This is a genomic window from Streptomyces sp. AM 4-1-1 (assembly GCF_029167625.1).
Classification (GTDB): Bacteria; Actinomycetota; Actinomycetes; order Streptomycetales; family Streptomycetaceae; genus Streptomyces.
Genome location: NZ_CP119145.1, coordinates 3,737,112 through 3,794,782, shown reverse-complemented (window position 1 = coordinate 3,794,782; position 57,671 = coordinate 3,737,112). Strand labels below are relative to the sequence as shown.

At 70.0% G+C, this 57,671-nt stretch carries 45 protein-coding genes, 2 pseudogenes and 3 CRISPR repeat arrays (1 of these 50 only partly in view); of the genes and pseudogenes, 23 read left to right on the top strand and 24 right to left on the bottom strand.

What is annotated here, in order from left to right; genetic code table 11:
• Together PZB75_RS16275 and PZB75_RS16270 are read left to right on the top strand one after the other, a co-directional pair.
• Window positions 1–2,404 carry the 3' portion of a putative T7SS-secreted protein gene (locus tag PZB75_RS16275; RefSeq protein WP_275536023.1) on the top strand. It extends 2,372 nt beyond the left edge of the window, so the window shows 2,404 of its 4,776 coding nt (coding positions 2,373–4,776); its start codon lies off the left edge, out of view; its stop codon occupies window positions 2,402–2,404.
• Window positions 2,401–2,697 carry a hypothetical protein gene (locus PZB75_RS16270; protein WP_275536022.1) on the top strand — a complete coding sequence of 99 codons (297 nt, stop codon included), beginning with the start codon at window positions 2,401–2,403 and terminating at the stop codon, window positions 2,695–2,697. Before PZB75_RS16275 ends, PZB75_RS16270 begins: the two co-directional genes overlap by 4 nt.
• Window positions 2,698–3,264: 567 nt before the next feature.
• On the opposite strand, the gene PZB75_RS16265 is transcribed toward PZB75_RS16270, so the two are convergent.
• The 7 genes from PZB75_RS16265 to PZB75_RS16235 form a co-directional block, all read right to left on the bottom strand.
• Window positions 3,265–3,915 carry an alpha/beta hydrolase gene (locus tag PZB75_RS16265; RefSeq protein WP_275536021.1) on the bottom strand — a complete coding sequence of 217 codons (651 nt, stop codon included), beginning with the start codon at window positions 3,913–3,915 and terminating at the stop codon, window positions 3,265–3,267.
• Window positions 3,912–4,760 (bottom strand): DUF1295 domain-containing protein, encoded by an 849-nt coding sequence (locus PZB75_RS16260; RefSeq protein WP_275536020.1) that lies wholly within the window; start codon window positions 4,758–4,760, stop codon window positions 3,912–3,914. The genes PZB75_RS16265 and PZB75_RS16260 overlap by 4 nt, the downstream gene beginning before the upstream one ends.
• Complete coding sequence (locus PZB75_RS16255) at window positions 4,757–6,220, bottom strand: cyclopropane-fatty-acyl-phospholipid synthase family protein (RefSeq protein ID WP_275536019.1); 1,464 nt, start codon at window positions 6,218–6,220, stop codon at window positions 4,757–4,759. The genes PZB75_RS16260 and PZB75_RS16255 overlap by 4 nt, the downstream gene beginning before the upstream one ends.
• The gene (locus PZB75_RS16250) at window positions 6,217–7,440 is read right to left on the bottom strand and encodes a cyclopropane-fatty-acyl-phospholipid synthase family protein (RefSeq protein ID WP_275538733.1); all 1,224 of its coding nucleotides are present in this window, start codon (window positions 7,438–7,440) and stop codon (window positions 6,217–6,219) included. The genes PZB75_RS16255 and PZB75_RS16250 overlap by 4 nt, the downstream gene beginning before the upstream one ends.
• A gap of 320 nt (window positions 7,441–7,760) precedes the next feature.
• Window positions 7,761–8,492 (bottom strand): DUF1365 domain-containing protein, encoded by a 732-nt coding sequence (locus PZB75_RS16245; RefSeq protein WP_275536018.1) that lies wholly within the window; start codon window positions 8,490–8,492, stop codon window positions 7,761–7,763.
• A gap of 53 nt (window positions 8,493–8,545) precedes the next feature.
• Window positions 8,546–9,808: an FAD-dependent oxidoreductase gene (locus tag PZB75_RS16240; protein WP_275536017.1), complete on the bottom strand. Its 1,263-nt coding sequence runs from the start codon at window positions 9,806–9,808 to the stop codon at window positions 8,546–8,548.
• A 271-nt stretch (window positions 9,809–10,079) separates the two neighbouring features.
• Window positions 10,080–10,568, bottom strand: coding sequence for a carbonic anhydrase (locus PZB75_RS16235; RefSeq protein WP_275536016.1), 489 nt, complete (start codon window positions 10,566–10,568; stop codon window positions 10,080–10,082).
• A 715-nt stretch (window positions 10,569–11,283) separates the two neighbouring features.
• Between PZB75_RS16235 and PZB75_RS16230 the strand changes: the two genes are divergently transcribed.
• Complete coding sequence (locus tag PZB75_RS16230) at window positions 11,284–11,694, top strand: hypothetical protein (protein ID WP_343286241.1); 411 nt, start codon at window positions 11,284–11,286, stop codon at window positions 11,692–11,694.
• A gap of 45 nt (window positions 11,695–11,739) precedes the next feature.
• On the opposite strand, the gene PZB75_RS16225 is transcribed toward PZB75_RS16230, so the two are convergent.
• The 5 genes and pseudogenes from PZB75_RS16225 to PZB75_RS16205 form a co-directional block, all read right to left on the bottom strand.
• Entirely contained in the window at window positions 11,740–12,438 is a 699-nt protein-coding gene (locus tag PZB75_RS16225) for a peptidoglycan recognition protein (RefSeq protein ID WP_275536014.1), read from the bottom strand.
• A gap of 262 nt (window positions 12,439–12,700) precedes the next feature.
• Entirely contained in the window at window positions 12,701–13,204 is a 504-nt protein-coding gene (locus tag PZB75_RS16220; RefSeq protein ID WP_275536013.1) for a YfbM family protein, read from the bottom strand.
• Between the two features lie 39 nt (window positions 13,205–13,243).
• A complete protein-coding gene (locus PZB75_RS16215; protein ID WP_275536012.1) occupies window positions 13,244–14,599 on the bottom strand; it encodes a hypothetical protein in 1,356 nt (451 codons plus the stop codon).
• 523 nt (window positions 14,600–15,122) lie between these two features.
• Window positions 15,123–16,979, bottom strand: a pseudogene (locus PZB75_RS16210) (transglycosylase domain-containing protein); the annotation flags it as partial.
• Between the two features lie 379 nt (window positions 16,980–17,358).
• Window positions 17,359–17,541, bottom strand: coding sequence for a hypothetical protein (locus PZB75_RS16205; protein WP_275536011.1), 183 nt, complete (start codon window positions 17,539–17,541; stop codon window positions 17,359–17,361).
• 698 nt (window positions 17,542–18,239) lie between these two features.
• A CRISPR array of direct repeats spans window positions 18,240–19,366; the repeat unit is 29 nt; unit sequence GTGGTCCCCGCGCGTGCGGGGGTGGTCCC.
• A 212-nt stretch (window positions 19,367–19,578) separates the two neighbouring features.
• Here PZB75_RS16205 and PZB75_RS16200 point away from each other — a divergent pair.
• Window positions 19,579–19,947, top strand: a complete 369-nt coding sequence (locus tag PZB75_RS16200; protein ID WP_275536010.1) for a VOC family protein — start codon at window positions 19,579–19,581, stop codon at window positions 19,945–19,947.
• Window positions 19,948–20,545: 598 nt separating this feature from the next.
• Window positions 20,546–20,698, top strand: a complete 153-nt coding sequence (locus PZB75_RS16195) for a hypothetical protein (RefSeq protein WP_275536009.1) — start codon at window positions 20,546–20,548, stop codon at window positions 20,696–20,698.
• Between the two features lie 241 nt (window positions 20,699–20,939).
• Here PZB75_RS16195 and PZB75_RS16190 read toward each other — a convergent pair whose 3' ends face one another.
• The gene (locus PZB75_RS16190) at window positions 20,940–21,542 is read right to left on the bottom strand and encodes a hypothetical protein (protein WP_275536008.1); all 603 of its coding nucleotides are present in this window, start codon (window positions 21,540–21,542) and stop codon (window positions 20,940–20,942) included.
• Between the two features lie 504 nt (window positions 21,543–22,046).
• On the bottom strand, window positions 22,047–22,391 hold the full coding sequence (locus PZB75_RS16185) for a hypothetical protein (protein WP_275536007.1): 345 nt from the start codon (window positions 22,389–22,391) through the stop codon (window positions 22,047–22,049).
• A 265-nt stretch (window positions 22,392–22,656) separates the two neighbouring features.
• Here PZB75_RS16185 and PZB75_RS16180 point away from each other — a divergent pair, with 265 nt between their 5' ends.
• Complete coding sequence (locus PZB75_RS16180) at window positions 22,657–22,881, top strand: DUF397 domain-containing protein (RefSeq protein WP_275536006.1); 225 nt, start codon at window positions 22,657–22,659, stop codon at window positions 22,879–22,881.
• A gap of 133 nt (window positions 22,882–23,014) precedes the next feature.
• Window positions 23,015–23,224, top strand: a complete 210-nt coding sequence (locus tag PZB75_RS16175) for a DUF397 domain-containing protein (protein ID WP_275536005.1) — start codon at window positions 23,015–23,017, stop codon at window positions 23,222–23,224.
• Window positions 23,225–23,969: 745 nt separating this feature from the next.
• Window positions 23,970–24,913: a CRISPR direct-repeat array (repeat unit 28 nt; unit sequence GTGGTCCCCGCGCGTGCGGGGATGGTCC).
• Window positions 24,914–25,029: 116 nt separating this feature from the next.
• Here PZB75_RS16175 and PZB75_RS16170 read toward each other — a convergent pair.
• The 4 genes from PZB75_RS16170 to PZB75_RS16155 form a co-directional block, all read right to left on the bottom strand.
• Window positions 25,030–25,770, bottom strand: coding sequence for a hypothetical protein (locus PZB75_RS16170; protein WP_275536004.1), 741 nt, complete (start codon window positions 25,768–25,770; stop codon window positions 25,030–25,032).
• Entirely contained in the window at window positions 25,760–25,945 is a 186-nt protein-coding gene (locus PZB75_RS16165) for a hypothetical protein (RefSeq protein ID WP_275536003.1), read from the bottom strand. Before PZB75_RS16165 ends, PZB75_RS16170 begins: the two co-directional genes overlap by 11 nt.
• A 616-nt stretch (window positions 25,946–26,561) precedes the next feature.
• On the bottom strand, window positions 26,562–27,014 hold the full coding sequence (locus PZB75_RS16160) for an ATP-binding protein (protein ID WP_343286240.1): 453 nt from the start codon (window positions 27,012–27,014) through the stop codon (window positions 26,562–26,564).
• Window positions 27,014–27,346 carry a hypothetical protein gene (locus tag PZB75_RS16155; RefSeq protein WP_275536001.1) on the bottom strand — a complete coding sequence of 111 codons (333 nt, stop codon included), beginning with the start codon at window positions 27,344–27,346 and terminating at the stop codon, window positions 27,014–27,016. Before PZB75_RS16155 ends, PZB75_RS16160 begins: the two co-directional genes overlap by 1 nt.
• Window positions 27,347–27,603: 257 nt before the next feature.
• On the opposite strand from PZB75_RS16155, the gene PZB75_RS16150 reads away from it, so the two are divergent.
• The 9 genes and pseudogenes from PZB75_RS16150 to PZB75_RS16110 form a co-directional block, all read left to right on the top strand.
• Complete coding sequence (locus PZB75_RS16150) at window positions 27,604–28,467, top strand: helix-turn-helix transcriptional regulator (protein ID WP_275536000.1); 864 nt, start codon at window positions 27,604–27,606, stop codon at window positions 28,465–28,467.
• A 15-nt stretch (window positions 28,468–28,482) separates the two neighbouring features.
• Window positions 28,483–28,692: a DUF397 domain-containing protein gene (locus PZB75_RS16145; protein WP_275535999.1), complete on the top strand. Its 210-nt coding sequence runs from the start codon at window positions 28,483–28,485 to the stop codon at window positions 28,690–28,692.
• Window positions 28,693–29,169: 477 nt separating this feature from the next.
• On the top strand, window positions 29,170–29,397 hold the full coding sequence (locus PZB75_RS16140) for a hypothetical protein (RefSeq protein WP_275535998.1): 228 nt from the start codon (window positions 29,170–29,172) through the stop codon (window positions 29,395–29,397).
• 213 nt (window positions 29,398–29,610) lie between these two features.
• On the top strand, window positions 29,611–34,791 hold the full coding sequence (gene casA / locus PZB75_RS16135; RefSeq protein ID WP_275535997.1) for a type I-E CRISPR-associated protein Cse1/CasA: 5,181 nt from the start codon (window positions 29,611–29,613) through the stop codon (window positions 34,789–34,791).
• Window positions 34,788–35,657, top strand: a complete 870-nt coding sequence (gene casB / locus PZB75_RS16130) for a type I-E CRISPR-associated protein Cse2/CasB (protein WP_275535996.1) — start codon at window positions 34,788–34,790, stop codon at window positions 35,655–35,657. Before casA ends, casB begins: the two co-directional genes overlap by 4 nt.
• Window positions 35,658–35,748: 91 nt before the next feature.
• Entirely contained in the window at window positions 35,749–36,978 is a 1,230-nt protein-coding gene (gene cas7e, locus PZB75_RS16125; protein WP_275535995.1) for a type I-E CRISPR-associated protein Cas7/Cse4/CasC, read from the top strand.
• Window positions 36,975–37,811 carry a type I-E CRISPR-associated protein Cas5/CasD gene (gene cas5e / locus PZB75_RS16120; protein WP_275535994.1) on the top strand — a complete coding sequence of 279 codons (837 nt, stop codon included), beginning with the start codon at window positions 36,975–36,977 and terminating at the stop codon, window positions 37,809–37,811. The genes cas7e and cas5e overlap by 4 nt, the downstream gene beginning before the upstream one ends.
• Entirely contained in the window at window positions 37,811–38,539 is a 729-nt protein-coding gene (cas6e, locus tag PZB75_RS16115) for a type I-E CRISPR-associated protein Cas6/Cse3/CasE (protein WP_275535993.1), read from the top strand. The genes cas5e and cas6e overlap by 1 nt, the downstream gene beginning before the upstream one ends.
• Window positions 38,536–38,682: pseudogene (locus tag PZB75_RS16110) on the top strand (type I-E CRISPR-associated endonuclease Cas1); the annotation flags it as partial. The gene cas6e and the pseudogene PZB75_RS16110, both read left to right, overlap by 4 nt.
• A gap of 1 nt (window position 38,683) precedes the next feature.
• A CRISPR array of direct repeats spans window positions 38,684–40,782; the repeat unit is 29 nt; unit sequence GTGGTCCCCGCGCGTGCGGGGGTGGTCCC.
• Between the two features lie 37 nt (window positions 40,783–40,819).
• Here the strand turns inward: PZB75_RS16110 and PZB75_RS16105 are convergent.
• Entirely contained in the window at window positions 40,820–42,127 is a 1,308-nt protein-coding gene (locus PZB75_RS16105; RefSeq protein WP_275538732.1) for a hypothetical protein, read from the bottom strand.
• A 1,038-nt stretch (window positions 42,128–43,165) separates the two neighbouring features.
• Between PZB75_RS16105 and PZB75_RS16100 the strand changes: the two genes are divergently transcribed.
• The 3 genes from PZB75_RS16100 (at window position 43,166) to PZB75_RS16090 (ending at window position 44,396) form a co-directional block, all read left to right on the top strand.
• The gene (locus PZB75_RS16100) at window positions 43,166–43,552 is read left to right on the top strand and encodes an ATP-binding protein (RefSeq protein ID WP_275535992.1); all 387 of its coding nucleotides are present in this window, start codon (window positions 43,166–43,168) and stop codon (window positions 43,550–43,552) included.
• Window positions 43,549–44,040 (top strand): hypothetical protein, encoded by a 492-nt coding sequence (locus PZB75_RS16095; protein ID WP_275535991.1) that lies wholly within the window; start codon window positions 43,549–43,551, stop codon window positions 44,038–44,040. Before PZB75_RS16100 ends, PZB75_RS16095 begins: the two co-directional genes overlap by 4 nt.
• Before the next feature lie 74 nt (window positions 44,041–44,114).
• The gene (locus PZB75_RS16090; protein WP_275535990.1) at window positions 44,115–44,396 is read left to right on the top strand and encodes a helix-turn-helix transcriptional regulator; all 282 of its coding nucleotides are present in this window, start codon (window positions 44,115–44,117) and stop codon (window positions 44,394–44,396) included.
• A 59-nt stretch (window positions 44,397–44,455) separates the two neighbouring features.
• Here PZB75_RS16090 and PZB75_RS16085 read toward each other — a convergent pair whose 3' ends face one another.
• Window positions 44,456–45,028, bottom strand: coding sequence for a dihydrofolate reductase family protein (locus PZB75_RS16085; protein ID WP_275535989.1), 573 nt, complete (start codon window positions 45,026–45,028; stop codon window positions 44,456–44,458).
• 296 nt (window positions 45,029–45,324) lie between these two features.
• On the opposite strand from PZB75_RS16085, the gene PZB75_RS16080 reads away from it, so the two are divergent.
• The 3 genes from PZB75_RS16080 to tkt all read left to right on the top strand — a co-directional run bounded on the left by PZB75_RS16080 (window position 45,325) and on the right by tkt (window position 50,467).
• Window positions 45,325–46,257 carry a hypothetical protein gene (locus tag PZB75_RS16080; protein ID WP_275535988.1) on the top strand — a complete coding sequence of 311 codons (933 nt, stop codon included), beginning with the start codon at window positions 45,325–45,327 and terminating at the stop codon, window positions 46,255–46,257.
• Complete coding sequence (locus PZB75_RS16075) at window positions 46,254–47,726, top strand: hypothetical protein (RefSeq protein ID WP_275535987.1); 1,473 nt, start codon at window positions 46,254–46,256, stop codon at window positions 47,724–47,726. The genes PZB75_RS16080 and PZB75_RS16075 overlap by 4 nt, the downstream gene beginning before the upstream one ends.
• A 449-nt stretch (window positions 47,727–48,175) precedes the next feature.
• Window positions 48,176–50,467 (top strand): transketolase, encoded by a 2,292-nt coding sequence (tkt, locus tag PZB75_RS16070; protein WP_275535986.1) that lies wholly within the window; start codon window positions 48,176–48,178, stop codon window positions 50,465–50,467.
• A gap of 338 nt (window positions 50,468–50,805) precedes the next feature.
• On the opposite strand, the gene PZB75_RS16065 is transcribed toward tkt, so the two are convergent.
• The gene (locus tag PZB75_RS16065; RefSeq protein ID WP_275538731.1) at window positions 50,806–53,427 is read right to left on the bottom strand and encodes a glycosyl hydrolase family 65 protein; all 2,622 of its coding nucleotides are present in this window, start codon (window positions 53,425–53,427) and stop codon (window positions 50,806–50,808) included.
• 432 nt (window positions 53,428–53,859) lie between these two features.
• On the opposite strand from PZB75_RS16065, the gene PZB75_RS16060 reads away from it, so the two are divergent.
• Window positions 53,860–54,324 carry a cyclic nucleotide-binding domain-containing protein gene (locus PZB75_RS16060; RefSeq protein WP_275535985.1) on the top strand — a complete coding sequence of 155 codons (465 nt, stop codon included), beginning with the start codon at window positions 53,860–53,862 and terminating at the stop codon, window positions 54,322–54,324.
• Between the two features lie 159 nt (window positions 54,325–54,483).
• Here PZB75_RS16060 and PZB75_RS16055 read toward each other — a convergent pair whose 3' ends face one another.
• The 3 genes from PZB75_RS16055 to PZB75_RS16045 form a co-directional block, all read right to left on the bottom strand.
• Window positions 54,484–55,452: an alpha/beta hydrolase gene (locus tag PZB75_RS16055; protein WP_275535984.1), complete on the bottom strand. Its 969-nt coding sequence runs from the start codon at window positions 55,450–55,452 to the stop codon at window positions 54,484–54,486.
• Window positions 55,453–55,672: 220 nt separating this feature from the next.
• Entirely contained in the window at window positions 55,673–55,981 is a 309-nt protein-coding gene (locus PZB75_RS16050) for an SCO5918 family protein (protein ID WP_275535983.1), read from the bottom strand.
• Window positions 55,982–56,110: 129 nt separating this feature from the next.
• Entirely contained in the window at window positions 56,111–57,667 is a 1,557-nt protein-coding gene (locus PZB75_RS16045; protein ID WP_275535982.1) for a DEAD/DEAH box helicase, read from the bottom strand.
• Between the last annotated feature and the right edge of the window lie 4 nt (window positions 57,668–57,671).

Below are 57,671 nucleotides of genomic sequence, written 5' to 3'. Positions count from 1 at the left end.
CGCGCGTTGGCAGCAGGAGTTCGACGACCGCGGCAACCGGACCGCGGTCACTGATCCGGCCGGACACACCACCCGGTACGCGTACGACACCCGCGGCGGGCTCGTCTCGGTCACCGACCCGCTGGGCGCCGTGACCACGGTCCGCTGTGACCCGGCCGGCCTGCCCAGGACCGTGACCGATCCGCTCGGCGGGGTAACGCGCTACGAACGCGACGGGCTCGGGCGGCCGTTACGCGTCACCGACCCACTCGGCGCGGCCACCACCTTCGACCGGACCTCCGACGGCCATCTGTCCCGTCGCACCGGCCCCGACGGCGCGACGGAGTCATGGACGTACGACGGGGAAGGCAACTGCCTGACCCACACCGACCCCGTCGGCCAGGTCAGCGCCTTCGAGTACGGACACTTCGACCAGCTCACGGCCCGTACCGGTCCGGACGGGGTGCGCCACGAATTCCGGCACGACGCCGAACTCCGCCTCACTCAGGTCCGCGGCCCGCAGGGAGCGACCTGGGACTACACCTACGACCGGGCGGGCCGGCTCGTCGCCGAGTCGGACTTCGACGGACGCGCCCTCACGTACCACCTGGACGCGGCTGGTCAGGTCACCGCCCGTACCGACGCCACGGGACGGACGATCGCCCTCGTACGCGATCCCCTCGGCCGGGTGATCCGCAAGGACGCGGCGGGCCGTACGACCGACTACGCCTACGATCCGGCCGGACGTCCGGTCCAGGCGACCGGCCCGGACAGCGAACTGATCAACCAGTACGACCGCCGGGGACTGCTCAAGACCCAGATGGTGGACGGCCAGGTCATCACCTACGGATACGACGCCGTCGGCCGGCGCACCCACCGGACCACTCCCACCGGACGCCGCACCACCTACGGATACGACCCCGCGGGGCGGCCCACCCACCTCACCAGCGGCGACCACCGTGTCGGCTTCATCCACGACGCGGCCGGACACGAACTGGAGCGCGCCTTCGGTGACGCGCTCACCATCACCTCGACCTGGGACGCGACCGGCCGCCTCGCCACCCAGCACCTCGCCACCACTCCCCGTACCGACACCCGTACCGGGTCACCCCGCACCCTCAACCACCGCACCTACACCTACCGCGCCGATGGCCACCTCACCGCGCTCGACGACACCCTGCGCGGCCACACCCGCTACGACCTCGACCCGGCCGGCCGCGTCACCACCGTCACCGCCGCCGACTGGACCGAGAACTACGCCTACGACGCGACCGGGAACCAGACCTCGGCCACCTGGCCCACCGCCCATCCCGGCCAGGAAGCCACCGGACCCCGTGCCTACACCGGCACCACCCTCACCCGCGCCGGACACGTCCGTTACGAACACGACGCCCTCGGCCGCATCACCCTGCGCCAGAAGACCCGCCTGTCCCGCAAACCCGATACCTGGCGCTACATCTGGGACGCCGAGGACCGCCTGACCTCGGTCACCACACCCGACGGCACCACCTGGCGCTACCGCTACGACCCGCTCGGCCGCCGCACCGCCAAACAACGCCTCAGCCACGACGGCGAAACCGTGACCGTCGCCGAGGAAACCCGCTTCACCTGGGACGGCACCACCCTCTGCGAACAGACCACCACCTCGGCCGACCTGCCGAACCCGGTCACCCTGACCTGGGACCACCGCGGCACACGCCCCTTGGCCCAGTCCGAACGCATCCTCGACGCCGACACACCCCAACACACCATCGATGAGCGCTTCTTCGCCATCGCCACCGACCTCATCGGCACCCCCACCGACCTCATCGACGAACACGGCACCCGTGCCTGGCACTCCCGGGCCACCCTCTGGGGCACCACCACCTGGAACACCACAGCCACCACCTACACCCCACTCCGCTTCCCCGGCCAGTACCACGACCCCGAAACCGGCCTCCACCACAACTACTTCCGCCACTACGACCCGGAAACGGCCCGCTACCTCACCCCCGACCCGCTGGGACTGGCGCCGGCCCCGAACCCCGTCGCCTATGTCCACAACCCGCATACCTGGTCCGACCCACTCGGGCTCGCGCCCGCATGCCCGGACGACATAGAAACTCAATCCATTTACAAGGCACCCCAAAGGGGCCAAGGCAATTTTCAGGAAATTAATGGATACTTGAAGAGAGATTTTCCCGGCGGCCCGGACGACCCTTACATGAATGGTCTTGTCTATTTCGCGAAGGAACGGGAACTCGCAGAGGCTTATGCCCGTCATTACGGTGAAGGCATCATCGAGGTCAGGATTCCACGGAAGGACTATGATGGCGTGTACTCAGGCTACGAGAGGCCGTACGAAGGAGGGCCACTGACAGAGCTTGAAATACCCAACAGCGTAGTGGAAAACCTTAACCAATACCCGAGGATACGACACAAATGACCGATTCAAATGCCTGGGAAAACGCTAAAAAGAGTCATCCCGTTGGTTCCAGAATCCGAGGGACAGTGCGAGCGAGGTTTGATTTTGGAGCGTTCTTGGAATTGGAGGGAACTCCCGACATCAAGGGGTTCATTGACGTCATCTCGTACCGTCCCGACGGGACGGGACGGGATGTTGCGGCATCTCTTCCCGGCGTCGGCGACACCGTTGAAGGCACAGTGGCAAGTCTGGTCGACAGAGATCAGCAGATTCGGATCCGGGTCGGCTCGCCGTTCTGGCAAGGGGAGCGATGATTGCTTAAGTCCATGGACAAACCACCGAACCGCTTCCAATATTGTCCAACGCCATCCCGTGTTCGAAGTCATCGGGAGGGCAACCGATTCGGTCGGTGGAGCCTTCCTGGTGCCATACAGAGATACACATGCTTGAGATCGACAAAATTGGAAGAATCTCAACGGGACCGGATGCGGGTAGGTTCGTGAAATTACAGAGACGTCCGGACAAACCGCCTAGTTATCTGATCCTCGTTGCGCACGACTCGGAGTTCAGAAAGGGTGCGGAGATTACTGGGTCGAGAGTCACGAGCATCTACAAGGGTTCCTCGCCGAGGCTCAATGGGTGGCCGAATGGCTGGAACCAAGAGAAGAAGAAGCAATAAAGTCCGTCGCGTAATGTTTTCGGTGCTCGACGCTTCGAGATCGATGACCGACCTGTCCCGCAGTCCCCACATGCCGCCCTAATCAGCACCGCGAGCAGCGGTTAGTACGCTTCCTCCGGGAGCACCTGCCCGTTCACCCCTGGCGTCGGCGCCAACCTCCGGCACGGAACCCGCACCCACCTCCGCTCCCGCTTTCACGCACTCACGCCAGACGACTCGGCTCCGCCAGCAGTCCCAGGGTCAGGGCAGCGGTCAGGCGGTGCCAGGAGTTGCCGTCGCGGAGCATGGTGTGGCCGCCGCGTGGCATGGGAACGGCCTGGGTCAGGGCGCCCGCCTGCTCCGCCCGGTGGAGGAAGTCCCAGGACTCGTCTGCGCTGGTGACGCGGTCCCGGGGGTCGTGCAGGATGATCACGTGCTTGCCGCGCAGGTGCGCCACCGGCTCTCCGGGTGGGCACCAGGGGGCGAGGGCCACCACGCCCGTGACGTACGGGTGTTCCGCCGCGCGCAGGGCCGCCCGGCCGCCCATGGAGTGGCCCACCAGGACCGTCGGCACGGGAGGGGTGAGGGCGGTCAGGGCGTCGAGTGCGTCGTGGGCGTCGTGCAGGGGATCGGTGCGTTCGCCGTTCCAGCCCCGGTGGCGGTAGCGGACCGTCCCCAGCAGTACGTCTCCCGTCGGCGCGGCCCGCAGGATCGCTCTGCCGAAGGGCCACATCCGGACACCCGGCAGGTTGAGCGCCGAGGGTGGGGCCAGGGATTCCGATGTACCGCCGTGCAGGAGGAGCGCGGCGGTTCGCGGCATGGCCGGCGAGGTGCGCAGGCGCAGCGCTCGGTGAGCGGCGTCCGGGTGATTCATGGGGTGCTCCCTGGGCCTGGGGCTGAGGTATGGCGGGGCGGGCGGGGGAAGAAGCCGCTGGTGCGCTCTCTGTAGGCGCAATACCCAGGACGCCCCTCCATATGACTCTCCAGGAGCCGCTTCCCACTGCCCCGGGTCAGCAGCAGGGTCATCACCACGGGCGAGACCAGTGCCACGGCCGCCGACTGCCAAGTACCGCACGCCATGAGGAACAGACCCCACCAGACCAGGAAGTCGCCGAAGTAGTTGGGGTGGCGGGTCCAGCCCCACAGGCCGCGGTCCATGATGCGCCCCCGCTGCGCCGGGTCGGCCTTGAACCGGGCGAGCTGGAAGTCCCCCACCGTTTCGAAGACCAGGCCCGCCGCCCACACCGCCACGCCCGCCCAGAGGAGCGGTCCGGCGGGCGTGGACCCGTACCACGCCGACTGGACGTACTGACCCGCCTGGACGGGCAGCGAGACCAGCCACACGAGGGCCCCTTGCAGCAGATACACCGTGCGCAGGGCGTACCAGGTGGGGTTCCCCGGAGCCTTCGCGAGCATCCTTTCGTAGCGCGGATCTTCGCCGTGGCCCCTGCCGCGCCACGCGATGTGGGCGGCCAGCCGCACGCCCCAAACGGCGGTCGCGACGGTGATCAGCAACCGCCGGCTGTCGTCCCCGTGGCCCGAGGACAGGACGTACGTGACGGCCGCGACAGCGGTGAAGGCGAGGCCCCAGGCGATGTCGACGAGCCGGTGCGTGCCCTTCAGGGTGGCCACGACGAACACGACGAGCATGACGGCGATCGCGGCACCGGCCGCCGGTGCCAGGTTGGCGGCGAACGCGGACCACGGGAACCCCTTCATCGGTGCGTCGCCTGATCCGGGATGGACGGCGTCGCCGGGTCCGGTGCGGACGGTGAGGCAGGGCCCGGGACCGACGGCGCGGCCGGGCCCCGTGCGGACGGCGAGGCCGGGCCCGGGGCGGACGGTGCGGCCGGGCCCGGGGCGGACGGTGCGGCCGGGTGCCGGCCGGTGGGCTCGTCCCCGTACCAGTCCCGTGGGGTGGCGGGCAGGCCCGCGTCGCCCGCCCGTGGTGTACGTACCGCGAGGATCTGGTCGACGCCCATCCGCCGCTGGGCGAAGGCCAGTTCGCTGCCGACCAGATACAGCCGCCAGACCCGGGCGGTCGGTTCGCCTACCAGGGCGACGACGTCGTCCCAGCGGGCTTCGAGCCGTTGGTGCCAGGCAGCGATGGTGCGGGCGTAGTGCTCGCGGAGCGATTCGACGGAGCGGACTTCGAGACCGGCGGTCTCCAACTGGTCGACGGTACGGCCCACGGGGCGCATGTGCATGTCCGGAGCGATGTACGTCTCGATGAACGGCCCGCCCCCGGGTGCGTCGGCCCCGCGTGACATCTGCTGTACGAGGAGCCGTCCGCGGGGGCGCAGCAGCCGGTACAGCCGGGTGGCGAAGGCCGGGTATTCGGCGTCCCCGACATGTTCGCCCATCTCGATCGCGCTCACGGCGTCGTACCCACTTCCCTCGATGTCCCGGTAGTGGCGCAGTTCGACGTCCACCAGGCCGGCCGGTCCTTCGCGCCTGATCCGCTCGGCCACGAAGTCCCGCTGCGCGCGGGAGAGGGTCACCGCGGTGACCCGCGCCTTGTACTCGCGGGCGGCGTGCAGGCTCAGCGTGCCCCAGCCGCAGCCGACGTCGAGCAGCCGCGCGCCCTCGGTCAGCCCGAGCTTGCGGCAGACGAGGTCGGCCTTGTCCCGCTGTGCGTCGGTGAGTTGGTAGTCCGGGGCGTCGGGCCGGGCCCAGTACCCGCAGGAGTACGCCATCGACTCGTCGAGGAGGAGGGCGTAGAAGTCGTTGGACAGGTCATAGTGGTGGCTGATCGCGGCCCGGTCACGCGCGGCACTGTGCGGTGCGCCCGACAATTCGGCGCGGGCGGCTCGCGGCGCGGGCGGCCGGGGACCGAGGGCGCCGAGCCGCAGCGCGATGGTGGCGGCCTCGGCCAGACCTGCCGGGCGGAGCCGGGGCCGGCCGTCCGTGCCCCGGTCGCGCACCTGTCCCCAGAACGCGCCCAGAGCGGCGGCAAGGTCGCCCTCCACATCGAGTTCGCCCGTGATGTACGCCTCGGCAAGGCCGAGTTCACCAGGTTTCCACAGCAGCCGGCGCAGCGCACGGCGGGACCGTACGACGACGACCGGTGCGTCGGCCGGGCCGGTCTCGCTGCCGTCCCAGGCCCGCAGCCGTACGGGCAGCGGGCCCTGGAGGTGGCGTGTGATCAGGGTGGACAGCCGTGCGGCGACGGGGGTCACAGGGCCTTCTCCTGTCCTGTCGTGGTGTCGTCGGCGGTCAGCAGCAGCTGTCGTACGTCGAGGTAGCGGGACCGGAAGCCGGCCTCGGAGTACGCCAGGTAGAACTCCCACATGCGGCGGAACGTGTGGTCGAAGCCCAGCGCACCCACGTCGTCGGCGCGGTCGAGGAAGCGTTCGCGCCACAGCCGGAGGGTTTCCGCGTAGTGCTCGCCGTAGCCGTCGTCCGCCACGATCCGCAGTCCGGCGCGTGCCGACTCTCGTGCGAGGGCCTCCCGGGACGGGATGAGGCCGCCGGGGAACACGTACTTGCTGATCCAGGTGTGGGATTCCGCGGTGGCCAGCATCCGTTCGTGCGGCATGGTGATCGCCTGCAGCGCGATCCGGCCGCCCGGGGCGAGACTTCGGCGGAGGGTGTCGAAGTACACGGGCCAGTAGTCGGCCCCGACCGCCTCGATCATCTCCACGCTCACCACGGCGTCGTAACTCCCGCTCACCTGGCGGTAGTCGGACAGATCGATCCTCACCCGGTCGGCGACCCCCGCCTGCCGTACCCGCTCCAGAGCGAGGGAGCGCTGCTCGGCGGACAGGGTCACGGACAGTACGTGGGCTCCTCGCGCGGCGGCTCGTACCGCCAACTCGCCCCAGCCGGTGCCGATTTCGAGTACCCGGCTGCCGGGTCCGATGTCCGCCAGATCCAGCAGCCGGTCCACCTTGCGGCGCTGGGCGGCGGCGAACGTCCTCGGGGTCGCCGGGAAGGCGGAGAAGAGCGCGGAGGAGTACGACATGGTCCCGTCGAGGAACAATGCGAACAGGTCGTTCGACAGGTCGTAGTGGCGGCGGATGTTGTCCCGGGCTCCCGACACGGTGTTGCGCTGCTCGTCGGGTCGGCGGCGTACCCACAGCCCGCGCAGCCGCCGCAGCGGCTCCGGAACCAGTTCGTCCACATGGGCGGCGAGCACGGTGAGGACGCCGACCAGGTCGTCCGCCTCCCACTCGCCCGCCATGTACGACTCACCGAACCCGATCAGGCCACCGACGCCGATCCGCCGGTGGAACGCCTCGGGCTCACGGATTCGCAGCAGGGGGCCGTACCCCGTCGCGTGCTCCTCCCCCACCCGCAGCCGCAGGGGCAGCCGGGCGAAGGCTCGACGCAGCAGGATTTCGGTGATCCTGGTACGGGCCCGGGAGCCACGCGGCGGCCGGGCGACGTCGGGCCACAGCTCGGCGTCGGGCCGTCGATCAGCGGCGGGTCGCGGATCAGCGCCCGGTCCCGGATCAGCGCCCGGTCGCAGATCAACGTCCGAACACCGCCCGGCGATGGGCTGTGCGGGGACGGGGCGGGCAGGGCCGCGTTCACGGTCGGCGTGGTCCCGCCCGGCGCTGTCGTACGCGGAGCGGTCGCGGTCGTACGCGGAGCGGTCATGGTCGTACGCGGAGCGGTCATGGTCGGCGCGGTCGCACTCGGAGCGGTCGCGGTCGGCGCGGTCGTGCTCGTGGTCGCGGTTGCGGTCGCGATCGGCGCGCGGTGGTATCGAGACAGTCACTTCATGCCTTCTTGCGTCGGGTGCGGTGGACGGGGCCGCACGGGAAGGCCGCGCAGCAGCAGACGTACGCCGTGATGGCGGATACCGACGGACACCGCCGCCGTCGGCCAGGGGTGGCGCAGAGTGGCGGCGAGCAACTGCCGCACGGTGGCGGGGCGGTGCGTCCCCCGCACGGTCGCGGTGAACGGGCGCTCCTCGCCCCGCCGCAGCTGCACGGTCAGATCCAGCCGCTCGCCCGGGACGGGCAGCCGCATCCGGTAGGTGCCGTCCACGGGAAAGAACGGCGAGACGTAGAAGTCCTTGTCGACCTCCGCTCCGCCCACCGCGTCCGTCCGCAGCAGATAGCAGTGGCGCTGCCCGTACGTGTTGTGCACCTCGGCCACCACGCAGACGAGGGACCCGCTCCTGTCGTGACACCAGTACAGGGACAGCGGGTTGAAGACATGGCCGAACACCCGGGCGTGTGCCAGCATCAGTACCCGTCCGCCGTCCAGCGTCACATCGCGCTCCGCCAGCCAGGCGTCGAGTCCCGCGCGGATCGATCGCGCGGTGCCACCGAAGTGGTCGCCCGGTACGAACCGGGCCAGCGGGCGCAATGCACTTGGCAGTACGGGTAGTTGATCGAGGTCCACCAGCCACATGTAGGTGCGGTGCCGGAAACTGTGACGCAGCGGCTCGGTACGCGTGTGGGCGACCACGCAGTCGTAGAGGGCGGGGGCCACCGTCATGGGCCCTCCGTCGCCTCTCGTACGGATGAGGGCCGGGCCGCTGCCTGCGGGTGTCACCACCGGACGCCCAGTGCGGCCGCCGCCTCGACCCCGGACCGGCAGCCGTCCTCGTGGAAACCCCACCCGTGGTAGGCCCCGGCGAACGTCGTGAGCGCGGTGTTCAACCGGGGTAGGTCCTGTTGCGCGGCGACCGACAGGGGCGTGTAGACGGGGTGTTCGTACACCATGCGTGCCAGCACCCGGTCCGGGGCGACCCGTTCGCCGGCGTTGAGAGTGACGACGTGGGTGTCCGCCGTGTCCAGGCGTTGCAACCGGTTCATGTCGTAACTCACGTACACGGCTTCCGCCGTCGCCCCGCAGGACGGCAGGAGGTAGTTCCAGGACGCCCGCGCCCCCGCCGCCCGTGGCAGCAGCGAGGTGTCGGTGTGCAGGACCGTGGGGTTACGGGAGTAGCGGAACGCGCCGAGCACGCGCCGTTCCTCGTCGGTGGGGTCGGCCAGCATCCGCAGCGCCTGGTCGGGGTGGACCGCCAGGACGACGGCCGCGTACTCCCTCGTACCACCGTCGGCGCACACGACCGATGCCCGGTCGGCGAGACGACGCACCTGCCGCACGGGGGTTCCGGTGTGTACGGAGGTGAGCTGCTTGGCGATCCGGTCGACGTACTCGCGGGAGCCGCCGGTGACGGTCCTCCACCGCGGGGACCCGCTGATCGACAGCAGACCGTGGTGCTCCAGGAAGCGGAACAGATAGCGGGCCGGATACCGCAGGGCCGTCCCCGGTGCGCAGGACCAGACGGCGGAGACGAGTGGGGTGACGAAGTGGCTCACGAAGTAGGCCGAGTAGCCCCCGTTCTTCAGGAACTGCCCCAGCGTACGGCCGGTTTCGCCGCCCGGTGACGCGAGGAGCCTGCGGGCGGCCCGGTGGAACAGCGGCACCTCCGCGAGCATCCGCAGATACGCGCCGCGCAGCGACCGGCGTCCGGTGAAGAGACCGGACAGGCCGCGGGCGCCCGCGTACTCCAACCCACAGCCCTCGCACCGCACCGACATGCTCATCTCGGAGTCCTGGGTGGACACCCCGAGTTCGGCGAAGAGCCTCAGCAGCATCGGGTAGGTGCGCTCGTTGTGCACGATGAAGCCGCTGTCCACGCGCACCACGCGCCCGTCGGTCGTGGGCAGTTCGTGGGTGTGCGCGTGACCGCCGAGCCGGTCGTCGGCCTCGTACAGCGTGACGTCGTGTTCCCGGCGCAGCACATGGGCAGCGGTCAGGCCCGCCACGCCCCCGCCGATGACCGCGATGCTCCGCAGCGGCATGGCCTCGCCTCCACCCCTCACGTGCCGGCGCTCGACGTGCCGGCTGGCATGCGCCCGTCGGATCGGGCGCGATGTTCATGGGTGATTCGGAGCCGGGGGCGGGTGGGATTGGTCTGTTCGGTGAGGTGTGTGGCGCGGGGCCGGGAGGCCGGGGGAAACCGGGGAAGCGAGGCGCCCCGCCTCGGAAGCACGTGGAGCACCGGGGCGGGGCCATGGGGAGGAGGAAGTCCGACGCGTCGCGGGGAGATGGTTCGCGCGGCGGGCGGCCGGGTCAGGTCGTCTCGTTCAGCCTTCCGGTGGCCACGTCGAAGACGAAGCCTCGGACCCGGTCCTTGTGCGGGATGAACGGGTCCGCCTCGATGCGGGCGATCGACTGGCGGACATCGGCGTCGAGGTCGGGGAACGCCTCGGGGGCCCAGGGCGGCCGGACGCCGGTCTCCCGCTGCACTTCGTCCTTGAAGCCGTCGTCGGTGAAGGTGAGCATGCCGCAGTCGGTGTGGTGGATGAGGATGATCTCGCGCGTACCCAGCAGGCGTTGGCTGATCGCCAGCGAGCGGATCTCGTCCGGGGTGATCACCCCGCCCGCGTTGCGGATGACATGTGCCTCGCCGGCGTTCAGGCCGAGAATCCCGTACACGTCGAGCCGGGCGTCCATGCAGGCCACCACGGCGACCTGCTTGGAAGGGGGCAGCGGCAGGGGGCCGGAGAAGGTGGCGGCGTAGGCGGCGTTGTTGGCGAGCAGTTCGTCGGTCACGGACATGGGTGTGTCCCTCTGTCTGTCGATCAGGTCCGGTACGCGGGCCGCGGGAACGCGGTCCACGGAACTTCGGAGGCCGTGACCGATGGGGCGGACCGACCGGCTGCCCGGACGGCCTCCAACCGGCCACGGCCTAGGAACAGAACCCGTCGAAGACCTGGACGCGACGCGAGGGCCAGAAACCCTCCAGCGCCGTCGTGGGATTCACCATGACTGAAGTGAACCCTGTGCCCTCCACGTCCACAAGCCAACAGGTGTTCGGGCGGATGCGGACCCGTACGGCATCCACGGACACGAATAGCCGACCCGGTTCCACTCGACGACGGGTCCACTCCACCCCCTGGAACGGCGGGAGTCACCGAACGCGCGGCAATCGCGGGGCGACGGCCGCCGGGTGGCCCGACTCTTCTCGTACGACGCCTGTAAGGCACCTCGTAGTCGCACACGTCACCTTCTACGATGTCGCCGCCACGCTCCAGGACTGACCGACGCCGAGGGGTCAGCGGCCCGGAGCACTGATCGGGTCGCGGACCGGAACGGCCAGGGGGCGCCATTGACGTGATGGCCGGGACATGTCAGCTTGCTGCGTGCCCGGTGAGCGCCGGGCACGCACGCCCACGAAGCGGAGGGGCAACACATGACGTCAGGGAAGACACGGAGATCCCGCTTACTGGCCGCGGTGGCTCTCACGGCCGCCACTGCCACGCTGACCATCGGCGTGACAGCCCATGCACAGGCCCGGCCACAGGTCCATGAGGCCACGACCGGTGGCGCCCACTCGATCGCGTACGGCACCACGAGCGCCCCGACCCCGGAGGAGCAAGCACACCTCCGCGAGGTCGCGGGCGCCATCTGGACGCCCGAACTGGCCGCGGGCTGGGAGATGAACAGCGACGTGGCGGACCTGCTGTCGCAGGCGACGGGCGAGATCCTGAAGTGCTCGGAGGCCTTCGCCCTCGTCCCCCGGCCGCCCGGCTTCCTCCCGGGCTGGGGATATCTGGTCAACTACTCCAAGCAGATCCGTGAGTACTTCCTGGCGGTCAAGGACAACCGCACCTACCGCACCTGCGTGGTCGCCACCGCGTTGAACTACCGGTCCGCCGTCGAGATGGCATCCATGGGCATCTGAGGCATCTGCGGGTCGGGCTTCTCGTCCGGGGGCCGGCAGTCTCTCTCAGTGTCGCCGCAGCCGCGCGACCATCTGCCGGACCTCGGGCAGCCTGTCGTACAGCGCGTCCCCCGGGCACACGGTCTGGTAGCTGTCCCGGTGGCCGGAGATGACGTGCAGCTCGACCGCGCGGCCCTTGTCGTACTTGCTCTCGTCGCTCGACGACACCAGGCGCACCTTGCCGCCCGGGTCCGCGCCCGGCCGCAGCTTCCACGCGGCGACCTTCGCGATCCCTTCCAGCAGCGGCCGGGGCACCTTGGTCCCGGGCCCGAAGGTGCCCAGCGCCGCGATGCCCACGCTGTCCGCGTTGAAGCCCTTCGTGTGCGCACCCCGCACGGAACGCTCCACGCCGCCCGCCCGGCCTTCGTAGATGGTGCCGCACCGGTCGACGACGAAGTTGTAGCCGATGTCGTCCCACCCCTGGCTCTTGACGTGCTCCACCTCCATCGCGCGCAGCATGTCGGGGACGTCGGCGCAGTCGTACCCGTTGGGATGCCCGGTGTGGTGGATGAAGACGGCGTTCACCGCGCCCGTGTACACGGCCCGCTCCCGGACCAGGCTCTCGTCCGCCCGCCAGGCGTGCCGGCTGACGATCCGCGGTTCGGGCGCCGCGGGCGGCCGTTCGGGACTGGAGCCGACCGCCTCGGGCAGCGCGAACCGCACCGGGGCGTCCCGGAGCACCAGAAACGCCAGCGCCAGCGCCACGGCTCCCAGGGCGAGTCGCTGGGTCCTGGCTCGACGGGTCCCGGCGTCGTGGCGCCCGGCTTGCTGGGGCCGGGCGGCTGGGCGGGGCCTGGCTCGATGGGGCCTGAGTCGGTGGGGCCGCATAGGGCCACCCTGCGCCCTAATCGCCCGGACTTCGCAGGTGAGAGGGTCAATCGGGTGACGGCCGGAACCACGGCAGCGGCCCCCGGGGACGGCTCGGGACTGCTCGGGAACCGCTCGGGAACCGCTCCCCGGACTGTTCCTAGGACAGCCAGACCAGTATCGCGTCGCCCGCCTCGGCCGCCGACCGGAAGAACGGCACCAGCGCCTCGTAATGGCCGGTGGCGTACTCCAGCGAGTCGTCACGCTCCCATATCCCGACCGGATACACCTCCGCGGCCGTCAGGTCCGCCGGCCCGACCCCCTCGACGAGCCGGTCGGCCCCGGTCTCCGCCATGGCCTCGGCTGCCGTGCGGACGCGGTCGGGGCTGAGGTAGCGCGGCGGCCCGTACCCCCAGTCCTCGCCCCACGGCACCTGCTCCTCGCCGTGCACGATGTCGACGAGGAATCCGGCGCGGCGCGTCAGAAAGCCGATCGCGTCCCACGCCTTGTCGGTGCCGTGACAGCGCGCCTCGGCGGACCCCGGCCGTCGGCGCGCGTCCGCGTCCATCAGCTTCTCCACGAGGGCCGTCGCCCACTCGTGGTCGCCGATGACGCGTTCCAGCTCGTCGGGCGTCAGCCGTACGTACTCCCCGTTCATGCTCATGCCCCGATGCTAGGAGGGGGGTCTGACAACGCGGGACCGTCACCGCACCATCGCCCGCCAGTCGGGGACCTGCGCCGGGTCCAGGTTCCGCAGCCGCGCGAGCGTGGCCGGGTCCTGCGCGTCGAGCCAGTCGGCCAGCTCACGGAACGACACGCACCGCACCCCCTCGCGCGGACACACGTCCCGCATCACGTCCTCGACGGCGTCCATGTAGATACCGCCGTTCCAGTCCTCGAAGTGGTTGCCGATGAACAGGGGCGCCCGACTGCCGTTGTAGACCCGCTCGAACCCGTCGAGATACGCCTGCTTGGCCTCCTGGTGCCACTTGTCCCGCTTGGCCGGGTCACCGTCGGTGCTGCCGCCCGTCTGGTTGAAGAGGAAGTTGAAGTCCATGGAGAGCGCCTGGAACTTCCCTCCCGGATACGGCAGCAGTTGGAGCGGGAAGTCCCACACCCCGTCCCTCTTCGCCGGCCAGATCTGGAAGTCCCCGGCCGAACTCGCGTCGTAACGCCAGCCGAACGGCTTGACCGCCGGTATCAGCGTCTTCTGTCCCTCCAGACAGGGCGCCCGCCCACCGACGAACTCACGGTCCGGGTCGAAGGGCAGCGGATCGATGTCGGTGAAGCCGGTGTTCGTCTTCCAGTTCTTCACGAACCCGTACGCCTGCTCGGTCTCGCTCTTCCACTCGGCGGTGCTCCAGTCACCACCGCCCTTGGCCCCGCAGAAGTGACCGTTGAAGTGCGAACCGATCTCGTTGCCCTCGTTCCACGCCTCGCCCAGCTGCTTCAGGGTCATCCGGATGTGCTCGCGGGTCGGGTACGAGATGGCTGCCGCGCCGACGCCGTGCTGCGGAGGCTTGTAGAGCCGCTTCTTCGACTCCGGCAGCAGATAGATACCGGTCAGGAAGAGCGTCATGTGCGCTTCGCTCTCCTTGGCCACCTCGCGGAAGCGGGAGAACAGCTTGTCGTCGCCCTCCAGCGCGCCGTCCCAGGAGAACACGACGAACTGGGGCGGTTTCTCCCCCGGCTTGAGGCGTTCCGGCTTCAACTGGTCCTTCGGAGGCCCGCTGTACGAGGTCGATCCGTCGCCGAGTACCTGCACCTCCCCGTCCCAGTCATCGGCGTCGCCGTACTTCCCAACTCCCCTGCCCGCGCCGGAATCACCGGTACTTCCCACACCCGTGCGCCTACCGTCCGTACGCCCCGCCTCCGAGCCCTTCAGCAGCCCGTTCCCTCCACTCCCCGTCCCGCCGCCGCCACCACGAGCCGTGATCTCTCCGGCGACCCGGTCCGTCTGTGAGGGCCCGCCGATGTCGCTGCTGACGAGCGGTACGACGGCCGCGACGAGCGCGGCTCCGAGGGCGGCCCGGCTCCGCGGCCCGAGCCGGACGAACACACCGCGCGCGGAGCCGAACGCGCCGCGCGCGGAGAGTGCGGTGCGCGCCCGGAAGGAGACGGGAACACCGGAATCCGTACCACCGGGGGCCCGGCTCCCACCGGACTTGCGGCTCCCACCGGACTTGCGGTGCTCACCTGTCCTACGTTGCTCACCAGCCCCACGTTGTTCACCTGCCTTACGTTGCTCACCATCCCCACGACGCTCACCGCCCCCACGGAGATCACCGGTCCCACGGTCTGTGCGGGCCTTACGGATCAGACGGGTCTTACGAGTCACGCGAGGCAGACGAGGCATGCGAGGCAGACGGATCATGCGGGGGTCGCTTCCTGTGAGAGAGGACAGGCAGGGTGATCGGGTCGGCCGGGATGCCACGTCTCGTATCCGTGCATGGCACCCGCCGTCACGGCTTCTGTCGAGTCACGGACTTCAGGTAGTCGGTCCAGATCCCGGCCGGAAGGGTGATGTCCGCGTGGTCGTCCCCGCCCAGGCCGGTCAGCGGCAGGGGCTTCAGGTCCTTCAGATCCATGCGGTAGACGACGACGGCCGTCGCTTCCTGGGGGGTGTAGCCGGTGAACCATCCGGCGGTGTGATCCTGCGTGGTACCGCTCTTCCCCACCACCGCACCACCTTTCGCCCCCGCAACCCCGGCCCCTCCCACCTCTCCCGCACCGCCCTCCGCTCCGGCCGCCCCCGTACCGCCCTTCGCTCCGGCCGCCCCGGCTGCTCCCGGGACTCCCCCCACTCCCTCCAACTCCTTCAGCCCGGACACCTCCTTCAACACCTCACCGGAAGGGGACTCCTCGTCCCGAAGGGCGCCCCGGAGGACATCGGTGACCTGGCCGCTGACCCGCGTACTGAAGACACGGTCGCTCTCCGGGCGGTCGAGCGACACGGGATCGCCGTTGCGGGTCGCGCGTGCCACCGAGTACGGCTCCGTGTGCACACCGCCCGCCGCGAACGTCCCGTACGCACTCGCCATCCGGATGGCGCTCGGGGTGGAGTTGCCGAGCGAGAACGCCGGTACGCGCGGCCCCAGGCTGTCCGGAAGGAGGCCGGCGTCCTGGGCGGCGCGCCCCACCCGCTCGTAACCGACGTCCGAACCGAGCTGCATCAGCGGCGTGTTGACGGAATGGACCATCGCTTCACGCAGACTGATCCGCCCCCAGGACCGCCCGCCGTCGTTCCGCCCCTTGACCACCTTGCCGTTGCGGTCCCAGTACGGCCCCTCGGGGGTGAGAACGGGAAGGTTGTCGTTCCCCTCGTACCAGGTCCCGGGCGATATCGGGGTACGCGGCTCCCCACGCTTCAGCTGGACCCCGTCGCGCAGACCGGCCGCGTACACGAAGGGCGTGAACGCGGTGCCCGCGGGGACCGTGACCGCGTTGGACTCGTTGAACCCCTGAGCGGCCACGTCGGGCCCCCCGTACACGGCGAGTATCCGACCGTCGGGCGCGACGGAGGCCGCACCGGTACGCGCGTACCGGTCAGCCCGGCGCCGCGCCGGATCGAACTCGTCCCGCACCTTGCGCACCGACTCCGCGAGCGCGGTGGTACGCGACTTGTCGAAGGTGGTGTGGATCTCGTACCCGCCGAGGTCGAAGTCGGCGTCGGACACATGGCCCGCCTTCTGGAAGTACGTCTTCGCCAACTCGGCGAGATAGCCCGGCTGTCCGCCCGCCGTGGAGGGCCGGGGCGGCGCCTTCGGCTCGGGGAACACGGTGTACGTGGCACGCTCCGACGAGGACAGCGCACCGGTCTCCACCATCCGGTCGAGTATCCAGCTCCACCGTTCAACGGCCCGGTCGTGGGATGCCGTACTGATCGCCGGGTCGTACAGCGACGCGCCCTTGAGCAGTGAGGCGAGGAACGCCGCCTCACTGACGTTCAGTTCACCGACCTCCTTGCCGTAGTAGGCCTGGGAGGCACGCTGAATGCCGTACGTACCCCGGCCGAACCAGCTGGTGTTGAGATACCCCTCAAGGATCTCGTCCTTGCCGAGCCGGTTGTCGACCTTGACCGCGAGAAGAAGCTCGTTGAACTTCCGCTTCAGGTTCTGGTCCTGGTCGAGATAGACGTTCTTGACGTACTGCTGGGTGATGGTGGAGCCGCCCTGGGTGTCCCCGCCACCGACCATCCGCCAGACCGCGCGGGTCATTCCCGTGGCGGAGACCCCGGGATCGGAGTAGAAGCTCGCGTTCTCGGCGGCGAGCACCGCGTTCCGCACACGCGGAGGCACCTTGGACAGCGGCATCTCCTGCCGGCTGACCCATCCGCTGCGCGCCAACTCCGTGCCGTCGGACCAGTAGTAGACGTTGTCCTGCTGGGTGGCGAAGGAGTTGAGATGCTCGGGTATGTCCGTCTCGGCATAGGCGTACATCACGAACCCGGTGAGACCGGCCAAGCCGAACAGGAAGAGCGAGAGCACCTGCCGCCAGGACGGCACCCACCGCCGGAGGCCGGAGTGACGCGAGCGCGGGTAGTCGAACCGTATTCGGGAGGTCCGGGGTGCGCGGGAGGGCCCGGGGGCGCGGGAGGTCCGGGATGCGCCGGAGGTCCCGGGTGCGCCGGAGGTCCCGGGTGCGCCGGAGTGGCGGGCCGCGCGCGAGTGACGGGGGATGTGCCGCACCACACGCCGTACGAACGTCACGCGAGGCCCGGCGGCGAAGTCATCCCCTGCCCGCCTCTCTCCCTCACCCGCCACTCGCCGCTCCCCGCTCACGCGGCACCGCCCGCCCCCGAACCACCCGGTCTCCCCGCTACTGCGGCTCCACCCGCTGCTCCGCCCGCTGCCCCGGCTCCGGCTCCGGCTCCGGCTCCGGCTCCGGCTCCGGCTCCGGCTCCGGCTCCGGCTCCGGCTCCGAGGGGATGCTCTTCTCCGCCGCTACTGGGCTCCCCGCCCCGACCGCTCTGCGGGGCACGAAGGGTATGTCGGAGTGCATGGTGCATACCTGCGGGATTCCTAACGGGTAGGCCGGCTGAGCAGCCGAACGAGGGGGGATCACCGGGGGCGGAAGGCTGACGGCAAATGACGAGATGGGGTCGCATATGGCGGGAAGGCGGATCAGGGGCTGGCGATCCTAATCCGCGCACCTGTGAATGGGCCGCCAACGCCGCTTATATGGCCTTGACTTCAGCAAATACATGCTCAACTCACCTGCAATTCCCTGGGTCCGCGCTTCATCCTCCGCGCCTGCACACATGGAGAGGGTCGACCCACTCACCAGGTTGCAGGGCGCGGCGGACGACTTGAGGCCCGGAGGGACGGTCGGGGCGTAGGGGCGGAGAGGCCGGGCGCGCGCGAGGGCCGAGTGCCGGGGCGGCGGGAGTGCGCCTCCTGCTACGAGGACCATTCCCCTGACCCAGGACCCGGTGGACCGGGGCGCTTGCCTGCCACCGAGCGACCTGGGCTTCCCACGGGTCAGAGGGGCGATGAAGACAGACTTCATCTATCCTGCGCTCGCGAGCACAAGGGTCGGTGAACCAAGCAACAACTCCGGTGACGAGTGCGTGTCTTCGGGCGAAACGGGTGGCGGTTGAAGTGGCTCTATCGAAAATGCGAAGGATTGCCGGTATGTCGGAATCTCAGGAAGTAAGTAAAAACAGGTACCCGCCCGCATAAAACCGCAGGTCAGCTGCGGTGGTCCCCGCGCGTGCGGGGGTGGTCCCGTCCTGGTCGATCCAGACGTGCCCTTCGCCGTGTGGTCCCCGCGCGTGCGGGGGTGGTCCCTATGGCACCCCTCCCATAATTTGTCTATGGCAGTGGTCCCCGCGCGTGCGGGGGTGGTCCCGAGCAGCAGCGCAACCAGTCCACCACCGAGCAGTGGTCCCCGCGCGTGCGGGGGTGGTCCCAGTTTCTGTCCGTTGGCTGTGGTGGTGTCCAGGTGGTCCCCGCGCGTGCGGGGGTGGTCCCGAAAGGGGCCAGGCGCACCGCCCGCCGTGCCGGTGGTCCCCGCGCGTGCGGGGGTGGTCCCTTGTAGTCGTCCTCCGGGCCTTCGGGGTGGGTGTGGTCCCCGCGCGTGCGGGGGTGGTCCCCACCCGCGCTTCATGCCCGCGATCGGGCGGCAGTGGTCCCCGCGCGTGCGGGGGTGGTCCCTCGTGGCCATGGGGGCAGTGGGTCCTCAAGGCGTGGTCCCCGCGCGTGCGGGGATGGTCCCATCTCATAGGGCTCCGTCTCCGCCATCGTGGGGTGGTCCCCGCGCGTGCGGGGATGGTCCCATCTCATAGGGCTCCGTCTCCGCCATCGTGGGGTGGTCCCCGCGCGTGCGGGGATGGTCCCCACCTGGCCGACGCCGACACACTGACGATCGGGTGGTCCCCGCGCGTGCGGGGATGGTCCCCGGCCTGGAAGATGGTCTCCTGCACGTACTCCGTGGTCCCCGCGCGTGCGGGGATGGTCCCATCACGGAGACCACCACGGTCAACCGGCTCGTGTGGTCCCCGCGCGTGCGGGGATGGTCCCCACTTCGTGGTAGACCCCGCGAAATACGACTTGTGGTCCCCGCGCGTGCGGGGATGGTCCCTTGATGTGGGACATGCAGGACGCGTCCAACCCGTGGTCCCCGCGCGTGCGGGGATGGTCCCTCGGGGGCCTTCTCCGGCTCGACCATGCCGACGTGGTCCCCGCGCATGCGGGGATGGTCCCGCCGCTTCGTCACCACGCGCGGCCAGGGCGGCGTGGTCCCCGCGCACGCGGGGATGGTCCCCTGCAACCTTCTGATCCGTAGTTGTATGAGCGGTGGTCCCCGCGCATGCGGGGATGGTCCCGAGCGGCTGAGGGCGGGCTCGTGTGCGTCGCAGTGGACTTCCGCCATCTTGAATCGGCTGCTCAGCGGGGTGGCGTGACGTCGTTTGTTGATGCCCGGTAGGTCGCCAGTGGCAGTCTTACGCGTAGAACGTTTGACAGGGTGGTTCCATCGATAGGTTCACCGTCCTCGAACGGTCTACCCGGCGACACGACCGTTCTCGATAGGAGTCCCATGTCCACCATCCAGCCAGTGATCTTGACTGCCGACCAGAGCGTCCTGCTGAGCTTCTATACGCAGTTGTTCGGCGCCGAGGAGATCTTCCGGATACCGGAGGAAGGGCCGGCCTTCTACCTCGGCTTGCGCATCGGCGACACCGACCTCGGGCTGGTGTCCAAGACGGACCTGGGTACCGAGGCGGCACCGCGGATCGTGCTCAGCATCGGTGTCGACGACGTCGACGAGACGCTCGGCCGGGTAACGGCGCTGGGTGGCTCGGTCCACGGCGGCCCTACCGATATGCCGTGGGGACAGCGCGTCGCCCACATCCAGGACCCCGACGGCAACCCGGTGAACCTCACCCAGCCGATCCCGACCCCGTGACCTCGAAGTCAACCGCTGACAGACGATCCACTCCTCCGACAGCCGCCCACGACCGGCGTGAGCACCCCGAGAACGGGACACGTCAGCACTTCGACCTGCGCTTTTGAGCGGCGGAGGCTCAGTGGTCCCCGCGCACGCGGGGGTGCTATCGAGCGCATCATCAACCCGCTCGCGAACTCCCGGTGTGCGCGCCCGTTACGACGGGCGGCACACGTCCTTCACTGCATCGTGACCACAGCGTCGCACCACCTATGGCCGCGCCCATGACCCGTCGGACAGGACCGTGAGGGAAGCGTAGGTGGCTCCCCGATCAGGCGACAGCGAGAAGGACAGGCGTTCAGGAACGGGATCTACCATCCCCGTCATGGGAAACAGGGGATGGAGAACGCTGATAGGCGTGGTGAGCGCCAGCGCACTGTGCTGGGGCATAGCCGGTGCAGTGCACTTGCGGTTCGTCTATCACAGCAATGGGGGACGTCGCGGTGGGTGGAATCTTCCCGACGGGGGCGGGTGGTATGAGTTCGCACTGACCAGTGGATTCATCGTGACGATGTACTCCGTCCCTGGTCTGCTCCGCCGCAGAGAATGGTGGCCAGCCTTGAGCCTGAGTCTCGGAGCCGTCGTAGGAACGGTGTCGGTACTGACGTTGGGGCAGGGGCAGCGGTACTGGCTCGCGGCCTTGGTCATGACACTCATGGGAATCGCCGCACCTCTGGTGAACAGGCTGTGGGGCTGCCACCACCCCATCTGAAGGCTCGTCGCAGCGTTGTGCGTTGCGCCAGGGCAGCGCTCATTTCCGTCCTGCCGGGTCGCACCCCTCTCCGGTGTTCCACCGGTGCACCCCGCGAGCCGGCGAACGCGGTGTCCACCTCCTCCTGAGGCTCTGCCCCCGAGGTCGGCCGCACTCCGGCCCCGGCGCCCAGCCCGTGATGCACCTGGCGCACAAACCCCGTACGCATCCATACGCCGGGCCCCCTCGCCGGGGAGTCGGCTCAGATGGCCACCCAGAACGCTTCCATCCAGCGGTTCTCGCCGATGCTTCCGATCCACTGGTCGTACGACCATTGATCCGTGCCCTTCCACCCCACGTTCTGCACGTGGGCGGCGGCCTTCAAGGTCTCGTTGGTGCTCCGCAGGCGGATCGCCTGGAGCGGCTGGCCGTGGACGTTGCTGAGCTGGATCGAGGTGCCCGGGGGCACGTTGTACTCCCCGCTGGTGCCGTCCTCCGCCCAGTGCACCTGCACGTTGAAGTTCAGGGCGCCGACCGTGCCGACATAGAAGTAGACCTCGTCGATCGGTTTGTTCTGCCCCACCGTCCCGGTGTAACCCGCAGCGCCGTCGGTGCACAGCACGGCGGACCATCCCCCGTTCCGCACATGCGCCTGGAAGCACAGGGCCCGGCCCTGGGTGAGTGATCCGGTCCGCTTCGCGCCCGCCGCGTCCACCTTCCGAGCCATTTCCGGGGTCAGCTTGCCGACCCGGACCACATCGTTCGTGGCGGGCGCGGATGTGTCGCCCGCCTGCGCCGCCGGAGCCATTCCACAGAGCGCGAGAACGGCGAGCAGCGGAACGGCGACCTTTGCACGTATTCGCATTATTACTACTCCACATGGTTGTCGAACTGGTGATAATTCCAACTCAATTAGAGCGTGTACTGCGCAGCACACTGCGGCTACAGCAAAACCAGACAGATTCCGACCTCGGGGCCGATTGCCCAACGAATGAGGATGGCACTGATTCCGTTTCGACCGTCTCGCAAATGACCCTTTATGAGAGGGGTTGGCGTTCCGGGATCGTGTGACACACAGCCGTGGTTCAGCCCGTACGAGAAGAAGCGCCCGCAAAGGAAGGCGAGTACGAGGAACGGCGTCGGACCGAGTCGTCGGGCCAGAGGCGGGCCGGGATGGCACCAGACCGTGACAACACCCCCTGGCGCAGATGAACGTTGACCGCCGCCCGAGTCGGTCGGCAGGACCCCGAGGGCACGTCTTCCGTGGTGCATGGCGCCTCCGCTGCCGCACAGGCGGGACAGCGAAGGCACCCGGCGGCTTCCGGGCGGGTGAGATCGGTGGTTGCAGGGAGGCCGGGGCGGAGAGGGGTTACTGGGAAGCCAGGGGCGTGCAGTCGGTGCCGTAGTAGTAACCCTGGCTGATCGAAGTCAGACCTTGACAGGTAGTGCGCATGTTCGTTCCCGCGACGTAGAGATGCATGGTGCCGCTGGGGATGGGGTTCCAGTTCCAGTACGTGTTCACGCTGAGGGTGTACGGGCCACCCGTGTCGGTGAACGGGTCGCAGTTCTGGAAGGAGAAGACGACGAGATCGGCGCAGTGGATGGTGGTGGCTGCCTGCGCTTGACCGGTGCCTGCGAGAAGGCCGCCCATCATCAGGACTCCGGTGGCCAGGATGCTCGCGCCGGTTCGGATTCTCGCTCGTATGCGTGGCATTCTTCCCTCTTCGGCTCGGGGGCTTCAGGGTAGGAGCCGAAGACCGGTGGCACATCCCCGGGGAATGCGCCAAACGGCGCGAAGTCGCCTGCGGAAGCCTGCCGTTGGCGGCCTGAGCAAGTACGATTTGCCCGGACGGACATCCGGCTGGCAGGCATCCAAAGGTATTTGACCAGCCACGCTCGGCTGCCACGTCGCCGGAGGAAAGCGCGGATCGCGTCCGGCAACTCCTCACCGACGGCGCGCCGTTCAGGGAAGAGGAATCGTGACCCCCGAGATCATTACCGACTTTCGTAAGTCCTCCTACTCCGACCAGCAAGGTGACTGCCTGGAAGTGGCGGAAACCATCGGTGCCGGACGCATCGTGTGCGACAGCAAGCGGCCGGGAGGCTCCACCCTCCCATTCTCTGCTGACGCTTGGACGATCTTCATCGGCGATGTATGCGGTGGGTCACCCACAGGCGCCCCGAGGCCCGTCACACGTCGTTGACACGCCTCGCCGCTGCGCTCCCTCGAATCACCACACTCCGCATACAGGAAAAGCCGACCGGTTCGGGACCTTTCTTCGCGTACCTACCGACCAAGTCCACAGAGACAAGAGACGGAAAGAGAGAGTGTTCACGATGCAGCACACATCCATCGATCTCGGATGGCGGGCAAGCAGCTACAGCAGTGGGAACGGGCAGTGCCTTGAGGTGCAGAACGGCACCCCGGACATCGTTCCCGTACGGGACAGCAAGGACATCCACGGCCCCGTACTCGCCTTGCACGCCTATGCCTGGTCAGCCTTCCTGGACGGAGTCAAGGGAGACGCCTTTTCCGCCGCCGGCTGACGACTGGAATCCCATCCACAGCCCCGGCACGAAATTCCCGGCCGGGGCTCTCCGCGTTCTCGTCACTACCGTGCGGACTGTGTTGGGCACTCCTCACGCCCGCAGGGACCGTACGGGACCGAGAGGCAGGGGAACAAGCCGCTGCTCCGGCTCCGGCTCCGGCTCCGGCTCCGGCTCCGGCTCCGAGGGGATGCTCATCTCCGCCGCTACTGGGCTCCCCACCCCGACCGCCCTGCGGGGCACGAAGGGTATGTCGGAGCGCATGGTGCATACCTGCGGGATTCCTAACGGGTAGGCCGGCTGGGCAGCCGGGTCGATCCACTCACCAGGTTGCAGGGCGCGCCGGGCGACTTCAGGCCCGGAGGGACGGTCGGGGCGTGGGGGCGAAGGGGCCGGGCGTGCGAGGGTCGGGCGCCGGGGCGGCAGGACGGCGAGAGTGCGTCCCCTGCTACGAGGACCATTTCCCTGGCTCAGGACCCGATGGACCGGTGCGCCTGGATGCTGCCAAGCTGCCTGGGCTTCCTACGGGTCAGAGGGGCGATGGAGACAGACTTCATCTATCCTGCGCTCGCGAGCAAGAGCCGGTGAACCAAGCAACAACTCCAGTGGCGAGTGCACTCTTTGGGCGACACGGGTGGCGGTTGAAGTGGTTCTATCGAAAATGCGAAGGATTGCCGGTATGTCGGAATCTCGGGAAGTAAGTAAAAACAGGTACCCACCCGCATAAAGCCGCAGGTCAGCTGCTGTGGTCCTCGCGCGTGCGGGGATGGTCCCCACGTGCGTCCCTCGTCAATAGCGGAGTGCCAGTGGTCCCCGCGCGTGCGGGGATGGTCCCTGCCGACCACTCGTCGACACGCTGACCGCCGCGTGGTCCCCGCGCGTGCGGGGATGGTCCCGCCGCGAAGAACCGGGGTCTCTGGCGCACCGAGTGGTCCCCGCGCGTGCGGGGATGGTCCCCCCGGTCAAGACGATGGTGGGCCGCGCCGCGTGTGGTCCCCGCGCGTGCGGGGATGGTCCCCGGGGCGCCCCGGCGACGTCGGAGTCTGTGATGTGGTCCCCGCGCGTGCGGGGATGGTCCGGTCGTGTCGTTGTCTTCCAGTGCGGTGAAGCTGTGGTCCCCGCGCGTGCGGGGATGGTCCCACCTCGCGGTTGATCGTGCCGCCCCACACCGCGTGGTCCCCGCGCGTGCGGGGATGGTCCCGCCCCGGCGCCGCTGGTGTCGCGGAGGAACTGGTGGTCCCCGCGTGTGCGGGGATGGTCCCCCGGGGCTGACCATGCCACTCAACGAGCACACGTGGTCCCCGCGCGTGCGGGGATGGTCCCGATGGCCTCGGGCATGCGGCGGGCGACGCCGTGTGGTCCCCGCGCGTGCGGGGATGGTCCCTACGGCGGCCGCGGCCCGTACACCTACACCGAGTGGTCCCCGCGCGTGCGGGGATGGTCCGGCCGCCTACCCGTTCATCGTGGTCGGTGAGGCGTGATCCCCGCGCGTGCGGGGATGGTCCCCGGTAGCGGACTTTCCCGCGCGCTACCACCTTGTGGTCCCCGCGAGTGCGGGGATGGTCCCTCCACGTTCGTTGTCATGCCGGGCAGGGTCCGGTGGTCCCCGCGCGTGCGGGGATGGTCCCCTGCCCGCACTGTGGTCGCCGGCGCACCGCGAGTGGTCCCCACGCGTGCGGGGTGACCCCAGGTAATTCAGACGCTCGGCGAAGCTGGCTCCCTGCTCCCCGCACGTGCGGGGAGGGTGGCTCCGCACCAGCTCGGCCCCCACCCGAATGGGTGGGGACCGGCTCGCGGCCACAGGACTACGGCCAGAACAGCTTGACCCCGTCCAGGGCCTGACGAGCAGCCGGAACCGGCGGCTCCACCACCGTGTATCCCAACCCTCGCAGCACCTCGGCCGCCGACTCCGGGGCATCCCTCACCGCAGTCTTCAACTGCATCAGCCGCCAGTTCCGCAAGTGCTCGTCCAGCACGCCCTTCCAGCCCTCTGCCGTGTCAATCGCGAACTCCCGTTGCAGGAACAACAACAGGTCCTCCAACGCCGGCCGCATCCGGTGACCGCCAACCGGCAGATGCATCTCCGCCAGCCGCGGCAACCTGTCCCGCCGCAACCCCTGCTTGGGACGGCCCCGGTCTGCCAGACGCAGTAGATACGCCATCTCGTCCCGGTGCGCGTGCACCTGGAGGTGCGCACCCGGCGGCTCCTTGCTGCTCCGCACGTACTCGTAGCGCAGCAGCGGATCAGGAACGCCTTGGTAGAACAGGTGCAGATCAGCCTGGTCCGTCGCCATGAACGTGCTGGAGCCGTCCCAGCAGCAGAAGTACCGGACGCCCAGGCTCAACCGCTCCTCGCCGTCGATCCGGACCGGGATGCGCTGAACGACCTCGTTGTCGGATATCGGCGAGACCCTGATCCTGGAGCCCATGTTCAGGGCATGAAAACGCGGGGTGTCCTCACCCAGGACACCCCGCGTCAACGATGTCAGTTGGTCAGCGAAGCTCTCCGCCAACGCATCAAGGGTTCTCGCCTCTTCAGCTCTCACCCTGAAGAAGGTAGTCCAGCCCCTCGATGGTGTGCCAAACGTCCAGCTCGCGAAGACTCAGGCTGTAGGTCGCAGCCCGCTCCGCCAACTCGTCGTAACTCATATGAACATCGGCCAGCAGACGCTCGCGTTGCGCTTCAAGCTCGCTGCGCGTCCTATGGATCACAGTCGGCATAACTCGCTCCCCGGTATCGATGCCCATAGTGAAGCAGGGGCTACTGACAATCATCCTGCCGACCCCGGATCGTCACCCGCAAGGGTCCATACCTTGGACTACCCGTTACCTCTTGAAGAATCCCACGAGTCGCCACCGGGCTCCGACCGTCAGGCGAGCGGCGCGCGGAGCTGCCTGCGGTCATCCAATTCGTGAGCAGCCATCCCACCCTCACTCCCCTTGCCGTACCGGGGGGGCGGGCTGGGTGGCGACGAGTGCAAGGAGGCAAGGAGGTGACGAGCGGAACGTAGAGGCGCGATGGCGGAAAGGCCCGCCCAAGGTGAACAGCGGTGCCCCGGCTCCCCCGTGCCGGAACTGGTGGCCGCTCCTCGCGAGAACGGCCACCAGTTCCGGCACGGTGTCAGGGATGTTCGGTACAGCTACCTATATCCCTCAGCGAAGCACCTCTATGCGTTCGTACGCCGGCACCCGCAACGAAGGGCCTTCAGCGAGCACGAAGATCACTACCGTTCCGCCGGACGCAACACGGTTCAGCCGAGAAGCCAGAACCCGCCGCCAGTGCCCCTCGATCCGCACGTGGTCCCCGGGCCGCACGATCACCGCGCACATCCGCAGCTCACCGGCCACAACCGCCGACCGGAACAGCCGTGGCGGCCGGGTCGTCGCGCCCGTCCGTTGCCAGCTCCGCCCAGACAACCTTGCCCGGCCCCGACCGATCGCCGTAACCCCACTTGTCCGCCAGCGCCTCCACCAGAGCGAGACCTCGCCCGTCGCACGCCTCCGGACCTGCCTCGCGTTCCTCCGGAAGTACGGGCGACGCGTCGTGCACCTCGATCCGCACCCCACAGCCCACGGGAATGAACCGGGTCTCGATCTGCCTCCCCGGCGACACACGCGCATGCCGCCCCGCGTTGGTCAGCAGCTCGGACAGTACGAGCAGCGCCGCGTCCTCCAACGCGGACAGGTCCCAACACCCCAGCGCGTCCCGCAACTCCTTACGCGCGAGCCCGACGCAACGCGCATGACGGCTCCACCGCAGCACTACCGCACCACACGTCTCCCGCCCCATCAGCGCACCACCACACCGTGCACAAGACTTGGCCGCGCCGCGAGACCATGCAGCTCCAGCCACGCGGTCCGCTGCCGCTCCCGACGCAGACGCGCCACAGCGCGTTCCCAACGTCCGTACTCCGCGTGTGAGTAGGAACGCGTTGCATTCGGCCTCGGCGCGCGTACCGGGGCCTCCAGTACCCGGCCATTCAGTTCACCACTCAGAGCCCAGCGTTCCCGCCTTACAGCGTCGGTCACCAGCTCGGAGGTCTCCTGCCAGCCGCCAAGGATGGATCGTGCGGCTAAGCGGTACGAGCCCGGGCCGATGAAGCCGACCGTAGAATCCAGCATGTTGACGCTCCTCTGAAGCGTTGACCAAACCCCGGACCGCTGCATCGGTCCGGGGTTCTTGCTGAGACAGAACAAACTGCCGCGATCACCCGAACATCGACAGGTGTCGACGCTGAGTAACCACACGCACAGCATGCTCTCGCAGAGAAGGAGAACGCAAGGGTTGCATAGGCCGACCATGCGAACGAGTGAGGTTGAAGGACAATGCCTCACCGAGCACACTCGCGAGTACCACCGAGGGAGCGAAGGGACGCACAGTGTCGGACAGGCGTCAGAACCCACCGACCGTCAGGCTCAGACGTCTGGCGGCTGAGTTGCGGCGACTCCGGTCTGCAGCGGCTCTCACCCGTGAAGAGGTCTCAGAGGCAACCGGCATCAACGGGGTGACCCTTTACCGCATCGAAAAGGCAAGGGCCCGGCCGCAGAAGCGCACGCTGGTGACGCTCCTGCAGCTCTACGGGGTGAGTGAAACGCAGCGGCTCGATCTCCTGGCCGTCCAGAGTGGGTCCAACGACCAAGGCTGGCTGCGCCCCTACCACTCGGAACTCCCTGAGGAGTACACGGCGTACATCGGCTTCGAGACAGAGGCCCGCACAGTTCGCAACTACGAATCACTCTTCGTGCCCGGGTTGATCCAGACAGAGGGCTACGCCAGGGCAGTCATCAAGGGGGTTCTGCCTACCGCCAGTCACAAGGAGATAGAGCAGCGTGTGCAGGCTCGTATGGAACGTCAGGGTTTGCTCGTCAAGGAACCACCTTTGCAGCTCTGGGCCATCATCGATGAGGCAGCGATTCGACGACTGGTCGGTGGACCTACGTTGATGCGTGAGCAAGCCCGCCATATGCTCCAAGTGACCGAAGCACCCAACGTCACGCTCCAAGTGATCCCCTTCGAGAAGGGGGCCCACGCAGGCATGACAGGCAGCTTCGTCCACATGGACTTCCCGGACCCTGCAGATCCCGAGCTCGTCTATGTGGACACCCCAGCGGGTGACCTCTTCCTGGAAGCCGATGCGGAGATCCGACGGTACAAGTCGATGTTCGAGCGTCTCCAAGCCGTCGCGCTGGGGCCGGATGACAGTGCGGACCTACTGGCCGTGGCCACAGAAGCAAGAGACTGAAAGAAGGAGTTCGCGATGCAGCACAAATCCGTCGAGCCTGGATGGCGCGCAAGCAGCTACAGCAGCGGGAACGGACAGTGCCTCGAAGTGAGGGACGGTGTAACCGGCGCCATGCCCGTGCGGGACAGCAAGGACGCCCAAGGTCCTGTCCTCACCTTCAACTCAAGCGCATGGCTCAGCTTCCTGGGGACAGTCAAGGGAGACGCCTTTCCCCTCGCCGGCTGACACGTAGCCCCTACGCGTGCGTGCGTGGCCATGTCCACTCACGCGCGCCCAGGAGACGTCCGTGTTAGATGATCCCCGCACATGCGGGGGTGGTCCCTGGGGCAACCAGCGGAGCTGGATTGCGGACCATTGCTCCCTGCCTATGCGGGGCTTCGCCGGCGCTTAGGAAGCGTCGCCACAGAAAACAACCAACTGGGGTAACCAACGTACTTGGATAGAAGCGGCATCTCCAAGCTGACCTACTGATGTAACCAGAGTCGATCCTGTACTCTCAACTCAGCACGCCAGGCCGCTCGTTCGTGGTTTCCTGGACCAGCACACCTAGCCCATCAAGCGTGGGCTAGGTGGCGGTCTTTTGGCATGCCAGTACAAATCGGGCCCCACTGCCCTACGTCTCACCATCACGAGAGACACAAAAGGGACAGCAGGGCCCGATCCAACTCCCGCCCACCGTCTTAGAAGGTAAGGAGTTCATGAGTGAGTGTAGTGAACAGCAGTGCGGATGAGCAGAACCCCCGAGAGACAGTGCACGGGGACCTAACGCCTCTCTTCGCCGTCATCGCCGCCGGACCGGTCGCCGCAGCGGCGCCCAGCCCGTGGACCTGGGGCGCGGCGGTCGTCGTGGTCGTGATCGTGCTCATCGCTCCACGCGCACGGCCTCGCGGGCGCTGGCATCTGTCGCTGACCCGCCAGCCCTCCTGTTAGCACTTCGGGCGCGAAGCCCTTCCCCGAGACGGCAGCCGACTCATCGGCTTCCGGCCCGCGGAGGGGCAACGTCAACCGCGCCATCCCCGCGCCTCCGGCCCCGCGTTGCGCCCCACGCCCGCCGCGCCACCCCTATACCGCACCCCTTCACCACCGCGTCCCCTCTTTCGCAACATCACTCCTCGCAAGGGCACAGCCATGTCCAATACGCCCATGAGTTCAGCACGACACTCGTCCGTCACCGCGACACCCTTCGATCGGCTGTCCGATCGGGCGCGGCGGGCCTGGGGCAAGCACGACCGTAAGACCGAGGACTGGCTTCCCCTGTGGCGTCACATGGCCGACAGCGCGGCCGTAGCGGGTCGGTTGTGGGACGAGTGGGTGCCGCAGAACGTCAAGGCCCTCGTCGCCGAACCCCTTCCGGAAGGGGCGGCCGACGCCCGGCGGCTGGCGGTGTTCCTCGCGGCCGTTCATGACATCGGGAAGGCCACGCCCGCCTTCTCCTGCCAGGTCGACGGGCTCGCCCAGCGGATGCGTGACGCCGGGCTCGACATGCCGTACCAGAAGCAGTTCGGCACCGATCGGCGCATGGCACCGCACGGGCTGGCCGGGCAACTGCTGCTCCAGGAGTGGCTTTCCGAGCGGTTCGGCTGGACCGAACGTGCCTCCGGGCAGTTCGCCGTGGTCGCCGGTGGGCATCACGGGACGCCTCCTGAGCACCAGCAGATCCATGATCTCCGGCTCAATCCCCGGTTGTTGCGCACGTCGGGGGCGTCGGAGAGCAACTGGCGTGGTGTGCAACGGGAGTTGATGGACGCCTGCGCGTCCGTCGCCGGGGTCGAGGGGCGGTTGGCGGACTGGGCGTCCGTACGCCTGCCGCAGACCGTGCAGGTCGTCCTCACAGCCGTGGTCATCCTCTCCGACTGGATCGCCAGCTCGTCCGAGCTGTTCCCCTACGACCCGGTTTCGTGGGCGCCTTCAGAAGGGTCTGCCGGAGTGGGCGGCTCCGGTGAGGCGCGTCGGTTGGAGGCCGCCTGGCGGGGACTGGATCTTCCGGGCCCGTGGTCCGCCGCAGAACCGCAGGGCACGGCCGCCGAGTTGTTCGCCGAGCGGTTCGAGCTGCCGGAGGGCGCGGAGATCAGGCCCGTACAGGAGGCGGCCGTACGGCTGGCGCGGCAGATGCCCGCCGCCGGGCTGCTGATCATCGAGGCGCCGATGGGGGAGGGAAAGACGGAGGCGGCCTTCGCGGCGGTCGAGATCCTGGCCGCGCGGTCCGGGGCCGGGGGCTGCCTCGTGGCGCTGCCGACCCGGGCGACCGGGGACGCCATGTTCCCCCGACTGCTCGACTGGCTGGACCGGCTGCCCTCCGACGGGCCCCGGTCCGTCGTCCTCGCCCATGCCAAGGCCGCGCTCAACGACCGATGGTCGGGGCTCCTGGAGACCGGCAACCGCACGATCGCCGCCGTGGAGACGGACGGTTCGGAGCGGGTGGCGGGGGCGGCCGACGAGCGGCGCACCAGTCCGGCCGGGCTCCATGCCCACCAGTGGCTGCGGGGGCGGAAGAAGGCGTTGCTCGCCTCCTTCGCGGTCGGCACCATCGACCAGGTGCTGTTCGCCGGGCTCAAGAGCAGGCACCTGGCGCTGCGGCACCTCGCCGTCGCGGGCAAGGTCGTCGTCATCGACGAAGTCCACGCGTACGACGCCTACATGAACGCGTACCTCGAACGCGTACTGGAGTGGCTGGCCGCCTACCGCGTGCCCGTGGTGCTGCTGTCCGCGACGCTTCCCGCCGGCCGGCGGCGGGCGCTCGCCGCCGCGTACGCCGGGTGGAGCATCGAGGACGCGTACGGGGAGTTCGAGAAGGCCGTGGAGGTCGGCGCCCCGGCGGTCGACGACAGTGGCGGTGGCGGTGCTCCGGCGGCCGACGACGGCAGCCGCGGCGGTGGAGCGCGCGCCGCATCCGCCCCGACCGGCGACGCCTATCCGCTGCTCACCGCCGTGGCGCCGGACGCGCCCGTACGGTATTCCCGTCCCGCCGCCGCTTCCGGACGTCGTACGGAGATCGCGCTCGAAGCGCTCGACGACGACCTCACCGAACTGGTACATCGGCTGGATGCCGAACTGGCCGACGGCGGCTGCGCGTTGGTCGTGCGCAACACGGTCGACCGGGTGCTCGACGCCGCCGAGGCGCTGCGCGCGCACTTCGGGGCGGACGCGGTGACCGTGGCGCACTCCCGGTTCCTGGCCGCCGACCGCGCCCGTAAGGACACCGAGCTGCGGACCCGGTTCGGCCGCGACGGCGACCGTCCCGCGGGGCCGCACATCGTCGTCGCCAGCCAGGTCGTGGAACAGTCGCTCGACATCGATTTCGATCTGCTCGTCACGGACCTCGCGCCGGTCGACCTCATGCTCCAGCGCATGGGGCGGCTGCACCGCCATCCCCGTACCCGTCCCGCGCGCCTGACGCGCGCCCGCTGCCTGGTGACCGGTGCCGACTGGCGGTCCGATCCGCCCGAGCCGGTACGGGGGACGATCAGCGTCTATCAGGGGCCACACACCCTGTTGCGCACGCTGGCCGTCCTGCGCCCCCATCTGGACGGCGAGCCGCTGGTCCTGCCCGACCACATCAGCCCGCTGGTGCAGACGGCGTACGGGAACGCGGCGATCGGGCCCGCGCACTGGGCCGACGCCATGGACGAGAGCCGCCGGGCGTACGAGAAGAAGCTCACGGACAAGCAGCAACGCGCCGAATACTTCCGGCTCGGGCCGGTGCGCCGGGCCGGGCGCGCGGTGGTCGGCTGGCTGGAGGCGAACGCCGGGGACGTCGACGACAGCCGCGCGGGCCGCGCCCAGGTGCGGGACAGCGAGGAGAGCCTGGAGGTGCTGGTCGTCCAGCGGCAGCCGGACGGCCGGCTGACCACCGTCGAATGGCTGGACGGCGGGCGGGGCGGTCTGTATCTGCCCGAGCACTGCCCGCCGACCAGGCGGGCCGCCGAGGCCGTCGCGGCGAGCGCGCTCACGCTGCCCTGGCAGTTCTCCAGGACGCGGGCGACCCGGAGGACCATCGCCGAGCTGGAACGTTTTCTCGTACCCGGCTGGCAGGTGAAGGAATGCCCGTGGCTGGCAGGGGAGTTGCTGCTCGTCCTCGACGGGGATTGTCAGACCCGGCTGGCAGGATTCGAGCTGCGCTACAGCTACGCCGACGGCCTGCGGGTCACCGCCGTGGACGCGCCTGGCACGACCAGCACCACCAGTACGTCCAACACGACTCACACGACTCACACGACCGACACGACCGACACGACTCAGGGGCACCGCCCGACCGATGCGCGCGACACGTCCGACGCGCGGGAGGCGGCCGGGGCCGCCGGTACGAACGGAACGGCCGACATGACCGCAGCAGCGAGCACACACAGCACGGAGGCGGCGCTGCCGAAGGGCCCGGTGGCACCCGCGCGGGCCACCTTCGACCTGGTCGCGCGGCCGTGGCTGCCCGTCCAGCGAGACGACGGCACGACCGTCGAGCTGTCGCTCCGCGAGGTCTTCGCCCAGGCGCACGGACTGCGGCGGCTGGTGGGTGATCTCCCCACCCAGGAGTTCGCGCTGCTGCGGCTGCTGCTGGCGATCCTCTACGACGCGCTGGAGGGGCCGGCGGAGCGGGAGGACTGGGAGGAGCTGTGGGAGGACCCCGAGTCGTTCGCGGCCGTCGCGGACTACCTCGACCGGCACCGTGACCGCTTCGACCTGCTCCACCCCGAGCACCCGTTCTTCCAGGTCGCGGGCCTCCACACCGCGAAGGAGGAAGTGGCCTCGCTGAACCGCATCGTCGCGGACGTGCCGAACGGCGAGCCGTTCTTCGCGATGCGCCGCCCCGGCGTCGAGCGGCTGAGTCTCGCCGAGGCCGCCCGTTGGCTGGTGCACGCACACGCCTTCGACCCGTCCGGGATCAAGTCCGGCATGGTGGGCGACGACCGGGTCAAGGGCGGCAAGGTCTACCCCCAGGGCACGGGCTGGGCGGGCAACCTCGGCGGAATCCATGCGGAGGGGCACAACCTGCGCGAGACGCTGCTGCTGAACCTGATCCCGACGGACGAGGGCATCCTCACCACGGACGGGAAGCGGGACCTGCCGGTATGGCGCCGCCCGCCGACCGGCCCCGGCGTGGTCGAGGAGAGCGAGTCGGGCCGGCGGCCTTCCGGCCCCCGCGACCTCTACACCTGGCAGTCCCGCCGGGTGCTGCTGCACTCGGAGGGGGACACCGCCACGGGGGTCGTCCTCGGGTACGGGGACCCGCTCACCCCGTACGACCGCTGGAAGTCCGAACCCATGACGGCCTGGCGGCGCAGTCCGGCACAGGAGAAGAAGCAGGGCCGGGGGCTCGTCTATCTGCCCCGGCAGCACGACGCGAGCCGGGCCGCGTGGCGCGGTATGGCGAGTCTGCTGCCCGCGCGGCGTGCGGCGGGGGAGGACTCCGGGCGCGGTGAGGCGCCGAGCCTGCTGCCGTCCGGGGTGGTGCGGTGGCTCACCATGCTGCCCTGGGAAGGGCCACTCCAGGACCGGAAGCTGATCCGTACCCGGCTGGTCGGGGCGGTGTACGGGACCCAGCAGTCGGTGGTGGACGAGGTGGTCGAGGACTCGGTCACGCTGCCCGTCGTACTGCTCGACGAGGAACGGCCGTTGTACGCGGCGGCAGCGGTCAACGCGGTAGCGGACGCCGAGGCGGCGGTCACCGCGCTGGGGCAGCTCGCCGGGAACCTCGCACGCGCGGCCGGTTCGGACCCGGCGTCGGGCACGAGTGCCGCGCGTGACCTGGGGTTCGGAGCGCTGGACGGCCCGTACCGGCAGTGGCTGGTGGGACTGGGCGAGTACGACGACCCCGAGGCGGCCCGCGCCGAGTGGCAGACCACGGTGAGCCGGATCGTGCGTCGGCTCGGTGAGCGGCTTCTCGACACGGCGGGGCCGTCGGCGTGGGAGGGGCGGATCACCGAGATCCCCGGCGTGGGCACGCGCTGGATCGACGACTCCCGGGCGGACCTGTGGTTCCGGACCCGGCTCAACAAGATCCTGCCGGGTGCGGACCGGAGGAACGGCCGGGGCGACGAGGCGGAGGGGGCCGACGCCTCGGAGGGGGCCGACGCCTCGGACGGGGACGACGGCGGGGACGGGGACCGGAACGGGGACGGGAACCGCGACGTGTCCGGTGACTCGTCGGGCACGTCCCCCGGCTTCTCCCCGGCCCGCCCCGGTGAGCCCACCGACCGCGCCGACTTCCCCGGCCCGACCGATCCCACCGACATTCACGGCTCTCCCCACTCACCCGACTCTCCCGACTCACCCGGCTCTCCCCACTCACCCGACTCTCCCGATGACGACACGACGGAGCCCAGCGCATGACCACACCCCCGACCCCCACGACCGGAGCCACCGGTCGCCCGGCCCACGGCGTGTCGGACGCGTCGGAGACGACCGGGACGGGCTTCCAGGAGGGCAGGCCGCAGGAGTCCGCAGACAGGGGCCCATCCCTCCGCCACCAGCAGGGCCCGGCCGGACAGGCCGCCTCCCGGTACATCTCCCAGCTCCAGGGCAGTTACCTCCGGGACGAGTCCGCCGCCGTGGCGACGCTCGCCAGGCTCCGGCGTGGCGCCGGACACACCGTGCACACGCTGGTGGACCACTGGGGCATCGGCGGCCTCGACGAACTGGCCGAGGCGCTGGAAGAGCGGGCGGACGACCAGCCGTTCGTACACCGTGAACGGGCGGAGGAGGCGGTGTACCTCGCGGTGACGCTCTGGTCACTCCACCAGCAGTCGGGGCGCGACGAGAAGATGCACATCCCCGGCGCGACCCTGGGCCGGGCCGTCCGCGTACTGATGCAGCTGAAGTCGGGGGACTCGCCCCCCGCACAGGGCGCCGAAGGCGGGACACGGCCGTGGTTCGCGGACCCCACACGCCCCTTCAAGGTCGACGACGAAGTGAACGAACCGCTCCGCAAACGGTTCGTACGGGTGGGGGCGGCGAACTCGATCGAGTCGGTGGCCGTACGGCTCCGGGAGATCGTCACGCTGCTGCGCACCGCGCGGGTGCCGCTCGACTACGGACGGCTCGCCGACCAGCTCTACCGCTGGCAGTTCCCGGACCGGCGCGCCTCCGTGCGGCGCGAATGGGGCCGCGAATTCCATCTGGCCGCGTGGGTCGTGAAGAAGGGGGACGAGCGGAACGACGGCGGCAGCGAGCGCGGCGGTGACGGTTCCGGTGAATGACCCCTCCCACCCGGTAGGCCCCGTCCCCTTCTCCCCCGTTCTTCGCCCCTCCACTCACTCACTCACTGACCACGACAAGGAACCAACTGCCGTGACCCGCACCATCGTCGACATCCACATCCTCCAGACCGTGCCGCCGAGCAACCTCAACAGGGACGACACCGGGGCCCCGAAGTCCGCCGTCTACGGCGGCGTGCGCAGGGCGCGCGTGTCCAGCCAGGCGTGGAAGCGGGCCACCCGGAAGGCGTTCCGCGAACTGCTGGACGAGTCCGAGCTGGGGGTGCGGACGAAGAAGGTGGCAGTGCTGCTGGCCGAGCGGATCGCCGTACTGTCCCCCTCCATGGACGAGGGTGTGGCCCTGGAACTGGCCGCCGAGACGGTAGGGACTGCCACCGGCTCCAAGATCGAGGCACCCAAGCGCAAGAGCAAGGACGGTGACGAGGGCGCACGGGCGCCGGAGTCCTCGTACCTGATGTTCCTCAGCAGCCGCCAGTTGGACGCGCTGGCCGCACTCGCCGTCGAGGGCGGCCAGGACGGCGGGCTCAAGGCACTGAAGGACTTCCTGAAGGTCAAGGAGAACAAGGCGCGCGCCAAGCAGCTGGTGAGTACCGAACACTCGGTGGACATCGCGCTGTTCGGGCGTATGGTCGCGGACTCGACCGACCTCAACGTCGACGCGGCGACGCAGGTGGCGCACGCCCTGAGCGTGCACCCCGTCGATGTCGAGTCGGACTACTTCACCGCCGTCGACGACCGGAACACGGACGCCGAGGCGGGTGCCGGAATGATCGGCACGGTCGACTTCAACTCGGCGACGCTGTACCGCTACGCCGCCGTGGACATCGACCGGCTGTACGAGAACCTGGGCCCCGGTACGTCCGCGTCCCCCGCCGAGCCCACCCGTCGTGCCGTGGCCGCCTTCCTGGAGGGATTCATCTCCTCCCTGCCCACCGGGAAGATCAACACCTTCGGCAACCACACCCTGCCCGCCGCGGTGATCGTGAAGATCCGCTCCCGGCGCCCGATCAGCTTCGTCGGGGCGTTCGAGAAGCCGGTGGAGCAGGGTCCAGGCGGCGGCTACCTGCGACAGAGTTGCGAACAACTGGCCGCCCACATCGCCGGCTTGGAAAAGGCGTACGGTGTGCCCGCCGACGAACCGAGCTGGGTCCTGCGGGTGGGCCACGACACCGCCGCCCTTGCCGGTCTCGGCACCGAGGTGGCGCTCTCCGAGCTGGTGACGGCCGTCGGGGACGCGGTCGCCGACCGGCTGCCGACGGCCAAGACGGCGGCGACGGCCAAGGCGTCGGAGCCGCAGGCATGAGCGTGCTGCTGCTGCGGCTCGCGGGACCTCTCCAGGCGTGGGGGTCGGCGGCCCGCTTCACGCGCCGCACCACGGAGAACGCGCCGACGAAGAGCGGCGTCCTGGGGCTCCTCGCCGCCGCGCAGGGGCGCACCCGGAGTGCGGACCTCTCGGACCTCGCGGCACTGGAGTTCGGGGTGCGCGTCGATCAACCGGGCGCGCGGCTGCGGGACTTCCAGACCGCGCACCACGCGGACACGCAGAAGGCCATGCCGCTGTCGGAGCGCTTCTACCTCACGGACGCGGTGTTCGTGGCGGGCGTGCGGGGCGAGGGCCGGCTGATCGACGCGCTGTACGAGGCACTGCTGGAACCGGTGTTCCTGCCGTACCTCGGCCGGCGCTCCTGCCCGCCCTCCCTGCCCGTCACGATGGGCGAACCCCGGGACATCGGCCTTGAAGAGGCGCTGCGGGAGGCACCGTGGCAGGCGTCCGCGTGGTACCGGCGCGAACTGGCTCACTTCCAGGGGTCGTCGGCGGCGTCCTCCGACGTCGACCCGGTACCCGCCCCGGAAGATCTGGATCTGCTGCTCGACTGCCCGGCCGGTGAGCTGCCGGACGTGACCCTGCGCGATCTGCCGTTGAGCTTCGACCCGAGCCACCGACGGTACGGACTCCGTGGCATCCGCACCGGGCGGACGGGACCGGCCGACGGCTCGACGCCCGCCGGACGGACGACCGGGGGTCCGTCACCCGTCGGTCCGTCGCCCGCCCGCACGCCTGCCGTCTCCGCACCCGTCCCGTCCCACGATCCGGTCGCCGGGCTCCCGATCTCCGTACCACCGAGGAACACCTGATGTACCTGACCCGCTTCCGTGTCAACACCGGTCGTACGGACGCCCGGCGCCTCCTCGAAGCACCGCACCGCCTGCACGGGGCGGTGAACATGTCCTTTCCCGACCTACCGTCCAGGGACGGGTCGGGGCCCAGGGTGCTGTGGCGCGTCGACCGCAACTCGACGGCGGAGACCCTGCTGTACGTGGTCAGCCCGAACCGCCCGGACCTGACCCACCTGGTCGAGCAGGCGGGCTGGCCCGCGGCGGACGGCCTCGGCTGGACCACCTTCGACTACGACGGATTCCTCACCGGCCTCGCTGAAGGCAGCACATGGGCCTTCCGGCTCACCGCGAACCCGGTTCACAACATCCGTCACGAGGACCACAAGGAGGGCGAACGCACCCAGCGCGTGGCCCATAAAACCCCGTACCACCAACTGCGTTGGCTGCTGGACCGACAGGAGAAGTCCGGATTCGAGATCGTCGCGAAGCCCCCGGAGCGACGGCTTCTGGACCACGGTGACGAACACGAGCTGGTCGTGCGCGACCAACGCCCCCTCCAGTTCAACAGACCCCCCGCGAAGGACCGCCGCCAGGACGTGCGCTTCACCCGGGTCACGTACGACGGCCGGCTGCGGGTCACGGACCCGGACGTCCTCCGACGCACCCTGACCCACGGCCTGGGCAAGGCCAAGGCGTACGGCTGCGGTCTGATGACCCTCGCCCCGCTGACCCGGGCGGACGGATGAGCACGGTCGGCCGCCGGGGCGCGTCCTCACCCCGCGAACTCACCCGGGTCGGTGACCGGCTCTCGTTCATCTACCTGGAACGGTGCGTGGTCCACCGGGACGACAACGCGATCACCGCGACGGACACCGACGGGGTGACCCACAGTGGTCCCCGCGCGTGCGGGGGTGGTCCCGGAGTGATGGCCCTCAACCCGTTCGTCCTCGTGTGGTCCCCGCGCGTGCGGGGGTGGTCCCCGCGACCCGCACAGACAGCGACGTGTTCGACTGTGGTCCCCGCGCGTGCGGGGGTGGTCCCCCCACCACCAACCCCAGCCTCCGCACCCTCAAGTGGTCCCCGCGCGTGCGGGGGTGGTCCTTCGGTGTGTACGGCGCCGAATTCTCGATACGGGTGGTCCCCGCGCGTGCGGGGGTGGTCCCTCGGGGTTGTCACCCGGTGTAGGTCTTGCAGCGTGGTCCCCGCGCGTGCGGGGGTGGTCCCGGCGTCAACGTCGAATCGAGGGGCGGGGACGGGTGGTCCCCGCGCGTGCGGGGGTGGTCCCCGCACGACGAGGGCGTGAGCTGTCTCGGCCCGGTGGTCCCCGCGCGTGCGGGGGTGGTCCCGACTGCACTCGACCCTTCAACGGCCCGCTGTCGTGGTCCCCGCGCGTGCGGGGGTGGTCCCTGGTAGGCGTAGTTGAACGAGCGGGTGGAGGCGTGGTCCCCGCGCGTGCGGGGGTGGTCCCCCGCCGTCACGGGCCGAGTACTCGCGGGAGTGGTGGTCCCCGCGCGTGCGGGGGTGGTCCCAGTGTTTCCAGCCGTTCCGGCTCGGTGCCCTCGTGGTCCCCGCGCGTGCGGGGGTGGTCCCAACAGCCGTCCCCTCGGCCGTCCGCGCCAGGAGTGGTCCCCGCGCGTGCGGGGGTGGTCCCGGCGGCTCGTCCGAGTACAGGTGCGCGGGCGGGTGGTCCCCGCGCGTGCGGGGGTGGTCCCAGGCCGACCACGACCGGACCGTCGCGGACATGGTGGTCCCCGCGCGTGCGGGGGTGGTCCCAACAGGTCCACCCCCGCAGAACTCCCCACCCGGTGGTCCCCGCGCGTGCGGGGGTGGTCCCCTCTACCTCCGCGGCGCCGCCCTGGTCTTCACGTGGTCCCCGCGCGTGCGGGGGTGGTCCCGCCGCGTCCTTGTCGCCGAGCTGGGCGGCGCGGTGGTCCCCGCGCGTGCGGGGGTGGTCCCTCGCGCAGTCCTCCACGTACTTGAACGTGGAGGTGGTCCCCGCGCGTGCGGGGGTGGTCCCTTTTGTGGTCCGTGGGGGAGTTGAGGGACTGGGTGGTCCCCGCGCGTGCGGGGGTGGTCCCGGCGGCTCGTCCGAGTACAGGTGCGCGGGCGGGTGGTCCCCGCGCGTGCGGGGGTGGTCCCAGGCCGACCACGACCGGACCGTCGCGGACATGGTGGTCCCCGCGCGTGCGGGGGTGGTCCCCCGGCCTCCGCGTCATCACCGGAGAACCCGCCGTGGTCCCCGCGCGTGCGGGGGCGGTCCTCCGTCGCATTTCCGAGACCCTGGCCGGACGGCGTGGTCCCCGCGCGTGCGGGGGTGGTCCCTCGACACGGCGGTTGCTGCTCCGGCAGTGGATGTGGTCCCCGCGCGTGCGGGGCTGGTCCTGGGGTCGGCTTGTCCGGGCGGAACATCCTGGAGTGGTCCCCGCGCGTGCGGGGGTGGTCCCCTCGGCCGCCGGGCGCGAGTCCTGTACTGCCTGTGGTCCCCGCGTGCGGGGGTGGTCCCGGGCCGGCCGGGCCGTGGCGGCGGGTCTCGTGGTGGTCCCCGCGCGTGCGGGAGTGGTCCCTTGCGCCAGATGTCGTCGTTGTCGAGGAGCTGGTGGTCCCCGCGCGTGCGGGGGTGGTCCCTCGACACGGCGGTTGCTGCTCCGGCAGTGGATGTGGTCCCCGCGCGTGCGGGGCTGGTCCTGGGGTCGGCTTGTCCGGGCGGAACATCCTGGAGTGGTCCCCGCGCGTGCGGGGGTGGTCCCCTCGGCCGCCGGGCGCGAGTCCTGTACTGCCTGTGGTCCCCGCGTGCGGGGGTGGTCCCGGGCCGGCCGGGCCGTGGCGGCGGGTCTCGTGGTGGTCCCCGCGCGTGCGGGAGTGGTCCCTTGCGCCAGATGTCGTCGTTGTCGAGGAGCTGGTGGTCCCCGCGCGTGCGGGGGTGGTCCCGAAAGTCCCGATGCCCGGCTCCATGTACGCCAGTGGTCCCCGCGTCTGCGGGGGTGGTCCCGCGTGCTGCGCCGGTGCAGCATCGCCTACAGCGTTAATTAAGCTGCTTTCAGCTTCGCTACGGTACTGATTCGGTTATGAAGATCACGGACCACAGGAGAAGCCCTCGGGACGCTGAGAGACCGCAACTTATCGAAATGCTCGTCGCCCCGCGCTGTCGACAGGACTTCGTAATCATCGAGAAAGCGCCCCCATGATGCACATGCCTCCTCCAGGTGCCCAAGCTCGTACTGCCGCTGTGCGAGTACCGCGTGTGCGTGCAATCTTCCTTGGCGTTCCAAGGGAGACATGACCCGGATGGAATGCCGGAGCGTTTTAATGGAAGCCGCCAGGTCCCGTGACTCGTAGTGCACGTGAGACACATGAAATAGAAAAGCCGCCTGGTCGTACCCGCCAACGGCGTCACGCCGAGAGTCCGCCCGAGAAAGAGCTGTTTCCGCTTCTTTGAGCATTGCCCTTGCCCCTTGGCGGTCACCGACCATGGCGGAAGCATGAGCCTGTTGTCCCCTGAGGAACGCAACAAGGCGCGGACCTGCCTGAGGTGCCGCTTCGGCGGCCGAGTTGGCATACTCCAATGCTTTTCGTCCGTAGCGGAGATGGGATGCCTGGAGGCTCATTCCGCGAAGAGTGCGGCAGTAAGTGAGCTGGTCATTCGATTCTCGGGCGAGGTCAAGCGCGTGCAGGTAGTAGGTCTGTCCTAGCCCGTGCGCTCGCTCGTACATGGCCATCCACCCTGTGAGGTAGGTGAGGTCGGATGCGGCGGAGAGCATGTTTCGGTGAACTTCGTCCGAGGCATCGGCATGCAAATAGCCTGCAACCGTGTTCACCAGGAACGCGGCGGCCATCGGCCGTGCATGTCCACCGCCTAGTTCGTCAAGGATGTCTGCGATCTTGCCCGTCATTCGGCGGACGGTATCGACTTCGCCGGGCCCGATGCGACCAGTCGGCCGGGTAAGGCGGTCGTGATCATCAGCGCTTGCCTCAGACACGAGAGCAGAAAAGGCCGGAACGCTGAGAGCTGCAGAATATAGGCCCGCAGCTAAGAGCTTACGGCGGGACGGGTCCATGTCTTGCCTCCCGAGGTCGATCAATTCTTCTGCTGTGGTCGGCCGGCTATGCGGTTGTGGGAGCGTAGGGAATCCCGCCTCGTCCCGCGTGACGGGACGGTTCAGCCTGCGCGCGAGTGCTTCCAGAATCAGCGGTCGGACGGACTCTTTCGGTAGGTGGCCACCCAACCACTGGTGCACTGAGGGCTGTTGGTACTTCAGCGGGGTGCCGTGTTCGGTGCCGATGCGGTTGACCGCTTGGGCGAACTGTCGCAGGGTCCACCCGCTCTCGCGGTACAGCCGCTCAAGTCCGGCGTTCGGTTGTCGTGTCGTCACTGGCCCCAACTCCCGCGCTCTGACCGCTTAACGCTCTTAACCCCTGGCCTCTTCCCAACGGTACCGCTGTGCGTGGTCGGACGGTTGCCTAGTGCGAGCACGACCGCCGCAAGAGATGACACCGCAAAGGAGGCCCGGACATGAAGACGCCCGCGCGAACGGCCACGGGGCAGCCCGAGTGGTCCGGCGCGGGGATACCGGCGGGCTACTGGTGCGAAGTGCTCGCGGAGGGCGAGGTGTACGGGACGCGCGAAACGGTCCCGTACGTTCTCGGCACCTTCCAGACGATCTCGCCGAAACTCGCGCTGCGGTGGTTACGGAGTAGCGCCGAGCACATCGCGGACCGGCTCGACCCCGACCCCGGCCGTTCGGCATGGGTCATGCCGTGGATGCGCGTCGACTCCACACCCCTGCCCAACTGCCCTGCCCGTTTGCGGTTTTGGGTTGGGCTCACCGAGGAGTGCCGGGCCGTACGGGACCAGCTCAAGGAGGGTGCAGCCCTGTCTGTGGTCGTTCCTGACGAGGGGTGTCGCTACACGCTGACCGTCCGGCCCGTGGCAGTGCCCCCGCCCGAGTCGGGCACGACAGCGCCCGCCGACGACGGACAGTCCACAAACCCCCGCCCTGGTCACACGAGCCCCAGGAAAGCCCGTCGGCCGGGCTGGCACATCCCCGGTCGGCGACCAGGACGGACCGCCCGGCTCCGCATGCCACCAGGGGCGGACCCGGGCACCCCCGAGCCCAACCGGGCCGGGACCACCACACCGAGCCTGCGGGAGCAGGAGGCATGTCGGACCTGCCCCGCCGCAACGGTCACTTCGCCAGAGAAAGCCACAGGTAACAGTGTTCGGTAAGAAGACAGGCCCGACCGTCGCGGCTGTAAGGAAGGACGCCGAGTGCGCGACGCACGGAGCGTCGGCGGTCGGCGTCGGACCATGTCCGTCCGTTGTCGTCACGGCGTGGCCACACAGTGCCCTCTCGGTAGGGAGGGCGCGGTGTCTGTTGGCCCAGCACCTTGGGGAATGGGACCTGGTTCATCTCGCGGATACGGCGGAACTGGTCGTCTCGGAGCTGGTGACGAACGCGGTGCGGCACGCGGGCCGGCCGGGCGGGCGGCTGATCCTGACGCGTTTCGAGCGGGTGGAGGGCGGGGTGCGCATCGAGGTCCACGACGCCAACGACGAGGAGCCCTCTCTTCGGCAGCTGTCCCCGGACGAGGAGGCCGGACGTGGTCTGGCGCTGGTGGACGCCTTCACGGGCGGGTGCTGGGGCGTCAGCGACCGCGACGGCCTGGGCAAATGCGTCTGGGCCGTCTGCGCCGAGAACGGGCCCATCTGGCCCATCTGGGCCGTGTGCGCCGGTGACGGAGCACGGGACGTGGCGGTGTGAACGGTCGAAAGGCATGGCGTCGGCTCACACCGCGCCAGGAGGTCGGAGACCCGTGCGAGGACTGCGGCACAGTCCTGGCTCTGTGCGTGCAGTGCGGCGAGGCTTCGCGCTGCCTGGTCTGTGATCCGTACGAACGTCCCTCAGCGGCCGACACCACGGAATACCACCTGCGCCGCATCGCACGCGACCACCCCCAGGTGGGGTTATGGGCGGGTGCCGCGTCCGCTCTCATCCCGGCCATGTTCCTCTGGGCCGCACTGACCTACCTGCCCGACGGGACCGTACGCACCCTGGCCGTCATCGCCGGTACGGCGGCGTGCTGCGCGTTCCTGACCATGGGAGCGGCCATGCGCAAAGCACCTCTGCCAGAGGAGCAGCCCGCATGCCGGATGCGGGAGCCGACCCCGGACGAACGGTGGTGGTGCACGGCGCTGGTGGCCCTGCTGGTGCAGGTCGCCCTGGTCTGCGTCGGCATGGCCACCGGTTGAGCACGGAGACGGGTGGGTTCCCTCCGAACGACGGACAAGCGCCGACCATGGTGCGGCGTGACCCAGGAGTGGTGATGGTTGCTGCGCGTCAACGAAGGCGTCCGGCCCGCCTCTGTCAAGAGCCGCAGGCCGTCACGTACGCGCGCGAGAGGGCGGGACTGACCAAACGAGCACTCGCCGGTCTCATAGGGATCTCTGAACAGCTCATGGGAGAGATCGAGTCCGGCTGGCGCAACGCCACTCCCGCGAACCTGGCCAAGATCGCTGACGCGCTGAATTGCCCCATCGTGGTGCTGGAGCGCAAGAGGTGCGGCAATGGGGCCCCTCATCCGATCGAGCAGTCGGGCGCTCCGTGAGCACGCGCGGTGCGTACCGTCGGCCGCAGCACCAACGACGGCTGGACGAGTGGAACCCGTCAGCGGACGACGTCGAAGACGTTCTTCTGCAGGCCGTTGGCGTAGACCTCGTACTCGACGAGCTTCAGCTTCTGCGTGTCATTGTCCGTGTCGCTGAAGAGCCGCTTGCCCGCGCCGAGCAGCAGCGGAAAGACGAGCAGGTGGTACCGGTCGATCAAGCCGGCGTCCGAGAGGGCGTGGTTCAGGGCGGCGCTGCCGTGCAGGATGATCGGTCCGCCCTCCGTCTCCTTCAGCGCGGTGACCTCGTCGAGAGAGCGCAGGATCGTCGTCTCGCCCCAGTTCGAGACCAGGTCGTCCTCGGTGAGGGTGGTGGAGACGACGTACTTCGGCATCACCTTGTAGTCGGCGAACTCCTCCATGTCTGGCCACACCGGGCTGAACGCCTCGTAGCTGACCCGGCCCATCAGCAGCGCGGTGGCTTCCTGCTGCTCCCGGCCCTTGATCTCGTACGCGTCGAGCAGGAACTCGATGTCCTTGAAGGTCCACCCCGAGTTCCGGTAGCCGGGCTCGCCGCCCGGCGCCTCCATGACGCCGTCGAGCGACAGGAAGGCAGTGCTGATCAGGGTACGCATCGCAGGTTCCTCGGTATCTCGTGTCTGCTTCTGAACGGATTCGGTCGGTGCCCGGTTCGTCCGCACTCGCGACTCCGGGCTGCTCGCCGTGGTCGCTGACTGCCGATGACGGAAGAACCTATCGGCCGGCACTGACAGTCCTCCGGCCCTCCGACACCGGGGGCCGGGGGCACGGAACGGCCCACGTCGGACCGCGCGATGCCCAACGCATCGTCCAAACGGCCCTGCCGTTACAACAGGGCGAAAGTTGTCGGTCACGGCATTAAAATCTCCGAGCCGAGATCAGGGGGGGCAACATGGCCATCGCAATAGTCGACGCCGTCAGGCTCGCGAAGACGAACCGACGGAGGTATGAGCGTCTGCTTGAGTGCCAGGAGGAACTGAATCAGCGGGCCGCCGCGGAGAACGCCGCCCAGCGGAAGGCGCGGCAGACGCTCTACGACGAAGCCCTCGTCCCCTTCCGGGACGTTTTTCAGCGTCTCAAGCGCGTCGATCTGGTCGAGCTGGCCGCGATCGACATGCCAAGCGTCGGTGGCGAGGTGGACTTCGAGCTTCAGCGGCTGCGTGAACGTGCCGTGACGGCCGCTGTCGGCGCGCTGGCAGGCGGTGCCCTCGCCGGTTCCGGTGCCGGGGTGGGTGCCTATCTCGCGGTGGGTGCCTTCGCCTCCGCCTCCACCGGCACGGCGATATCGGGGTTGTCCGGGGCGGCGGCCACCAGTGCCACGCTCGCGTGGATGGGCGGCGGGTCTGTTGCCGCGGGCGGTGGCGGGGTGGCGGCCGGGACAACGGTGCTGTCCCTGATCATCGCGGCTCCGGCCGTCCTCTCGCTCGCTGCCATCGGGGAATGGCAGAGCCGCAGACTCAGACGCGGTGAACAGGAGAAGGCACAGGCCCTGGAGCGGTACGAGACGGAGATGAGCGAGGCGGAGGACGCGGCGTCCGCGGTGTACGACCGCAGCAAGGCCATGCGGCACATCCTTCGGGACCTTCGGTTCATGATGGTGAGACGGCTGCCGTCGTTCACCGGGCTGGTCGAAGCGTGCGACGACTTCGCCCGGTACGACTCCGGTCGGCGCGCGGAGGTGGCGGCGATGGTGGATCTCGCCGGGCTCGCGGTCATGGTCATGGGTTGCCCGATTACCGACGCGGACGGACGGATGACCGAGGAATCGGGGCAGGTCGTCGCCGACGCCGAGAGCCGGCTGCAGGCGATGGAAACCGTGTCGTGAGTTCCGTGCCTGGCTCGTCCGGACGCTCCACGATCCCCCATGGCGCCGACCACGCCGCCTGGGCCGTTGCCGATGCGGCCACCCGGCGGCTGGCGGCGGCGACCGTCGAGACGCTGCGGACGCAGGAGACCGTACGGAAGTTGGCGCAGCGCTACGTGAACATCGCCAACGCCCAACGCGCGGGCCATCTCTTCGAGGTGATGCACGAGCTGTCATTCAATAGGCGTGCGATCATGGCCGGTTCCTCGGTCCGGGCCCGGGTCACCGAGTGGATGGCAGGCGGATCGCAGACCGCTGCGGCCGACCTGTACCTCGTCGACGGCGGGACTGTCGTGGGTGAAGCGCAGGCCAAACTGATGGATGGTGTCACCGCAACCGCTCACCAGGTCTCCCGGCAGCACTACGCGGGCATGACCCGGTTGGTGGCAGCCGACCGGGTCGCAGCCGTCGACGACCTCTTGGACCGCCGGTTGGCCATGAATCCCGACGGTGTGCGGTACGCGGACTACTCGGATGCCCGAGCCCATCTGTCGGACCGCCTCGACCACGGCGGCGTGAGCAGTACACCGGTCGACCTCGCAGATGTCCACCGTGCCGCGCGAAACCCGGCGGGCTGGGCTCGTGGGCAAGCCGTCCGAGCAGTCGGCGGCGAAGCCCTCGCCGCCGGGGCCGCCGGAGCCGCTGTCGGTGGGCTGATCGGTGGCATCACCAGTGCCGCGACGCAGGCGGCACGCGTACGGGCCGGCGAGACCTCTGCGGCCTGCGCCGCGTTCACCGCCTCGGCCGCCGCCGCACGTGCCGCGGTTCGGTCGGGGAGTCTGGCGTCGTTGGGCTCGCTGGTGCGAAGTGCCGCGAGGGCCGGCCGCCTCCCGGCCGTCCTCGGCGGCGGCGACCTCGCCTTCGCGACCGCCCGAGCCGCGTACGCCGTAGCGGAAGCGGGGCTGGACCTGGCCCGCGGCCGGATCGATACGGGGGAGTTCGCCGCTCTGAGCTGCGAGGCGACACTGACCACCGCTCTCACCTGGGGATGCGGCGCGGTGGCGCAGACAGTCGTGCCCGTGCCCGTGGTCGGGGCACTGGTCGGCGGACTCGTCGGTCAGGCCACCGCCGCGCTGGTCGTCCAGGGCCTGCAGGCCGCCTTGGTCGCGGCTCGCGCGGGTGGAGCCGAGGACGATGCCACCGAACTCCTGGAACGCGAACTCCTCACCGCGTCCGCGACCTCCGGTCTGCTCAGCCATGCGATCGGGCAGCTGGACGACAAGCGGGCCACGCATGCCACCGCAGTGGTCCTCCCCCAACTCTCCGAGGTGCGCCAGGAGCTGGCGATGAGCGATCCGGTCGGCGCGCTGTCGGCCCTCGCCGAGCTGACCTGTGCGGTCGGCGGCCAACCCGTCTTCGTGACCCAGACGGAGTTCGACCGGTGGATGGCGGACGAGGACGCGGTGTTGAATCTCGACCCCAACTGGTGAGCGGGACTGCTGGACCCCCTCGCCGGCCGCACGGACGAGCGGGACACCACCAGGCCCACAAGGGTGCTGCGGAAGAAGACCTCGGCAGCGCCCTTGTCCGGGCTCACCACGGCCGCGACCCGAGGACCCGCCGAAGCCGCGGATGACAGACACGCGCCCCCCACGCGTGCGCTCCCCCCGACAGGGCACCCGGAACAAGCAGGCCGAACAAGTCCGTCAGGAGCCCGCCGGGGAAGCCCGTCCGAAGGCCCACCGGGGAGAGTCCTCAGGAAGGGCCACGAGGGCGAGCCCGACAGGGAAGGGCCCGGATCGGCGTATGGCGTAAGTAGGGCAGCTCCGCCCGAAGTGGGACAGCATTGGATGGAGCCGTCGTCCGCGTCGGGCCATCCGTCCCGCCTCGCCGGGCGTCTGTCCCGCCTTGGCGGGCGTCCGAGATCGAGGAGAGTGACATGGCAAGTGAGCGACCCGAATCCGGCACTCCGGCGACCGGTGCTCCCGCAAGCAGCACCCCGGCGACCGGTGCTCCGGCGACCGGGGCTCCGGTGAGGGGCACCCGCCGGGCCCCCGAGCTGGCGCTCCCGGTGGTCCGGGAGGCCGGCTGGGGGGATGTCGACGTGCGGGCCGTCGACACGGTACGGGCGCTGGCCGCGGACGCCGTGCAGCGGACCGGCAACGGGCACCCCGGCACCGCGATGAGCCTGGCGCCGCTGGCGTATCTGCTGTTCCAGCAGGTCATGCGGCACGATCCGAACGACGACCAGTGGCTCGGCCGGGACCGGTTCGTCCTGTCGTGCGGGCATTCCAGCCTGACCCTCTACATCCAGCTGTACCTCGCCGGATACGGCCTCGAACTCCAGGACCTGAAGGAGCTGCGCACCTGGGGATCGGCCACCCCCGGCCACCCCGAGTACCGCCACACCCGGGGGGTCGAGATCACCACCGGGCCGCTCGGCCAGGGGCTCGCCAGTGCCGTCGGCATGGCGCTCGCCGCCCGCCGTGAGCGTGGCCTGCTCGACCCGGACGCCCTGCCCGGCAGCAGCCCCTTCGACCACCATGTGTACGTCGTCGCGTCCGACGGCGACATGATGGAGGGCGTCACCTCCGAGGCCAGTTCGCTCGCCGGCCACCAGGAGCTGGGCAGCCTGATCGTCTTCTACGACTCGAACCACATCTCCATCGAGGACGACACCGACGTCTCCTTCAGCGAGGACGTGCCCGCCCGGTACGCCGCCTACGGCTGGCACGTACAGACCGTGGACTGGACCCGTACGGGCGACTACGTCGAGGACGTCGACGCGCTGCTCGCCGCGATCGAGGCCGCGAAGGCCGAGACGTCCCGCCCCTCGCTGATCATGCTGCGTACGATCATCGGCTGGCCCGCGCCGAACAAGCAGAACACCGGCAAGGCCCACGGTTCCGCGCTCGGGGACGACGAGGTGGCCGCCACCAAGAAGCTCCTCGGTTTCGACCCGGACCGGACCTTCACCGTCGAGGACGAGGTGCTGGCCCACGCCCGCGAGGTCAAGGACCGGGGCCGTGAGCTGCACGAACAGTGGCAGCCCCGCTTCGAGACCTGGCGGTCCGACAATCCCGTACGGGCCACCCTGCTGGATCGTCTCCAGGGCCGGAAGCTGCCCGAGGGCTGGACCGACGCCCTGCCGTCGTTCCCCGCCGACCCGAAGGGCATGGCCACCCGCAAGGCGTCCGGGGCGGTCCTGGACGCGCTGGCCCCCGTACTCCCCGAGCTGTGGGGCGGCTCCGCCGACCTCGCGGAGAGCAACAACACGTCGATGGGCGGCGAGCCGTCGTTCGTCCCCAGTGACCGGCAGACCGAGCTGTGGAAGGGCGGCCCCTACGGCCGTACGCTCCACTTCGGCATCCGCGAACACGCGATGGGCGCCATCCTCAACGGCATCGCCCTCCAGAGCCTGACCCGCCCGTACGGCGGTACGTTCCTCACCTTCAGCGACTACATGCGTCCCGCCGTCCGGCTCGCCGCGCTGATGCAGCTTCCGGCCACCTACGTCTGGACCCACGACTCCATCGGCCTCGGTGAGGACGGCCCCACCCACCAGCCCGTGGAACATCTGGCCGCGCTGCGCGCCATCCCCGGTCTCGACGTGGTCCGGCCGGGTGACGCCAACGAGACCTCGGTCTGCTGGCGCACCATCCTGGAGCACTCCGACCGGCCCGCCGGTCTCGTGCTGACCCGGCAGAACGTCCCGGTGCTCGAACGCGGTACCGGCGCCCACGCACCCGCCGAGGGCGCCGCCCGTGGCGCGTACGTCCTCGCGGAGGGTTCCGGTACGACACCGGACGTCATCCTCGTCGCGACGGGCTCCGAGGTGCAGATCGCGGTCGACGCGCGCACCCGGCTGGCCGAGGAGGGACTGTCCGTCCGGGTGGTCTCCATGCCGTGCCGCGAGTGGTTCGCGGCGCAGCCCCTCGACTACCAGGACGAGGTCCTGCCGCCCTCCGTGCGCGCCAGGGTCAGCGTCGAGGCCGCCGTCGGTCAGGGCTGGCGCGAGGTCGTCGGGGACGCGGGCCGCATCGTCAGCCTGGAGCACTACGGCGCGTCCGCGGACTACCAGCGGCTGTACGACGAGTTCGGCCTCACTCCGGAGGCGGTCGCCGCGGCGGCGCGTGACAGCATCCGCGACGCCACCACCACCCCCCGCCCCGGCGGCCACCAGCACACCTCGGCCCCCACCAGCGGCCAACCCGGCGACCTGCCCGGGTGACCTGACCGGGTGACCTGCCCCGGTGAGTGATCGGGAATGGGAGTCGGGGATCGGGGAACGAGCGAGAGCGGGAGAAGGTGAACGGGCAGAGGTACGGGCCCGGTGCGCGGTCGGTCGCGACGCGCACCGGGCCCGTACCGTCGGACCGGCCCGTCGGTCCGCCGGTCCGTCAGTCCGCCGATCCGCTGACCGCCGATCCGCTGACCCGCTGACCCGCTGACCCGCCAGGGACCGTGCAGGGCGGTGATCCGGCCCGTGCGCGGGTCACTCGTCGTGCGGACCGCGGGCCGCCGCGGGCCCCGGACGGACGGTGGCCGCAGGCAACTGATCCGGCGCGTTCAGGTGTCGGGCAGGTCGAGCCGGCGGGCCGTGCCCGGCGCGATCGTGAACGAGCGCCCGTCGAGGACCACCCGCACCGCGTCCCGTACGTCATCGGCCCCCGCGTCCCGCGCCCCGCCCCGCCGACCGTCCCGCGATCCGGCGTCCCGCGCCCCGTCCCGCCGACCGCCCCGCGATCCGGCGTCCCGCGCCCCGTCCCGCCGACCGCCCCGCGATCCGGCGTCCCGCGTCCCCTTCGGCGCCCCGCCCGCCGCCCCCGGTCCGCCGCGCGCGCCCTCGCTCCCGTCCGGCACCGCGATCCGCAGGCTCTGGGCGCGCAGGCTCAGGTCCACGTCCCAGTGGTGGCGGTACCGGATGCGTACCCCGAACTTCGACAGCTGCGGCAGTGTCGCCGGGGACAGCCACAGCGCGTCGTCCCGGGTCTCCAGGCCGGTCAGGCCGCGTTGTACGAAGTCGAGGGTGCCCGCCATCGCGCCCAGGTGGATGCCCTCCTCCGTGGTGCCGCCCTGGATGTCGGCGACGTCCCCGATCAGGGCCTCCTCGCAGTACGCCCACGCGTCGTCCCGCCGGACCCGGGCCAGCACCCAGGCGTGCACCAGGGCGCTGAGCGTGGAGCCGTGACTCGTACGCGCCAGGTAGTGGTCGACGGTCGTGCGCCACACGTCGTCGTCGAGCACATGACCGAGCTGCCGGAAGACGCCCGCGAGTTCGGCCGGTGAGAAGAGGTAGCCGAGCATCAGCACATCGGCCTGCTTCGACGCCTGGTAGCGGTTGGGGGTGTCGCCCTCCGCCTCCAGGATGCGGTCCAGCCGCCGGATGTCCCCGTACCGCTTCCGGTATCCCTCCCAGTCCAGCTCGGCCAGCTCCCCGTAACCGGCGAACTGGCTGATCACGCCCCGGTGGTACGGCACGTGCAGCCGGTGCGCGATGTCGTCCCAGCGTTCCACTTCCTCGGGGGCCAGCTGGATCTGGTCGCACACCCACCCCCGGCAGGTGTCCGGCAGCGCGCGGTGCAGTTCACCGGCCCGCGCCAGCACCCAGGCGGCCATGACGTTCGTGTACGCGTTGTCGTCGAGGCCCGGGGTCTCCGCGTCCGGGTAGGCGTCGTGGTACTCGTCGGGGCCGACCACCCCCCGGATGCGGTACCGGCCGAGCGATCCGTCCCACTCGGCGCGGCTCGCCCAGAACCTGGCGATCTGGAGCAGCGTCTCGGCGCCCTTGGTGTGCAGGAACTCCGTGTCCCCGCTGGCCTGGCAGTACTGCCAGACGTTGTACGCGACCGCCGAGCCGACGTGGTGCTGCAACCGGGAGTTGTCGGGGAGCCAGCGCCCCGAGTGCGGGTTGAGGTGGAGCTCCTGGGTCTCCTCGCGGCCGTCTCCGGCGCTCTGCCACGGGTACATCGCGCCGCTCCGACCGGCCTCGCGCGCCGCCTCGCAGGCGGCGGGCAGCCTGCGGTGGCGGTAGCCGATCAGCGCCCGGGACACCTCGGGGAAGTGCAGGTTCAGGAACGGCAGGACGAACAGCTCGTCCCAGAAGACGTGCCCCCGGTACGCCTCGCCGTGCAGCCCCCTGGCCGGGACCCCGACGTCCAGTTCGGCGGTGTGCGGGGAGAGGGTCTGGAGGACGTGGAAGAGGTGCAGCCGGAGAATCCGGCCGGGCTCGCCGGGGACTTCGAGGCGGGCCTGCCGCCACAGGTGCTCCCAGGCCCGGTGGTGCGAGGCCAGCAGCCCGGTGAAGTCCGGGGCCCTGCGTACGGCTCCGAGGGCCGCCCGGACCGGGCTGCCGATCGCCGGGTCACGGGAGGTGTACAGGGCGACCGTCTTCTCGACGACCACCCCGGCCCCGGGTCCGACCGGCAGCGTCAGCACCTGGTACGCGCCCCGGTCGGTGAGCCGGGTCCGTGGCGCTTCGGGGGGCGCGGGGGCGGCGACGGTCCGTGCGGCGAGCGCGACGCCGATCTCGGACTCCGAGGTGCGGCAGCGCAGCCACACCGTGTCGTCGCGGTCGTCGCGGTCGGCGCGGTCGTCAGGCTCGGCGCCGGTGTCCCAGGCGGTGAGGTGCAGGTTCGCCAGGTCGGCGTATCGGACGACCCCGGTGTTGCGTACGTCGCCGTCGATCCCGGACTCCACCTCCACCGCGCCCGACCACCCCTCGGGGGTGAACGACGTGTGCAGGGCGGCCAGGTGCGGGTCGCCCATGTGGACCAGGCGCCGCTGTTCCACGTCGAGCCGGCGCCCGGCCGGGTCCGCGTAGACGGCCCGGCGGGTGAGTGTGGCGCCGCGCAGGTCCAGGCTCTGGCGGTACTCCACCAGCTGGGGATGGTCGGGCGAGAGCCACGGGCCCGGATCGGCGTCGGCCGGGCACATGCGGTAGCGCAGGGGCAGCCAGTTCGGCAGGTTGACCATGTCCTCGTTCTCGACCTGCCGGCCAGCGACCGTGGAGGTCAGCCGGTTGTAGCAGCCCGCGGCGTAGGTGCCGGGGTAGTGCGAGGGGCCCACGGGCGTCTCGGTGGCGGCGCCGCGCGTGGCGAAGTAGCCGTTGCCGAGCGTGCACAACGCCTCGCGAAGCCGCTCCTTCTCGGGGTCGTACCCCTCGTACGACCACGTCCAGGCCTGTGTCATGGGCTTCATCGACTCTCCCCAGCAGGGTCGCCCCTTCTTGGCACCACGGCTTCATGGCACCACGGCCGGGCCGGACGGGCATGCCGTGGCACGCACGCGCCCTCGAACGCGGCGCGGCGGGCGGGCAGGCGGGCAGCCGAGAACCCGGCCGGTGCGGCGACGGGGCCCGCTCGTGTCCCCGGACCGTCGGTTCAGTACGGCAGGGGGCGGCCCGAAGGGCTGCGCAGATCAAGGGGCGGCGGACGCGAAGGGACCTGCGGACGGCGGACGATCTTGATACGGCCCACTGCCATCACCTCCTGGCGGTATCCGGGTATGTGCCCACGGGGACGCCCTTCACACTCCCGGAGCCGTACGGAGCACGGCCGCGCAGTCCCGCCGAACACCCCATATCGTTGATATCAGGCGGTACCGCCCCGAATGGAGGACGCCATGACGACGAACAGGAGCCTGCTCGACGCGCTCCCCCCGGAGGGACGGGAACGGCTGCTGGCCGAGGCCACCCACGAGGTCTCGCTCCCCCGGGGCGCCCGGGTCTTCGAGGAGGGCCGCAAGGCCGACCGGTTCTGGGTCATCCACTCCGGACAGGTCGAGGTCGACATCCATGTCCCGGGTCGCCGGGCCGTGGTCGTCGAAACGCTCGGCCGCGACGACATGCTGGGCTGGTCGTGGCTCTTCCCCCCGCACCTGTGGCACCTGGGCGCGCAGGTGGTCCACCCGGTGTGGGCGGCGGAGTTCGACGCCGCCGCCGTCCGGGACCTGTGCGAGGACGACCCGGTGCTGGGCCGCGCGGTGTACAGGTACGTCGCCGAGACGGTGGCGGGACGTCTGTACGGGACCAGGAGCCGACTGCTCCAGCTGTACGGGCCGCAGGCGGACGACGATCTCGACGTGTGACGGGCCCGACGGGCGATGGCCGACGGGCGGCAGTCGGGGGCAACGGCGGCGCGTGAAGAGGCGTGAGCGCGGGGGCGAACAGCGACACGTGAAGACGCGTGAGCGCGGGCTCGAACAGCGACACGTGAGCGCGGGGCCGACGGCGACGCGTGAAGGGCCTCACGCCAGCGCCCGCCGCAGCGCCCCCGTCGCCAGTTCGCGCGCCACGGCCGTGCCCCGGCAGTCGCGGAGGCTGTCCAGCATCAGGAAGTCGTGGACCACGCCCAGGACGCGTACCGCCGTGACCTCCACGCCCGCTTCCCGCAGCCTCGCCGCGTACGCCTCGCCCTCGTCGCGCAGCACATCGGCCTCCCCGGTGATCACCAGGGTCGGCGGCAGACCGCGCAACTGGTCGAGGCTCGCGCGCAGCGGTGAGGCGTAGGGCTCGGCGCGCTGGGCGGGGTCGGTCGTGTACTGGTCCCAGAACCAGATCATTCCGTCCCGGGTGAGGTAGTGGCCGTCCTCGAACCGGCGGTACGAGGCCGTCCCGAAGTCCGCGTCGGTGACCGGGTACAGCAGCACCTGGGCCCTGAACCGGACGGTTCCCCGCTCCTTGGCCATCAGGGCGAGGACGGTCGCCATGTTGCCGCCGACGGAGTCGCCGCAGACCGCGATGCGGGTGGGGTCCAGGCCCTGGTCCGTGCCCTGGGTGGCGATCCAGGCGGCGACGGCGTGGTTCTGCTCGATCTGGGTCGGGTAGCGCGCCTCGGGCGCCCTGTCGTACACGGGGAAGACCAGTGCCGCGTTCGCTCCGACGGCCAGTTCGCGGACGAGCCGGTCGTGGGTGTTCTCGTCGCCGAAGACCCATCCGGCGCCGTGGACGAACAGGATGACGGGGAGGTCGCCGCCGACGCCCGCGGGCCGGACGATCCGTACCCGTACCCGGCCGTACTCCCCGGTGTCCACGGTCACCCACTCCTCGTCGACCTCCGGCTTGTCGACGTCCTCGCCGGACTGGAGACCCGCGAGGATGTGGCGGCCCCGCTCGGGCGGGACCTCGTAGATCCGGGGGTGGGGCGCGGTGGCCTCGGCGAGTTCCCTCGCGGCGGGCTCCAGGACGGGGGCGGGCGGCGCGGGCAGGTGGGCCATGGCGGGAGTCCTGTCACTGGGTGTGCGGGCGGGGCCACGGAGAAGCGCCCCACCTGCCATCGTCCGGGGTCGCCCGCCACTCGCAACTCGGCGCCCGTACCCGTGCGCGGACCGGCGGGCCACGGGGGGTGCGAAAACGTGTGAAGCCCCCGGCCACGAGGGCCGGGGGCTTCACAGGACATGACCGACGGTCCGACCCGGAGGGGTCGCGGTCCGTCCGTCAGGCGTCCGCCGGGGTTCCGAGCATCGCCGACGCCGTCTCCAGCGGGGTGGGCGGGACGACCGGGGCCGGTGCGGCGACGGTGGTGCAGGTGAAGCCGAGACGGGTCAGGGCCCTGACGACCTCACCGGAGGTGAAGTCGCGGCGGTCCTGCCGGGTGATCACTTCCCCGACCTGCTTGACCGGGAAGACGCGGCGGCCGATGGTCACCGAGTCACCCGTCACGGGCTCGGGCTTGATGCCCTTCATCGCATCCAGCACCTCGCTCTTGAACAGGTCGAAGGGGAAACGGGCGATGACACAGCGCATAGTGCCTCAACAGGGTCGGAGGGGGAACCGGATGGGGACGGACCCGGCCGGCCGCGGCGGGCGCGGACGGCCGGTCCGGAACGTACGGCCACGCCGGGGAGCGCCCGCTCCCCGGCGTGGCCGAAGCCGTTATGCGGCGTTGCCGTACGACGTCCGGCGCTGCGGAGCGCCGGTACGCGCCTGGGGCGACGCGCCGCCGGACGAGCGGCGGGCCTGGGTGGGACGGCCGCGCCGGCCGCGTGACGACGAGGCACCGCCCTTGGCGCGCTCGGTCACCGGGGCGGTGATCGTGACGGGGACACCCGAGGGTGCCTGCGCGCCGGTGATCCGGCTCAGCTCGGCCTCGCCGGAGCGGACCTGGGCGATCTGCGGGGTGATGCCCGCGTCGGCCATCAGCCGGGTCATCTCGCGGCGCTGGTTGGGCAGCACCAGGGTGACGACGCTGCCGGACTCCCCGGCACGGGCGGTACGGCCGCCGCGGTGCAGGTAGTCCTTGTGGTCGCTCGGCGGGTCGACGTTGACCACGAGGTCCAGGTTGTCGACGTGGATGCCGCGCGCCGCGACGTTGGTGGCCACCAGCACGGTGACGTGGCCGGTCTTGAACCGGGTCAGGGTGCGGGTGCGCTGCGGCTGGGACTTGCCGCCGTGCAGCGCCGCGGCCCGTACCCCGCTCTTCAGCAGGTGGTCGGTGAGCTTGTCCACGGCGTGCTTGGTGTCCAGGAACATGATCACCCGGCCGTCGCGGGCCGCGATCTCGGTCGTGGTGGCGTACTTGTCCGCGCCCTGGACGTACAGCACGTGGTGTTCCATCGTGGTCACCGCGCCCGCCGCCGGGTCGACCGAGTGGACGACCGGGTCGTGGAGGTAGCGGCGGACCAGCAGATCGACGTTGCGGTCGAGGGTGGCCGAGAACAGCATTCGCTGCCCGCCCGTGCGCACCTTGTCCAGCAGCTCGGTGACCTGCGGCATGAAGCCCATGTCGGCCATCTGGTCGGCCTCGTCGAGGACGGTGATGGCGACCCGGTCGAGCTGGCAGTCGCCGCGCTCGATGAGGTCCTTTAGCCGGCCGGGGGTGGCGACGACGACCTCGGTGCCACCGCGCAGCGCGCTGGCCTGGCGGCCGATCGACATGCCGCCGACGACGGTGGCCAGTCGCAGCTTGAGCGACCGGGCGTACGGGGTGAGCGCGTCGGTGACCTGCTGCGCCAGCTCCCTGGTGGGTACGAGGACCAGGGCGAGCGGCTTGCGGGGCTCGGCGCGCTGGCCGGCCGTCCGGGCGAGCAGGGCCAGGCCGAAGGCGAGCGTCTTGCCCGAACCGGTACGGCCGCGGCCCAGGACGTCGCGTCCGGCCAGCGAGTTCGGCAGGGTGGCCGCCTGGATCGGGAACGGCACGGTCATGCCCTCGGTGGTGAGCGCCGCCAGGAGGGGCGCGGGCATGTCCAGGTCGGCGAAGGCCGCCGCGGCGGGCAGGGCCGGGGTGATCGTGACGGGGAGCGCGAACTCTCCCTGGACCGCGGGGCGTCGGCCGCCGCCGAAGCGGCTGGGGCCGCCGGAGCGGTTCGGGGCGCCCTGGCGGGACGACGGGGCCTGCGAGCGGTAGCCGCCCGCGCTGCGCCGGGAGCCACCCGCCGAACCGGCGGAGCCGCCCGAGCGGGAATAGCGGTCGTTCGTACGTGTGCGGTTCATTCAG

Excerpts from the sequence above, each read along its gene's own strand:
- PZB75_RS16235 (WP_275536016.1), bottom strand. The coding sequence starts at position 10,568 with ATGTCCGTGACCGACGAACTGCTCGCCAACAACGCCGCCTACGCCGCC.
- PZB75_RS16190 (WP_275536008.1), bottom strand. The coding sequence starts at position 21,542 with ATGCGAATACGTGCAAAGGTCGCCGTTCCGCTGCTCGCCGTTCTCGCG.
- PZB75_RS16165 (WP_275536003.1), bottom strand. The coding sequence starts at position 25,945 with ATGCCGACTGTGATCCATAGGACGCGCAGCGAGCTTGAAGCGCAACGC.
- PZB75_RS16160 (WP_343286240.1), bottom strand. The coding sequence starts at position 27,014 with ATGGGGCGGGAGACGTGTGGTGCGGTAGTGCTGCGGTGGAGCCGTCAT.
- PZB75_RS16145 (WP_275535999.1), top strand. The coding sequence starts at position 28,483 with ATGCAGCACAAATCCGTCGAGCCTGGATGGCGCGCAAGCAGCTACAGC.
- PZB75_RS16245 (WP_275536018.1), bottom strand. The coding sequence starts at position 8,492 with ATGACGGTGGCCCCCGCCCTCTACGACTGCGTGGTCGCCCACACGCGT.
- tkt (WP_275535986.1), top strand. The coding sequence starts at position 48,176 with ATGGCAAGTGAGCGACCCGAATCCGGCACTCCGGCGACCGGTGCTCCC.
- PZB75_RS16065 (WP_275538731.1), bottom strand. The coding sequence starts at position 53,427 with ATGACACAGGCCTGGACGTGGTCGTACGAGGGGTACGACCCCGAGAAG.
- PZB75_RS16060 (WP_275535985.1), top strand. The coding sequence starts at position 53,860 with ATGACGACGAACAGGAGCCTGCTCGACGCGCTCCCCCCGGAGGGACGG.
- casB (WP_275535996.1), top strand. The coding sequence starts at position 34,788 with ATGACCACACCCCCGACCCCCACGACCGGAGCCACCGGTCGCCCGGCC.
- PZB75_RS16185 (WP_275536007.1), bottom strand. The coding sequence starts at position 22,391 with ATGCCACGCATACGAGCGAGAATCCGAACCGGCGCGAGCATCCTGGCC.
- PZB75_RS16055 (WP_275535984.1), bottom strand. The coding sequence starts at position 55,452 with ATGGCCCACCTGCCCGCGCCGCCCGCCCCCGTCCTGGAGCCCGCCGCG.
- PZB75_RS16050 (WP_275535983.1), bottom strand. The coding sequence starts at position 55,981 with ATGCGCTGTGTCATCGCCCGTTTCCCCTTCGACCTGTTCAAGAGCGAG.
- PZB75_RS16205 (WP_275536011.1), bottom strand. The coding sequence starts at position 17,541 with ATGCACTCCGACATACCCTTCGTGCCCCGCAGAGCGGTCGGGGCGGGG.
- PZB75_RS16175 (WP_275536005.1), top strand. The coding sequence starts at position 23,015 with ATGCAGCACACATCCATCGATCTCGGATGGCGGGCAAGCAGCTACAGC.
- PZB75_RS16200 (WP_275536010.1), top strand. The coding sequence starts at position 19,579 with ATGTCCACCATCCAGCCAGTGATCTTGACTGCCGACCAGAGCGTCCTG.
- PZB75_RS16045 (WP_275535982.1), bottom strand. The coding sequence starts at position 57,667 with ATGAACCGCACACGTACGAACGACCGCTATTCCCGCTCGGGCGGCTCC.
- cas6e (WP_275535993.1), top strand. The coding sequence starts at position 37,811 with ATGTACCTGACCCGCTTCCGTGTCAACACCGGTCGTACGGACGCCCGG.
- PZB75_RS16240 (WP_275536017.1), bottom strand. The coding sequence starts at position 9,808 with ATGCCGCTGCGGAGCATCGCGGTCATCGGCGGGGGCGTGGCGGGCCTG.
- PZB75_RS16265 (WP_275536021.1), bottom strand. The coding sequence starts at position 3,915 with ATGAATCACCCGGACGCCGCTCACCGAGCGCTGCGCCTGCGCACCTCG.
- PZB75_RS16085 (WP_275535989.1), bottom strand. The coding sequence starts at position 45,028 with ATGCGTACCCTGATCAGCACTGCCTTCCTGTCGCTCGACGGCGTCATG.
- PZB75_RS16155 (WP_275536001.1), bottom strand. The coding sequence starts at position 27,346 with ATGCTGGATTCTACGGTCGGCTTCATCGGCCCGGGCTCGTACCGCTTA.
- PZB75_RS16090 (WP_275535990.1), top strand. The coding sequence starts at position 44,115 with ATGGTTGCTGCGCGTCAACGAAGGCGTCCGGCCCGCCTCTGTCAAGAG.
- PZB75_RS16270 (WP_275536022.1), top strand. The coding sequence starts at position 2,401 with ATGACCGATTCAAATGCCTGGGAAAACGCTAAAAAGAGTCATCCCGTT.
- casA (WP_275535997.1), top strand. The coding sequence starts at position 29,611 with ATGAGTTCAGCACGACACTCGTCCGTCACCGCGACACCCTTCGATCGG.
- cas5e (WP_275535994.1), top strand. The coding sequence starts at position 36,975 with ATGAGCGTGCTGCTGCTGCGGCTCGCGGGACCTCTCCAGGCGTGGGGG.
- PZB75_RS16220 (WP_275536013.1), bottom strand. The coding sequence starts at position 13,204 with ATGAGCATGAACGGGGAGTACGTACGGCTGACGCCCGACGAGCTGGAA.
- PZB75_RS16260 (WP_275536020.1), bottom strand. The coding sequence starts at position 4,760 with ATGAAGGGGTTCCCGTGGTCCGCGTTCGCCGCCAACCTGGCACCGGCG.
- PZB75_RS16080 (WP_275535988.1), top strand. The coding sequence starts at position 45,325 with ATGGCCATCGCAATAGTCGACGCCGTCAGGCTCGCGAAGACGAACCGA.